The organism is Streptomyces sp. 3330 (genome assembly GCF_031456635.1).
Classification (GTDB): Bacteria; Actinomycetota; Actinomycetes; order Streptomycetales; family Streptomycetaceae; genus Streptomyces.
The window spans coordinates 1-57671 of the sequence record NZ_JAVDVA010000027.1 but is presented as its reverse complement, the minus strand read 5'-3'; the positions used below and the strand labels follow the sequence as shown (position 1 = coordinate 57671).

The following is a 57671-nucleotide window of genomic DNA, read 5'->3' as shown; positions in this document are numbered from 1 at the left end:
GGTACGGCGGCCTCCGGCAGAGGCGCTCGTCGGGCACCGCACGGGACCTTAGGCCCCTGCCGGCGACCTACCCGCGTCAACGGTCCCTCGCGCGTGCCCGATCCCGTTGTTACCGCGTTATCGACGACCGGTGACGTGTGTGACGAGAACATGCCGTGCGGTGACACAACGAGTCTTCCCGGAGCCTCTATCGCGTACTCATGACGACAGTCACGACAAGGTGATAACTTCGGGTACGACTGTCGAGGAGGCCGCCCTCATGAGTCCCTTCACCGGCTCCGCCGCCCGCACCTCCGACTGGCGCCACCTGCGCGTCGAACACACCGACGGCATCGCCACCGTCACCCTGGCCCGCCCCGAGAAACTCAACGCCCTCACCTTCGGCGCCTACGCCGACCTGCGCGATCTGCTCGCCGAGCTGTCCCGGGAACGGTCGGTGCGCGCCCTGGTCCTGGCCGGCGAGGGCCGCGGCTTCTGCTCCGGCGGAGACGTCGACGAGATCATCGGCGCCACCCTCGGCATGGACACCGCCCGGCTCCTCGACTTCAACCGGATGACCGGCCAGGTCGTACGCGCCGTACGGGAGTGCCCGTTCCCGGTCGTCGCGGCCGTGCACGGCGTGGCCGCCGGCGCCGGCGCGGTCCTCGCCCTCGCCGCCGACTTCCGGATCGCCGACCCCAGCGCCCGCTTCGCGTTCCTCTTCACCCGCGTCGGCCTCTCCGGCGGCGACATGGGCGCCGCCTACCTCCTGCCCCGGGTCGTGGGCCTCGGCCACGCCACCCGGCTCCTCATGCTCGGTGAGCCGGTCCGCGCCCCCGAGGCCGAGCGCATCGGCCTGATCAGCGAACTGACGGACGAGGGCCGGTCCGACGAGGCCGCACAGGCGCTCGCCCGCCGCCTGGCCGACGGACCCGCACTGGCGTACGCCCAGACCAAAGCGCTCCTCACGGCGGAACTGGACATGCCGCTCGCCGCGTCCGTCGAACTGGACGCCGCCACCCAGGCCCTCCTCATGAACGGCGAGGACTACGCCGAATTCCACCAGGCGTTCACGCAGAAGCGCCCGCCGAAGTGGCGGGGGCGGTGACCATGGCGGCCGACGAGGGGACACCGGCGTCCACGGCTCCGGGCGCTGCCCGCCCGCGCCGCCACGACGGGCCGCGACCGGCGGCCGAGGACCCGCCACCGCACGACGGCGGCGACCGCCCCCGGCGCATCGCGGTCATCGGAGGCGGCCCCGGCGGCCTCTACGCCGCAGCCCTGCTGAAACGACTCGACCCCGCCCGCGAGATCACCCTCTGGGAACGCAACGCCCCCGACGACACCTTCGGCTTCGGAGTCGTCCTCTCCGACGAGACCCTCGGCGGCATCGAACACGCCGACCCCCAGGTCTACGCCGCCCTCCAGCGGGACTTCGTCCGCTGGGACGACATCGACATCGTGCGCCACGCCACCCGGCACACCTCCACCGGACACGGCTTCGCCGCCCTCGGCCGGCGCCGGCTCCTGGAGATCCTGCACGAACGCTGCCGCTCCCTCGGCGTCGACCTGCGCTTCCGCGCCGAGGCGCCCGACCCCGCACGGCTGGCGCGGGAGCACGACCTCGTCATCGCCGCCGACGGGGTGCACAGCACGACCCGCGACACTTACGCCCAGGTGTTCCGCCCCCGGGTCGTCGGCCACCGCTGCCGCTACATCTGGCTCGCCGCGGACTTCGCCTTCGACGCCTTCCGCTTCGAGATCGCCGAAACCCCGCACGGCGTCATGCAACTGCACGGCTACCCCTACGCGGCCGACGCCTCGACCGTGATCGTCGAGATGCGCGAGGAGGTATGGCGGGCAACCGGTTTCGACGAACTCGACGCACCGGAGTCGGTCGAGCGCTGCGCCAAGATCTTCGCCGACGCCCTCGGCGGACGCCCGCTCACGTCCAACAACTCCACCTGGACCACGTTCCGGACCGTCGTCAACGAGCGCTGGTCCCACGGCAACGTCGTCCTGCTGGGCGACGCCGCCCACACCGCCCACTTCTCCATCGGCTCCGGCACCAAGCTCGCCGTCGAGGACGCCCTGGCACTCGCGGCCTGCCTGCACGAACACCAGCATCTGCCGGCCGCGCTGACCGCCTACGAGGAGGAACGCAGACCCGTCGTCGCCTCCACCCAGCGGGCCGCCCGCGCCAGCCTGGAGTGGTTCGAGAACATCGGCCTCTACGCCGACCAGCCGCCCCGCCGCTTCGCCTTCAACCTGCTCACCCGCAGCCGCCGCGTCACCCACGACAACCTGCGGCTGCGCGACCCCCTCTTCACCGACGCCGTGGAGCGGGAGTTCGGCTGTCCGCCCGGCACGCCCCCGATGTTCACCCCGTTCCGGCTGCGCGGCCTGACCCTGCGCAACCGGGTCGTCGTCTCACCGATGGACATGTACTCGGCCACCGACGGCCTCCCCGGCGACTTCCACCTCGTCCACCTGGGCGCCCGCGCCCTCGGCGGCGCCGGACTGGTGATGACCGAGATGGTGTGCGTGTCTCCCGAAGGACGCATCACGCCCGGCTGCACCGGCCTCTACACCGCTCGCCAGGCCGACGCCTGGCGCCGCGTCACCGACTTCGTGCACGACCGGGCGCCGGGCACCGCGATCGGCGTCCAGCTCGGCCACTCCGGCCGCAAGGGCTCGACGAAGCTGATGTGGGAGGGCATGGACGAACCGCTGACCGAAGGGAACTGGCCGCTCGTGGCCGCCTCTCCCTTGCCGTACAGACCGTCCGGCCAACGGCCCCGCGAGCTCGCCCGAGCCCAGCTCACCGACCTCCGCCACACGTTCGCCGCCGCCGCCGGACGAGCCGCCCGATCCGGCTTCGACCTGCTCGAACTCCACTGCGCACACGGATACTTGCTGTCCGGCTTCCTCTCCCCGCTCACCAACCGCCGGACCGACGCCTACGGAGGCTCGCTCGCCGGACGGCTGCGGTTCCCGCTGGAGGTCTTCGACGCGGTCCGCGCGGTGTGGCCCGCGGAACGACCGATGACCGTCCGCATCTCCGCCACCGACTGGGCCGACGGCGGCACTTCGGCGGACGACGCCGTCGAGATCGCCCGTGCCTTCGCCGCGCACGGCGCCGACGCGATCGACGTGTCGACCGGACAGGTGGTGGCCGAGGAGCAGCCGGAGTTCGGCCGCTCGTACCAGACACCCTTCGCCGACCGGATCCGCCACGAGGTCCGCGTGCCCGTGATCGCGGTCGGCGCGATCTCCTCCTGGGACGACGTCAACTCATTGATCCTGGCGGGTCGTACGGACCTCTGCGCGCTCGCCCGGCCGCATCTCTACGACCCGAACTGGACCCTGCACGCGGCCGCCGAGCAGGGCTACACCGGACCCGGCGCCGACTGGCCAGCTCCCTACCGGGCCGGCAGCCGCCCCCCACGCACCGGACGCACGGACGCACCCAAACCCCGCTCGAGACTTACGAGTTGAGCTGACGGAGACCGGCCCCCCGCGAGCCGAACCGCGACCCGACCCGGGCCCCGACCTGGAATCCGCCCGGGAACGGCGGAGGGGGGGAGTGGCCGGTGGGAGTGGTCGGGGAGTGATCCGTCCGGGAGCCGTTGCGGGAGGCGGTATGGGAGCCGTTACGGAAGGCGGGACGGCCGCTGGCCGCCGCCGTCACACCAACCCGCGCTCCGCCAGCGCCGCGTACACCGCGTCCGCCGAGTCCGGTGGGGTCCGGTCCTGCGTGGTGAGCACGAGGTCGGGGTCGACCGGGGCCTCGTACGGGTCGTCGACGCCGGTCAGCCCGGTCAGCCCGGTCAGTTCGCCCGCGGCCTGCCGGGCGTACAGCCCCTTCACGTCCCGCTCCCTGCACACCTCGACCGGGGTCGCCACGTGCACCTCGACGTACGGTGTGCCGCTCCTCGCGTGCCGGCGCCGCACCGCCTCGCGGCTGTCGGCGTGCGGCGCGATCACGGGGACGACGGACAGGACGCCGTTGCGGGCGAGGACCTCCGACACGAGGCCGACGCGCTGCACGTCGATGTGCCGGTCGGCGCGGGAGAAGCCGAGGCCCGCGGAGAGGAAACGACGTATCTCGTCACCGTCGAGGATCTCCACCCGATGCCCCTCGGCCCTCAGCCGATCGCTCAGGAAACGGGCGATTGTCGTCTTGCCCGCGCTCGGCAACCCCGTGAGCCAGACCGTGGCCCCCGGCGTCCTGGGCGTGACGGCCCTCGGCGCGACGGCTGTCGGCGGGACGGCTGCTGTCGGAGGGGCAGCGGCCCTCGGCGGAACGGCCCTCGGCTCGTCGGTCATGCGCAACTGTCCTCTTTCCTGCCGTCGTACCACCCGGGGAACGGTAGGTAAGGAATCTGAGAAGACCGGTCGAGGAACCTGAGGTTTGCGTGAGTCGCTCAGGGCGCGGGCGGAGTCACTCCCGCGAACTGCGCCCCCGCGTCCCGAAGTCGCTCGTGCAGTCCGTGGAACACGGCCGCGGAACGGGTCCCCGGCCAGTTTTCGGGCAGCAGACGAACGGGCAGGCCGGGATCGGTGTAGGGCAGGTGCCGCCAGGAGTCCAGGGCGAGGAGGTAGTCCCGGTAGGCCTCCTCCGGCGGCGTGTCCGGACGCTGCCGCCAGGCGTGCAGCACGCCCGCGTGACCTTCGAGGAACGTCTCGTGCTCCTTGGCGATGGCCGCCAGGTCCCACCAGCGGGCGACGGACTCGACCGTCGGAGAGAAGCCCAGGTGCTCGCCGCGGAACAGGTCGACGTACGGGTCGAGGCGCAGCCGCCGGAGGGTGTGCCGGGTCTCGTCGTACAGCCGCGCCGGCGCGATCCACACCCCCGGTGCGGCGGTACCGAACCCCAGGCCCGCGAGCCGCGACCGCAGCACATGCCGCTTCTGCCGCTCCGACTCCGGCACGGAGAACACCGCCAGCACCCAGCCCTCGTCCTCCGGCGGGGCCGTGGCATAGATGCGCCGGTCGCCGTCGTCGAGCAACTGCTGTGCCTCGTGCGACAGTTCGTACCCCGCCGCGCCCTGGGCCGTACGGGCGGGCAGCAGCAGTCCGCGTCGTTTGAGCCGGGACACCGAGGAGCGTACGGAAGGCGCGTCGACGCCGACCGCGGCCAGCAGCCGGATCAACTCGGCGACGGGCACCGGGCCCGGCGCGAAGCGGCCGTACGCGCCGTAGAGCGTGACGATGAGAGACCGGGGTGCGGGCTGATCGGACACGTTGATCATCTTAGGTCTTCGGTATCACTGCTGGTCACTATTGGTGTCATCACCGACGTGATCTTCACCGTGGCGTTCGCCGAGGCCTGCGGCCGCGCCTTCGGTTTCCACCTGGGAGCGGCCGCCTTCGGCGTGGTCCTCGACGCGGCCTTCCTCGACGTCTTCCGCGCGCAGTCTGAATCTCTGGAGCTTCCCGGTCGCCGTGCGCGGCAGCGCGTCCAGGAAGACGACCTCGCGCGGGCACTTGTACGGGGCCAACTCCTGCTTGAGGAAGGCGCGCAGAGCCTCCGCGTCGCGCCGGGCGTCCGCCCGCAGCACGGCGAACGCGACGGCCACCTGCCCCCGTTGCTCGTCGGGCCGCCCCACCACCGCCGCCTCGACCACGTCCGGGTGGCGCAGCAGCGCCTCCTCGACCTCGGGGCCCGCGATGTTGTACCCGGCCGAGATGATCATGTCGTCGGCGCGGGCGACATAGCGGAAGTAGCCGTCGCCCTCGCGGACATAGGTGTCGCCGGTGACGTTCCAGCCGTCGCGCACGTACTGCTGTTGCCTCGGGTCGGCCAGATAGCGGCAGCCGACCGGGCCGCGCACGGCGAGCAGCCCCGGCTCGCCGTCGGGCACGGGCCTGCCGCCCTGGTCCTGCACGCGCGCCTGCCAGCCGGGGACGGGCACGCCGGTCGTGCCGGGCCGGATGTGTTCGTCGGCGGCCGAGATGAAGATGTGCAGCAGCTCGGTGGCGCCGATGCCGTTGATCAGCCGGACCCCGGTCCGCTCGTGCCAGGCCCGCCATGTGGCCGCGGGCAGGTTCTCCCCGGCCGAGACGCAGCGGCGCAGCGAGGAGACGTCGTGCGCGCCGCCTCGGCTCGGGCTGTTGATGCCGCCGATGCCGCCGATGCTGTCGGGGTCGTTGGGGCCGGTTGGGCCGGTTGGGCCGGTTGGGCCGGTGGGGTCGTTGGGGCGGTTCTGGCTGTTCAGGTCGTCGAGCATCGCGCGGTAGGCGGTGGGGGCGGTGAACAGCACGGTCACCCGGTGGGCGGCGATCGCGGGCAGCAGTTGCCGGGGGCCCGCCTGTTCGAGCAACAGCGCGCTGGCGCCGGCCCGCATCGGGAAGACGACCAGCCCGCCGAGGCCGAAGGTGAAACCCAGCGGCGGACTGCCGGCGAAGACATCGTCGGGAAGCGGTTTCAGTATGTGCCGCGAGAAGGTGTCGGCGATCGCCAGGACATCCCGGTGGAAATGCAGACAACCCTTCGGCCGACCGGTGGTGCCCGAGGTGAAGGCGATCAGCGCCACGTCGTCGGAAGCGGTTTCGACGGCTTGGTACGGCTCTTGTGGCGCCGACCGGTTCAGCAGATCGTCGGACGCGTCACCGCCGTACGTCGTGATCCGGAGGCCGGGTATCTCCGCCTTGGCGAGGTCGTCCACGGCCCTGACGTCGCAGAGCGCGTGTTCCACCCGCGCGATCTCGCACATGGTGCGCAGTTCCGAAGGCCGTTGCTGGGCCAGGACGGTGACCGCGATCGCGCCCGCCTTCAGCACCGCCAGCCAACAGGCGGCGAGCCAGGGCGTGGTGGGGCCGCGCAGCAGCACACGGTTGCCCGGGACGACTCCGAGGTCACCGCTGAGCAGATGCGCGATCCGGTCGACGCGGGCCCGCAGCTCTCCGTACGTCCAGGACGGCCCCGAGCCGGTGTGGAACACGGGCCGGTCCGGCGCGGTGTGGTCGAGCAGCTCGGCGGCGCAGTTCATCCGGGCGGGGTAGTCCAGCTCGGGCAGATCGAAACAGAGCTCGGGCCAGTGGCCGGGCGACGGAAGGTGGTCGCGCGCGAAGGTGTCGACGTGGGCCGAGACGTTCATGGGCGTTCGCCCCCTTGCCTGGATGGACTGTCCGGCTGGGCTGCCCGGGCGGGCGTCGTCTTGGGGTCGCGCAAGGATCGTAGCGCGTTGGTGACGACAGTCAACGGGCCGCGATACCGTCAGGGGGAGGCGGTGGCGGCCGACCGGAGACATGGCCCGCGAACGGCCCGGGCGGGCTCGACCGTCCGGCACGGCGGAAACGGTTGTGGCAAGTCAGGTCCAGCGGAAACGGCGGGCTGGAGACAGAGAGAGCGGAAGCAGGAACACCGGAAACGGGACGGGGACCGGGACCGGGACCGGGAGAAATAGCTACGGAAACGGAATCGGAAACAGAAACGGGACCGGAACAGGAACGGGAGAAGCGGCTACGGAAACGGCCACGGAAGCGGCTTCGGGAACGAGAACGGCAGAAACGGGTGCCACGAAGCAGGCGTCGTGAAGCAAGCGCTGCGAAACAGGTACTGCGAAACACGCGCTGCGAAACAGGTACAGAAGGTCAGGTCAGGTCAGGCCGAGCACGGCAGAGGGGACAGGCGATGCCCGCATTCTCGCTCGAACCGGCACAGGCCGACTGGTGCGCCGCACTGCGTACCGTTGCCGCCGCACGGCTGCACCCACTCGCCGAGAAGGGCGAACCGGGTCGCGTCAACCGGCCGCTCGTCGCCGAGCTCGGCCGGATCGGCCTGCTGCCACGCCTGTTCACCTCCGGCGCCGTCGATCTCTGCCTGATGCGCGAGTCCCTGGCCTACTCCTGTACGGAGGCGGAGACCGCGCTCGCGCTGCAAGGGCTCGGTGCCCACCCGGTCCACGCTCACGGCAGCCCCGCCCAGCGGCAGTACTGGCTGCCCCGGGTCACCGACGGCACTGCGATCGCCGCGTTCGCCCTGAGCGAGCCGGGCGCCGGCTCGGACGCGGCTGCCCTGTCCCTGGCCGCCGAGCGGGACGGGCCGGACGGCTGGCGGCTCACCGGGGAGAAGTGCTGGATCTCCAACGCTCCCGAGGCCGACTTCTATACCGTTTTCGCCCGCACCACCCCGGGGGCCGGCGCGCAGGGGGTCACCGCATTCCTCGTTCCCGCCGATCGCGCAGGCCTCACCGGCTCCGCCCTCGACATGCTCTCCCCGCACCCGATCGGAACTCTCCGCTTCGATGGTGTCCCGGTCACGGCGGACGATGTGCTCGGCGAGCCCGACCGCGGATTCCGGGTCGCCATCGGCACCCTCAACCTGTTCCGCCCCAGCGTCGGCGCCTTCGCCGTCGGCATGGCGCAGGCCGCACTCGACGCGACCCTGGCCCACACCGCCCGACGCGACGCTTTCGGCGGCAAGTTGAGCGACCTTCAGACGGTGGCCCACCAGGTCGCCGAGATGGCCCTGCGCACAGAGGCCGCGCGTCTCATGGTCCACGCCGCGGCGTCGGCGTACGACAGCGGCGCCTCAGACGTACCGAAGCGCGCCGCGATGGCCAAGCTGTTCGCCACCGAGACCGCGCAGTATGTCGTCGACACGGCCGTCCAACTCCATGGCGCACGGGCCCTGCGCCGTGGCCACCTGCTCGAGCACCTCTACCGGGAGGTGCGCGCGCCGCGGATCTACGAGGGAGCCAGCGAGGTCCAACGCGGGATCATCGCAAAGGCGTTGTACGCCGAACTCGCGGACCTGGAGGCCAGGTGACCACCGAACGCGTCAACCCGCCCGCACTCTCGCCGCCCGTCGGCTTCTCCCATGCCGTCGTCACCACCGGCGAGCGGATCGTCTTCCTGGCCGGGCAGACCGCGCTCGATGCCGACGGAAAGATCGTGGGGGAGTCGCTGCCGGAGCAGTTCGCCCGGGCGCTGACGAATCTGCTGGCCGCGCTGACGGCGGCGGGCGGGTCGGCGTCGGACCTGGCGCGCGTCACCGTCTACGTCACGGACGTGGCCGCATATCGCGAGAACGCTGCCGAACTGGGCTCGATCTGGCGGGAGCTGGCGGGGCGCGACTATCCGGCGATGGCAGTCGTCGGGATCGTGCGACTCTGGGACGAGCAGGCACTCGTCGAACTGGACGGGTTCGCCGTACTCGATCGGTGAGTCGGAACAGTAACCGGTATCGGCAACGGATCGATTCCGTAACCGGTGTCAGCAACAGGCCGATCTGCGTAACCGATTTCGCCGACTCGTCGAATTCCGTAATCGGTTTCGCCGGCGGGGCGAGTTCCGTAACCGGTTTCGGCGATGGGCCGGATTCCGTAACCGGTTTCGGCGATGGGCCGGATTCCGTAACCGGTTTCAGGGCCCGACCGGCTTCCTCCCCGTAACGGGCATCTGCGACCGGCTTCGTTCCTGTAGCCGTTGTCAGCGCCTGGCTTCGGTATCCGTATCAGCAACCGGTTTCACCGAGGGCGGCCGGCAGACCCGCGCCTCGGCGGTCGGCGGTCGGCGGTCGGCGGTCGGCGGTCGGCGGTCGGCGGTCGGCAGCGGCCCGTCCGTCCACGGCGCGTCGGGTCCCGGTGGTCGGCCCCGGCGGTCAGGGTCAGGCGGCGACGGCGAGTTGTCCGGCGGTCACCCGGTGCGGGTCCACGACGCGGCCGTCCGGCAGCAGTTCACCGGAGTCGTCGAAGACGATGGTCCCGTCGCACAGCAGGTTCCAGCCCTGCTCGGGATGGGCAGCGACGATGTGCGCGTGGGTGAGGTGGACCGGCCGGGCGTCGGCAGAAGCGCTGGGGAGCTGGTGGGAACACATGGAGCACCTCCACGTCGGTGGGGTCGGCCGCCGTCCGGTCGGCCCCCATGCTCAGACCATGCGCCCGGCCCGCCCGCACATCCAGAGAGCGGCGGCAAGCGTGACAGCACCAGGACAACTCCAGGACCGTTCGTCGACGACCGGTGCGGACTCGCCACCGAAGGAGTGACGATCACGGCCCCGGGCGTGTCCGCCCGGTACCTGTGGAGGCCCCCACAACAGGAGGTTCTCCCATGTCGTTGCGTCCCGCCCTCTCCGCGGCCGTCGGCGCCGTACTGCTGCTGCTCGCGGCCCCGGCGGTCACCGCCACCGCCGATCCGCTGGAGTCCGTCACCGTCGATCAGGTCGGCAGCATCGCCACCGACGGCACCGTCACCCTTTCCGGCACCTACCGCTGTGTCGGCAACACGGGTCCCGTCTTCGTCAGTTCCTCGGTCGGTCAGGGTTCGGGCGAGGCCCGGCACGGCATCGGCGGCACCCGTGCCGTGTGCGACGGCGCCGAGCACGCGTGGAAGAACACGGGCAAGGCCACTCCCGCCGACCTCGAACCCGGTGCGGCCCACGTCGAGGCCACGCTGATGGAGCTCCGCCCCCAGGGTGGCCTGCCCCTGCCCCGCTTCCACGCCGCACAGGAGCGGGACATCACACTGACCGCGGGCTGAGCGACCGGTCCTGGACGGCGGGCGCGTCGACGGCACCGAGGCAGCGGCCTTCGCCCGGCACCGGCGGCCGCTGACACCGAAGGGGAAGGTGCCGCCCCTGCTCCGGGAACCCGGCGGCCGCTGACACCGAAGGGGACGGTACCGCTCCCGCTCCGGGAACCGGGCTGCCGCTGGCACCGAACGGCTCCGGGAGCCCGGCCGCCGATGACACCGCGCACCTGCGGGCACCGGACGCCCGTGACGCCGTACTCCGGGGGTTCCGGGACCACCTGCCCGGCCCCGGCCGCGGGGTCCCCGCCGCTCCCGGTGTCGTCTCAGACGGGGTAGGCGTGGGTCTGCGCGGCCTTCACCGCCGCCCAGACCCGGGCCCCCGGATACAGGTCGAGTTCGGCCGCGGCGACCGTCGTCAGGTCGGCGGCGAGCGGAAGTTCGCCGGTGAGGTCGGCGCGGATCTGGTCGCCGTGGGTCTCCAGCCCGGCCACCTCGCCGTGCCAGAGGTTGCGGGCGCTGGCGCCGGTCGGACGGTCACGGTAGAGGGTGACCGCGCTCGGCGGGAACGCCACGAACACCGGGCCGGACAGGACCTCGGTGGTGGTGACGGTGGGACCGGCGGCGAGGCGGACGGTGTGCCCGTCGGCCTGACCCCGGTAGAGGTTCAGGCCCACCAGCTGGGCGATGTAGTCCGTACGGGGATGCCGGGCGATGTCGGACGGCACGCCCTCCTGGACGACCCGCCCGTGCTCGACGACGACGAGCCGGTCGGCGAGCACCATGGCGTCCAGCGGATCGTGCGTGACCAGGACGGCGACCGCCTCGAACTCGGCCAGGTGGCGGCGGAGTCGGGCGCGGACCTCCAGCCTGGTGCGGGCGTCCAGCGCCGCCAGCGGCTCGTCGAGGAGCAGCAGCCGCGGACGGGTCGCCAGCGCACGGGCCAGGGCGACCCGCTGAGCCTGGCCCCCGGACAGCCTGCGCGGCTTGGCGCCGGCGTGCGCCGCCAACCCCAGGCGGTCCAGCCACTCGGCCGCCTGGGCACGGGCCTCCGCCTTGGTCGCGCCCTGGCAGCGCGGACCGAAGGCCACGTTGTCCAGGGCGGTCAGGTGGGGGAAGAGCAGATAGTCCTGGAAGACGACACCGACCGGGCGGGACTCGGGGGGCGTGCCGTCCAGCGCGCCGCCGTCCAGCCGCAGCCGCCCGCCGGTGAGCGGCGTCAGACCGGCGAGGGCACGCAGCGCCGTGGTCTTCCCCGCGCCGTTCGGACCCAGCAGGGCGACCACTTCACCCGGCGCCGCCCGCAACGCCACGTCGAGCCGGAACGCGCCGCGCTCCACGACCAGGTGGGCGTCGAGCCCGTCCGCTGAGGTATCGCCGCGGCGGACGCCGAGGCCGGCGGGGGACGTGCCGGCGCGGGGGGCGTCGGCGCCCTGCGGCCCGGGGCCGGTACCGGGTGTGGGCCTGGGCCCGTTCTCGGTCATCTCGCTGTCATCCACCGGTCGCGCAGGCCCGCCAGTACCGCGACGGACACGGCCAGCAGGACCAGACTGAGGGCGATGGCGGCCTCCGGGTCGCTTTGCAGGGCCAGGTACACGGCCAACGGCATGGTCTGGGTACGGCCGGGGAAGTTGCCCGCGAAGGTGATCGTCGCGCCGAACTCGCCCAGCGCCCGCGCCCAGGCGAGGACCGCGCCGGCCGCGACGCCCGGTGCGATCAACGGCAGCGTGACCCGGCGGAACGCGGTGAAACGGGAGGCGCCGAGGGTGGCGGCCGCCTCCTCGTAGCGCGGGTCGGCGGCGCGCAGGGTGCCTTCGACGGTGATGACGAGGAACGGCAGCGCGACGAACGCCTCGGCCACCACGACCCCGGCGGTGGTGAACGGGAGCGTGATGCCGAACCAGGAGTCCAGTGTCTTCCCGACGATGCCGTTGCGGCCCAGCGCCATCAGCAGCGCCACACCGCCGACCACCGGCGGCAGGACGAGCGGCAGGGTGACGAGGGCCCGGACCAGCCCACGCCCCGGGAACTCGACGCGGGCCAGCACCCACGCAAGCGGGACGCCGACGACCAGACTCACGGCGGTGGCGGCGGTGGCGCAGACCAGCGAGAGCCGCAGCGCCTGCCACACCTCGGCGCTGGTCAGCAGGTCGGGCAGGCTGCGCCACGGGGCCCGCACCAGCAGGGCGATCAGCGGCACGACCAGGAACGCCAGGCCGAGCAGCGCAGGCACCAGCAGGGGCAGCGGCACCCCGCGGACCTGGGCCCGGACACGCCGACGCCGCAGCCCACCCCGGACGGTGTCGGCCACGACGTCGGACCTGTCGGGCGGAAGGGTCACGGCTGCAGGAACCCGGCCTCGGTCAGGACCTTCTGTCCCTCGGCGGACCGCACCAGCGCGATGAACGCCTTGGCCGCCGCAGCGTTCTGCGCGTCCTTGAGCCGCACGATCGGGTAGTCGTTGACGGCGTCGGCAGATTCGGGGAACTCCACACCCTCCACCTTGTCACCCGCCGCGTGCACATCGGTCTTGTAGACGACCGCGGCGTCGGCCTCCTTCAGCTCCACCTTCGTCAGCGCGGCCTTGACGTCCTGCTCGTAGGAGACGGGGGTGAGCTTCAACTCAGTGGCGTCGAGGGCCTTCTGGGCGGCGGCGCCGCAGGGCACCGTCCTGTCGCACAGCACGACCTTCAGACCCGACTCGGTGAGGTCCTCGAGGGAGGAGATCTTGTCGGGGTTGCCCGGCAGCGTGGCGATCTCCAGCTGGTTGCGGACGAAGGTGGCGGGTGTGCCGGAGGCGTCCCCGGCATCCGTGACGATCTTCATCGTCTTGGGGCTGGCCGAGGCGAAGACGTCCGCCGGGGCGCCGCCGGTGATGCTCGCGGCGAGGGAGTCGCTGCCGCCGAAGCTGAAAGAGACCTTCGTACCCGGGTGCGCCTCCTCGAACTCCTTGCCCAGCGCCGTGAAGCTCTCCTTCAGCGAGGCCGCGGCGAACACGGTCACCGTTCCGGAGAGCCGGTCCGACGCGGACGCGGAGGAATCCGGCTTCGCCGACGAGGAGTCGTCGGACGACGAGCAGGCGCTCAGGGCCAGCAGCGCGGTGACTCCCAGGGCGGCCGCCTGCATCGGTCGGCGGCCGGTCCGGCGCGCGGTACGGGTCATCACGGGTCCACTCCCTCTGGTCCTGACGGACACCCTCACGTGTGGTCCTGACGGACCGTCCACGGCCTCCCGACGACGCCGGTCGACTTGATCACGACAACCGCCGGGCCGAGGAGCCGGTGGCCCCCCGTTCCGCGCGGTGCCCCCGCCGGGCACAGGTCGCGAGGGCCGGCCCGGTACGGTCCGGCGGCCCCGCCCCTCGCGTCCGGCGGTGAGGTTCCCTCCGCCGACCAGGCGCCTCGCGGTGTCGGCGCTGACACCGAGCAGGGCGGCTGCCTCCCCGATCCGGCGGATGCGCATGTGTCGATGATAATGCCGCAGATGCGAGGCGAAAGTCTCCTGTCGCTTCGCATGAGCCGGAGCTGTGATCTTCAGGGGTGGCATGTGCGTTTGCACGGGAGGCGAGTCCGGGTACCGTCGCTACGGTCCTCCAGGAGGTGGTAGCCCGTGAGCCGGTTCCTCGCACCTGCCGCCGGTTCGGACGCGCACTCGGCCCACGAGGCCGCCGCCGGGGCCGCCCACGGGGCCGCCGGGGCAGGGGTCGATCCGGTGGCGGAACTCGTCCTCGTCGGCGATCCGGCCCGTCCCGCCGGTCTCACAGTGCCCGACCTGCTGGGCCGGCCCCAGCACCGGACCGAGGTGACCTTCGCGTGCGCGCGCACCGGCCTCCGGCGCCACCGCTTTACCGGGCTGCTGCTGTACGAGGTCCTCGCGGACGCGGACCCCCGCTTCGACCCGGCCCGGCGCAAGGACCGTCTGAGCTTCCTGATCGCGGTGTCCAGCGCGGACGGCCACCACGCCCTGCTGTTCTGGGCGGAGATCGATCCCGACTTAGGGCCCGCGCCCGTCCTCCTCGCGGTCGCCGTCGACGACACCCCGCTCGACCGCGCCGGACCCCGGCTCGTCCTTCCGCAGGACCGCTGCGGCGCCCGGCACATCAGCGGTGTCCGCGCGATCCGGGTGGACGGCGGCTACACCCCCTGGCTACAACCTGTGGCCGTGACACACAGCGATACCGGTGCCCCGACTGCACGGAACGCCCGGTGAACAGGCCGCACCTGAGGAGCGTCATGACCGCCCAGCACCAGTCCGTGCGGGCCGGCACGCCCTGCCCCGTGGGCGGCCGCTGTTGCCGACGGCCCGACGGCCCGACGGCCCGACGGTGTCGTACGACGCCCCTGAGCATCCCCCGTGGACCAGGCGCCGTTTCCGCGACGTCCGCCGCCGCGGCGGGCCGAAGCCCCGACCGGTGGTGGCCGCGCGGCACCCCGCTCTCAGGTCCGGTCGATGTGCACGTTCGTCGACTTCACCCGAGCCGTGGCCTCCACCCCGACCTCCAGCCCCAGTTCCTCCACGGCCTCCCGCGTCAGCAACGACACCAGCCGGTGCGGCCCGGCCTGGATCTCCACCTGCGCGGCGACATCACCGAGCTTCACGGCCGTGACGATGCCGGGAAAGGCGTTGCGGACCGAGGTGTACGAGGCGCCCTCCTCGACACCGCCGCTCTGGGCCAGCTCCACCGAGAAGGCAGCCAGATCCCTGCCGTCGATGAGGCGGCGTCCGCCCTCGTCCCGGTGTGTGGCCACCCGGCCCGCGTCCGCCCACCGTCGCGCGGTGTCCGGACTCACCCCGAGCAGACGCGCCGCCTGGCCGATCGTGTAGGACTGCATAGGCGCCAAGATAGGCGATCAACGCGCCCCCGACCGTGCGCAGGGGTCGCAGGGATGCGCAGCCTCCGCCGCCGGGAGGACCCGATGCCAGGCGCTCCGGACGGGCCCCCGGGTCGGATGCTCCGAGACAGAGACAGAAACCGAAACAGAGACAGAGACAGAAACAGAGACAGAGACAGAAACCGAAGCAGGAGCTGAATCAGAAACAGAAACAGAAACACAGTGCCGCCGCATCGCACCGCACCGCAGGCACCGCAGGCACCGCACCGCGCCGCACGACCCCGGACCCGTACGCGAGCAGGTCCGGAGTCGGATGCGGCGGCAATCGCCGGTCAGATGTCCCGGAAGATCTCGATCTGCGCCCCGACCGAGTTGAGCCGCTCGGCCAGGTCCTCGTAACCGCGGTTGATGACGTACACGTTGCGCAGCACCGAGGTGCCCTCGGCCGCCATCATCGCCAGCAGCACGACCACCGCGGGACGCAGGGCCGGCGGGCACATCATCTCGGCGGCCCGCCAGCGCGTCGGGCCCTCGACCAGCACCCGGTGCGGGTCGAGGAGCTGGAGCCGTCCGCCCAGCCGGTTCAGGTCCGTCAGATAGATCGCGCGGTTGTCGTAGACCCAGTCGTGGATGAGGGTCTTGCCCTGCGCCACGGCCGCGATGGCCGCGAAGAACGGGACGTTGTCGATGTTCAGCCCGGGGAACGGCATCGGGTGGATCTTGTCGATCGGCGCCTCCAGCTTGGAGGGCCTGACCGTGAGGTCGATCAGACGGGTGCGGCCGTTGTCGGCCGGGTACTCCGGCGTACGGTCGTGGTCGAGCCCCATCTCCTCCAGGACCGCCAGCTCGATCTCCAGGAACTCGATGGGCACCCGGCGCACCGTCAGCTCGGACTCGGTGACGACGGCGGCGGCCAGCAGGCTCATCGCTTCGACCGGGTCCTCGGACGGCGAGTAGTCGACATCGGCGTTGATGTTCGGCACGCCGTGCACGGTGAGCGTGGTGCTGCCGATGCCCTCGACCCGCACCCCGAGCGCCTCCAGGAAGAAACACAGGTCCTGGACCATGTAGTTGGAGGACGCGTTGCGGATGACGGTTACGCCGTCGTACCGGGCGGCCGCCAGCAGAGCGTTCTCGGTGACCGTGTCCCCGCGCTCGGTCAGCACGATCGGCCGGTCCGGGCGGACGGCACGGTCGACGACGGCGTGATACTGACCCTCCGTCGCCGCCACCTCCAGCCCGAACCGGCGCAGCGCGATCATGTGCGGCTCGATGGTCCGCGTCCCGAGGTCGCAGCCACCGGCGTACGGCAGCTTGAAGTGGTTCATCCGGTGCAGCAGCGGACCGAGGAACATGATGATGGAACGGGTGCGTACGGCGGCCTCGGCGTCGATCGCCGCCATGTCCAGCTCGGCCGGCGGCACGATCTCCAGGTCGACGCCGTCGTTGATCCAACGGGTCCGTACGCCGATGGAGTTCAGGACCTCGAGGAGGCGGTAGACCTCCTCGATCCGGGCGACCCGGCGCAGCACTGTGCGCCCCTGGTTGAGCAGTGAGGCGCACAGCAGTGCAACGCAGGCGTTCTTACTGGTTTTCACGTCGATCGCGCCGGACAGCCGACGGCCGCCCACGACCCGCAGGTGCATCGGTCCCGCGTAGCCCAGAGAGACGATTTCACTGTCCAGGGCTTCACCGATTCGAGCGATCATCTCAAGGCTGATGTTTTGGTTGCCTCGCTCGATGCGGTTGACGGCACTCTGGCTGGTTGCGAGCGCCTCGGCCAGCTGCGCCTGTGTCCAGCCCCGGTGCTGACGGGCGTCACGGATGAGCTTGCCGATGCGTACGAGGTAGTCGTCTGCCATGAGACTGAGGTTATCTCAGATATGAGATGGCGCCTCATGGGGGGTCCGTTCGGGTGACGTCTCGTCAATGGTGCCTGGCCTTACGCGTACGACGCCACCCGAAAGGTCCGGGCAAATCAACCGATGTCGTACGACGTCCGGTGCTGCTGTGCGTGTGGCGCGGTCCGTGCTTGCCGCCGCCGGTCGTGATCGACCAGGAGTGACGATTGATGTTCAGCCGCACCCCGGGAAGGATGCGGAAACTCTTGCGGAAAGTGAGGGGCATTCGAGCCTCCTTGGTCGCGTGGCCTCCGTCCGCACCCGTCTACCCCCACTCGGCGGGACCATGACCGGCCCGTTTTCAAGGCCCCTCGCTCCGGGGCTCGTTCGGGCGTCGAGGTCCCGCTCGGCGGTGCTGACCGGCGCCGCAGCCCACGTCGAGCGTGCGCGTCTTCGGCGGGGCGCTTGGTTCTTGCGGAAACGCTGTTCCCGGGTGGTGGGGGGGGTATCGGCCTTCAAGCCACCCGTACCGCGCATACCGCCCGTACCACCCGTCCCGCCCGCACCGCGCAGGCCGCCCGCACCGCGCAGGCCACCCGTGCCGCGTGCGCCACCCGTACCGCGCAGGCCGCCCCTGCCGCGCAGATCGCCCGTGCTTCCCGTCCCGTCCAGGCCGCCCGAGCCGTGCGTGGCCGAGGTCACGGACGGGGTGTGCCGCACCGGCGGCATACTCGGCAGCGCTCGCGAGGGGGCTGCCGGTCGGGCCGGTCGAGTGCGGCATCCGGCTTTCTCCGGGTGTGGACCGCGAGCCCGGGCATGACCATTCAGCCCCCATGTACTAGAGTTATCTCGACATCGAGATATCTGCCGAGGCGCCCCGCAGCCGCCACCCTGGTAAGGGTTACCTAACTTAGCCTGACCTCAGCGGATCGGCCAAGTCTGCGTGGCGGCAGGATGCGGTGGTAAGCGCACATCAATGAAGGAGACTGTCGTGTCGGCGAACAGCTTCGACGCCCGCAGCACGCTGCAGGTGGGCGACGAGTCGTACGAGATCTTCCGGCTGGACAAGGTGGAAGGCTCGGCTCGCCTTCCGTACAGCCTGAAGGTGCTGCTGGAGAACCTGCTCCGTACCGAGGACGGCGCGAACATCACCGCCGACCACATCCGTGCGCTCGGCAACTGGGACTCCCAGGCCCAGCCGTCGCAGGAGATCCAGTTCACGCCGGCCCGCGTGATCATGCAGGACTTCACCGGCGTACCCTGTGTCGTCGACCTCGCCACCATGCGTGAGGCCGTCAAGGAGCTCGGCGGCGACCCGGCGAAGATCAACCCGCTGGCCCCGGCCGAGCTGGTCATCGACCACTCCGTCATCGCCGACAAGTTCGGCACCAACGACGCCTTCGCCCAGAACGTCGAGCTCGAGTACGGCCGCAACAAGGAGCGCTACCAGTTCCTGCGCTGGGGCCAGACCGCGTTCGACGAGTTCAAGGTCGTCCCGCCGGGCACCGGCATCGTCCACCAGGTGAACATCGAGCACCTCGCTCGCACGGTCATGGTCCGCAACGGCCAGGCCTACCCCGACACCCTGGTCGGCACCGACTCGCACACCACCATGGTCAACGGCCTCGGCGTCCTCGGCTGGGGCGTCGGCGGCATCGAGGCCGAGGCTGCGATGCTCGGGCAACCGGTTTCGATGCTGATCCCGCGCGTCGTGGGCTTCAAGCTCACCGGCGAGCTCACGCCCGGCACCACCGCCACCGACCTCGTGCTGACCATCACCGAGATGCTCCGCAAGCACGGCGTCGTCGGCAAGTTCGTCGAGTTCTACGGTGAGGGCGTCGCCGCCACCTCCCTCGCGAACCGCGCCACCATCGGCAACATGTCGCCGGAGTTCGGCTCCACCGCCGCGATCTTCCCGATCGACGACGAGACGCTGAAGTACCTCAAGCTCACCGGACGCTCCGAGCAGCAGGTCGCGCTCGTCGAGGCGTACGCCAAGCAGCAGGGCCTCTGGCTGGACCCGCAGGCCGAGCCCGACTTCTCCGAGAAGCTCGAGCTGGACCTCTCCACGGTCGTCCCGTCCATCGCCGGCCCGAAGCGCCCGCAGGACCGCATCGTCCTCGCGAACGCCGCCGAGCAGTTCAAGGCGGACGTGCGCAACTACGTCGACACCGCCGACGAGGCGGGCAAGGAGTCCTTCCCGGCCTCCGACGCCCCGGCCAACCACCCCAACGGCGCCCCGTCGAACCCGGTCACCGTGACCGCCCCCGACGGCTCGACGTACGAGATCGACCACGGTGCGGTGACGGTCGCGGCCATCACCTCCTGCACCAACACCTCCAACCCGTACGTCATGGTCGCCGCCGCGCTCGTCGCGAAGAAGGCCGTGGAGAAGGGCCTGACCCGCAAGCCGTGGGTCAAGACCACCCTCGCCCCGGGTTCGAAGGTCGTCACCGACTACTTCGACAAGGCGGGCCTCACCCCGTACCTCGACAAGGTCGGCTTCAACCTCGTCGGCTACGGCTGCACCACCTGCATCGGCAACTCCGGCCCGCTGCCGGAAGAGGTCTCCAAGGCCGTCAACGACCACGACCTCGCGGTCACCTCGGTCCTCTCCGGCAACCGGAACTTCGAGGGCCGGATCAACCCCGACGTCAAGATGAACTACCTGGCCTCCCCGCCGCTGGTCGTCGCGTACGCCCTCGCGGGCTCCATGAAGGTGGACATCACGCGCGACGCGCTCGGTGTCGACCAGGAGGGCAAGCCGGTCTTCCTGTCCGACATCTGGCCCACCGAGGCCGAGGTCAACGACGTCGTGGCGAACGCCATCGGCGAGGACATGTTCAACAAGTCCTACCAGGACGTCTTCGCGGGCGACGCCCAGTGGCAGGCGCTGCCGATCCCGACCGGCAACACCTTCGAGTGGGACGCCGAGTCGACCTACGTCCGCAAGCCCCCCTACTTCGAGGGCATGACGATGGAGACCACCCCGGTCTCCGACATCGCCGACGCGCGCGTCCTGGCCAAGCTGGGCGACTCGGTCACCACCGACCACATCTCCCCGGCCGGCGCGATCAAGGCCGACACCCCGGCGGGCAAGTACCTCACCGAGCACGGCATCGAGCGGCGTGACTTCAACTCCTACGGCTCGCGCCGAGGCAACCACGAGGTCATGATCCGCGGCACCTTCGCCAACATCCGCCTGCGCAACCAGGTCGCGCCGGGGACGGAGGGCGGGTACACCCGTGACTTCACCCAGGCCGACGCGCCGGTGTCGTTCATCTACGACGCCTCGCGCAACTACATCGAGCAGAACATCCCGCTGGTCATCCTGGCCGGCAAGGAGTACGGCTCCGGCTCGTCCCGTGACTGGGCGGCCAAGGGCACCGCGCTGCTCGGCGTGAAGGCCGTCATCGCCGAGTCCTACGAGCGCATCCACCGCTCCAACCTCATCGGCATGGGCGTCATCCCGCTGCAGTACCCCGCGGGCCAGTCCGCCGAGACCCTCGGCCTGACCGGTGAGGAGTCCTTCTCCATCTCCGGCATCACCGAGCTGAACGACGGCACCACCCCCGCCACGGTCAAGGTCACCACCGACACCGGCGTGGAGTTCGACGCGGTCGTCCGCATCGACACCCCCGGCGAGGCGGACTACTACCGCAACGGCGGCATCCTGCAGTACGTGCTGCGCAGCCTGATCCGCAAGTAACCGATCCGGCAAGCGGTTCCGCAACCGATCCGACCGGGCAAGCGGTTCCGCAACCGATCCGACCGGGCAAGCGGTTCCGCAACCGGTCTGATCCGGCAAGCGGTTCCGCAAGCAGTACGGCAAGGCTGTGAGGGCCGCATCCCCGTCAGCGGGGGTGCGGCCCTTCGCCGTACGTCCGCGTCGGTGGCGGTCGACGGGCGTCCCCGCATCCCGGGGGTAGAGAGGGGGGAGCCGCGAGAGGCCATGGATCGGCACAGGTCGGAAGAAACCTGTTTCACACGGCTTCGGCCCAGTCGGAACACAGGGTTCCCTCAGCCGGCGGGGACAGGATCAGGACATGGCTGGCATCTCCGGTACCCGAAGCGGACGGGTCCGCGTTCTGATCGTCGACGACGAGCCCGCGCTCACCGAAGTGTTGTCGGTGGCCGTCACCGAGGCGGGCTGGTGCCCCTTCCCGGCCGCCGACGGACACAGCGCGCTGAGGATCGCCCGCGGCTGCGCCCCGCATGCCGTCGTCCTCGACGGCATGCTGCCCGACCTCGACGGCATCCAGGTGCTGCGCCGTCTGCGCTACGAGAACCCCGAGCTGCCCATCCTCATGCTCACCGCCCGCGACGCCCTGGAGTTCCGCATCGACGGGCTGGCGAACGGGGCCGACGACTACGTCACGAAACCGTTCTCGCTGGAGGAGGTCGTGCTGCGACTGCGCGGCCTGCTGCGCCGGTCCGGCGCCGAACGGACCCGCACCGACGACTCCGTACGTGTCCTCGGCGAGCTGGTGCTGACCGGCGAGTCCCGTGAGGTGCGCCGCGACGGCTCGCGGATCAAGCTGACCGCCAAGGAGTTCGAACTCCTCAGTCTGCTGATGGAGCACCCGCGGCAGGTCCTGAGCAAGACGCAGATCCTCGAACACGTCTGGACCAGTTCCTTCGACGGCGGCGGAAACCTGGTCGAGGTGTACATCTCCAGCCTGCGCCGCAAACTCGACCGCGGCCGCTCGCCCATGATCCACACGGTGCGCGGGCTCGGGTACGCCATCAGGCCGGTGGAGGACGGAAGATGAGGATGTGTCCGAGCGACGACCGCCTGCAGGGCGCCGGTCGGAGAGATCTCCGCAGGAAGGGCGCACGTCCGAGAGGTGTCCGTCCGGGCAATGCAGGTCCGCCGGGTGTCCGCCGGTGGGATGTCCGGAGCCGGGATGCCCGTCCGCGTGTGGGTTCCCTGCGCACGCGTCTCCTGATCTTCATCAGCGTCGTTCTCGTCGCCGTGTGCGCCGTGATGGCCCTCACCGCCGTCTTCGCTCAGCGTGCCTACCTGCTGGGCAACCTGGACGACCGTGTCGCCAACGCCGCGGAACGCAGTCTGGGCGGCGCCTCCCTCCACCCGGACCTGACGCGCGACCTCACGTTTCTCAACGAGAGCGGCCATCCGGCCGGGATGCTCGCCGCCCGTCTGGACGCGGACGGCACCGTCCTCGCGGCGGCTACGGTGGGCCAGGACGCTCCGCCGCAGAATCTGTCGGCCCCCCAGACCGCCGCCCTGAAAGGCATCGAGCCCGACGGCCGTCTGCACACCCGGACGGTCCCCGACCTGGGCACCTATCGCTTCACCGCACTCGACGACAACGGCGTACGCGTGCTCACCGGCCTCCCGATGGACGACGTCCAGGACATGATCAGCGGCCTGGTGGTCGTGGAGGCGGTGGTGGCCGCGGCGGGTCTGGCCCTGGCCGGCTGCGTCTGCGCCGTGGTCATACGACGTCAGCTGCGCCCCCTCGGCAGGGTCGCCGCCACCGCCGTCGAGGTGTCGCACGCCCCGCTCTGCCGCGGCGAGGTAACCGGTCTCACCCGTGTTCCCGAACGGGACACCGACCCCGGCAGCGAGGCGGGCCAGGTGGGCGCCGCTCTGAACCGCATGATCGACCACGTGGAGTCCTCGCTCGCCGAACGCCAGCGCAGTGAGGAGCGGATGCGCCGCAGCGAGGAACGCATGCGCCGTTTCCTGGCCGACGCCAGCCATGAACTGCGCACCCCCCTCGCCTCCATCGCCGGATACGCGGAGCTGATGAACCGGGGCACGGACCGCATCGAACCGGGACTGGCCTGGCGCCGGGTGACGGCGGAGTCGGCGCGGATGACCGGCCTCGTGGAGGACCTGTTGCTGCTCGCCCGGCTGGACGAGGGCCGACCGCTGCAGTCCGCCGAGGTGGACCTCGCGGCGCTCGTCGCCGAGTCGGTGTGGGACGCGCGGGCCGCGGGCAGCGGTCACGACTGGCAACTGGAACTCGTCCTCGACGAGGCGCCCCTGGTCGTCGGCGACGAGGCACGCCTCCACCAGGTCGTCGCCAACCTGTTGGCCAACGCGCGGGTGCACACACCCGTCGGCACGAGCGTCGTGGCCGTGGTGGAGGCGCGACGGGGGATGTGCGCGGTGCGCGTGCGTGACGACGGCCCCGGCATCCCGCCCGACCTCCTCCCCACGGTCTTCGAACGCTTCACCCGCGCCGACCCCTCCCGGGCCCGCGCCACCGCGGGCAGCGGCGCCGGACTCGGCCTCGCCATCGTCGCGGCGATCACCGCGGCCCACGACGGTCGTATCGACGTGCGCAGCGAACCGGGCCGCACGGAGTTCACGGTGGAGCTGCCCCTCGCGGGGGAGACCGGCGCGGACCCCCTCACCCGCAGCCCCCAGGTGTCGGTGAGCTGACCGGAAACGCCGCCGAGGCACTCGACCCCGACGAGCCCCGCCGCACCGCAGGGGCATCGCCCTCGACCTGCTCACCAGGGACAGCCGACCCGTGCCTCTGCGCCGACCCGTGTTGCTGCACCGAGTCGTGCCGCTTCGTCGACCCGTCTGCTGCGAGGGCCCGTGCCCCTGCCCCGACCCGTGCCTCTGCGCCGAGTCGTGCGGCTCCGTCGACCCGTCCGCTGCACGGGCCCATGCCGCTTCGTCGACTCGTGCCGCTCGGCGGTCACTCCGCTTCGTCGGCCCGTGCCGCGCGGCGGTCACGGTCCGCCGAGCCGATCACCGTTTCCGCCCGACACCTCCAGACCTCGCCGAGAGGTCGTCCCGACGTCGCCCAGGCGCCGCCGCACTCCGCTGGCAGCAGCCGTTTCGCGACAGCGCCGTACGCGCCCGTTTACAAGTGGGCCGTACGGCGATACCTTCCGCCACAGGTGAAGTGGGAGCGCTCCCACATCCGCTCGCGTCCGGCGGACCGGAACCTGCCGGGCTCGGGTCCGGGAGGCTCCCACTTCACGCCCCCTCACCCGCATCCGCAGTGCACCCCATGCACGCACGGTCCGTACACGGAAGGCGGATCCATTTGTCATGCAATCTGTCATGATCACGTCAGAGCCGCGATCGAAGTTACGCACCCGGGCCCTCCTCCTCGTCCTCCTCGCGCTGCTGGCCACCGTCCCCGCGCTGGGTCTGATCGTCACGACCGGCGGCAAGGCCGAGGCCCACGGAACCCCCATGAAACCCGGCAGTCGCACGTTTCTGTGCTGGCAGGACGGGCTGACCGAGACCGGTGAGATCAAGCCGGTGAACCCGGCCTGCAAGAACGCGCAGCAGGTAAGCGGTACCACACCGTTCTACAACTGGTTCTCGGTGCTGCGCTCCGACGGGGCGGGCCGCACCCGCGGCTTCGTGCCGGACGGCCAGCTGTGCAGTGGCGGCAACACCAACTTCACCGGTTTCGACGCGGCCCGCAGTGACTGGCCGCTCACCCATCTCACCTCGGGCGCGAGCGTCGACTTCTCCTACAACGCCTGGGCCGCGCACCCGGGTTGGTTCTACGTCTATGTGACCAAGGACGGCTTCGACCCGACCCGGACCCTCACCTGGGACGCGATGGAGAACCAGCCCTTCCTCTCCGTCGACCACCCGCCGCTCAACGGCAGTCCGGGCACGGTCGAGGCCAATTACTCCTGGACCGGGCAGCTCCCGGCGAACAAGTCCGGCCGGCACATCATCTACATGGTCTGGCAGCGCTCGGACAGCGCCGAGACCTTCTACTCCTGCTCCGACGTCGTCTTCGACGGCGGAAACGGCGAGGTGACCGGCATCCACGAACCGGGCAACCCGACCGAGCCCGTGCCCGGCACGTGCACGGCCACGCGGCGGACCACCAACAGCTGGACCGGCGGCTACCAGTCCGAGGTGACCGTCACCAACTCCGGCGACGTTCCGATGCTCGGCTGGATGGTCGACTGGACGCTGCCCACGGGGCAGTCGGTGGCCAGTCTGTGGAGCGGCAACGCGACGTACGACGGGCAGGCGGTGATGGTCCACAACGCCGACTGGAACGGCTCGTTGAGTCCGGGCCAGAGCACGACGTTCGGATACGTCGTCAACGGTGCGGGCGGCGACAGCGCCACGAGTCTTCCGTGCAGGGTCGGCTGAGTGGGGGAGCGGCAGCTCAGGGCGGGCCCGGTGGGCGGTGAGCCGCACGTCCACCGGGCCCGCGAGCCGGGCCTGCCCCGAGGGGGGATCGGGGCGGTCCGGGGTGTCCCCGCCAGGACGGTGCCACGGACGGGGATCGCGATGCGACAACGTTGTCTCGACGTCGCGTGGTCGACCCTACCGGGTCAACGCGTGTAGGAGCCAACCGAGTTGGAACGAGCGGGAACAATGGGAGACGAGTTGGCCGGGACCCGCCGGTCGGCGGCCGACTGTCTGCGCATGTGCTCGCGCAGGGGAGACCCGCGATCGCCTCAGCGGCGGCGAGCGAGCCACTCCGACGAGCGCCCGCTGCCCGCCGGCCGGAACGCGGCCGGCGGCGGACGGGCGGGTCGTTCCCCTCGGACCGGACGGGCGCGGTGTGCTGCAGGGCCCCGCGGGCTGTGCGGCAGGGCCCCGCGGGTGACGCGGGCTTGCCTAGGCGATGGCCGATCCGGTGCCGCGAGCCGCGCCGATCAGGTCGGTGAGAGCCGCGTCGTCGTAGACGGAGATGTCGACGTAAGCGCCTTCGGGCAGGTCGAAGTCCAGGACCTGGTAGTCCAGCACCGCCGTGGTCCCGGGCGGGCTGAAGGTTCCGAGGTTGTGGGTCGAGCCGCCCGAGGTGTAGCTGACCTTGACGTAGTACGTGTCCCCGTCGTTGGCGGTGTCGTAGACCCACAGCTTCTCGTCGTTGGGATGGAATTCCACCTTGCCGACGAATGCCCCCGAGTAGGTCAGTTCCATCTTCACGGCCTGCCCGCCGGCGTCGTTCGCGAAGTACGTGTTGTCGAACGGGTCGGTGAGGTTGCCGCCGCTGCACGGGCAGTTGTCGGTGTCGTAGTAGTACGCCCGGAACTCCGGGTTGGGGCTGTACGCCTGCGCCGGAGCCGCCGTCGCGACCAGGGCGCCCGCACCCAGCGCCGCGCCCGCGAGCAGTCCCGTGAACCGTCTGATGATGGTCATGTACCGCTTTCCCCCTCCATCACGGGCCGCCCGCGCTGTCCGCGGGCGGCCTGATGATTCTGGAACACGGGTGACGCCCGGTACAGCGCGCCCTCGCTTTCGGTTACCGGATCAGGACAACAACTCCACCTCTGCCAAGCTGACTTGAGCCGCCCGGGTGCCGGCGGGCGTGGTGCTCGTCGCGCCCTCGGCGCCCGCCCCGGCCGCGTCGCCGTCGAGGACCAGACGGTAGTGCGCGTACGTGCCCGGCCGCTCGACCGTGAAGGCGCGTGTCTGCCGGTCCCACGGGAAGGTCTCGCCGGCGCGCCGGTCCAGGTCGCTCCACGACAGGCCGTCGGAGGAGCCCTGGAGAACCCAACTCGTCGGCGCCTGCGCGTGGTCGGCCGAGGTGAGTGTGTACTGCACCGCCCTGGTGCCGGTGGTGACCGGCAGGGCGATCGCGCCCGACACCGTCTCCTGCGTCGCCGAGGTGTCGTCGAACAGCGCGCCCGCGACCTTCAGCACGTCCGTGCGCGGCGCCGGCACCTTGTCGTCCTGTGTGATCGAAACCGGTCCCGCGTTCTTTCCCGACCCCCACGACGAGGGCTTCGGTCCCATGTCGAACTCCAGGACCCCGCCCTTGGCGAGCAGTGCGTGGGACAGCGAAGTCGAGGACCAGGCGCGGCCGTTGACCTTCAGCCCCTGCACGTACACGTTCCTGGCGCTGTTCTTGGGAGCCTTGACCACCAGGTCCTTGCCGTTCTCCAGGTGCACGGTCGCCTTGGTGAACAGCGGGGAGCCGACGGCGTACTCGCCGCTTCCCATCACCAGCGGGTAGAAGCCGAGCGCGGAGAACAGGTACCAGGCCGACTGCTCGCCGTTGTCCTCGTCGCCGTGGTACCCCTGCCCGATCGAGCTGCCGGTGTACAGCCGGGCGAGGACCTCACGGGCCTTCGCCTGGGCCTTCCAGGGCTGCCCTGCCGCGTCGTACATGTAGATGGCGTGGTGGGCGACCTGGTTGGAGTGCCCGTACATGCCCATCCGCACGTCCCGTGCCTCCGTCATCTCATGGATGACACCGCCGTACGAGCCCGCGAACTCCGGGGAAGCGGTTTCCGGGGTGGCGAAGTAGGTGTCGAGCTTCTTCGCCAGACCGTCGCGGCCGCCGTACAGGTTGGCCAGGCCGCGGCTGTCCTGCGGGGCGGTGAAGGCGTAGCCCCAGCCGTTGGTCTCGGTGTAGTCGTAACCCCAGACCCGCGGGTCGTAGCTCTCCGACGGCACCCGCCAGTCGCCCTTCTCGTCCTTCCCCTGGAAGAACCCGGCCTTCGTGTCGAAGAGGTGCACATAGCCCTGAGCGCGGTTGAGGAAGTAGTCGGCCTCCTCCCGGTAGCGTTTCTCGCCGGTCTGCCGGTACAGGGCCTGGCCCATGCGGGCGATGCCGTAGTCGTTGAGATAGCCCTCCAGCGCCCACGACAGGCCCTCGTGCGTGGCGGTGCCGGTGTAACCGAGGAAGGGCGAGGTGGACATGCCCTTGCGGCCCACGCCCGACGCCGGGGGGACGACCGTCGCGTTCTTCAGGGCCGCCTCGTACGCCGCCTTGGCGTCGAAGCCGATTCCCTTGACGAACGCGTCGGCGAAGGCGACGTCGGACGAGGTGCCGGTCATCAGGTCGGCGTATCCGGGGGAGGACCAGCGCGAGGTCCACCCGCCGTCCTTGTACTGCTGGACGAAACCGTCGGTCAGCTGCCCGGCCTGGGTGGGGGTCAGCAGGGCGTAGGCCGGCCAGGTCGTCCGGTAGGTGTCCCAGAAACCGTTGTTGACGTAGACCTTGCCGTCCACGATCTTCGCGCCCGTGTGGGTCGGGGTGTCCGGGCCCGGCATCGGTGAGAACGGCGACGCGTACTGGTACGTCGAACCGACCTTCTCGAAACCGGAGTTGGGGTACAGGTACAGCCGGTACAGGCTGGAGTACAGCGTGGTGAGCTGGTCCTGGCTCGCGCCTTCGACCTCCACGGTGCCGAGGAGCTTGTCCCACTGCCGCTGGGCGCGCTGCTTGACCGTGTCGAAGTCGGTGTCCTGCGGAATCTCCTGGCGGAGGTTGTCACGGGCCTGGTCGACACTGATGAGGGAGGTCGCCAGGCGCAGGGTGACCGTACGGTCGGCGCCCGCGTCGAAACGCAGGTAACCCTTTACGCCGCTCGACGCGCCCTCCGTCACCGGGGCGTCGAACTCGCCGTACACGAACAGTCGTGTCGCTCCCGTCGACAGTCCCGACTTCACGTCGGAGTAACCGGTGACGACGCCGGTTTCCTCGTCCAGGGTCAGCCCCGCCTGGTCGGTCACGTTGTCGAAGACGACGCTCGCGTCCGAGCCCGGGTAGGTGAAGCGCAGGGCGGCCGCGTGGTCGGTCGGCGCCATCTCCGCCGTGAGACCGTTCTCGAAACGGACGCCGTAGTAGAACGGGCGGGCGGTCTCGTTTCCGTGCCGGAACGCCAGTGCCCGTGCCGTCCGCCCGGTGTCCGGGACGCCGGCCGCGGCCGACGGCATCACCTGGAAGGTCTGCCGGTCGCCCATCCACGGACTGGGTTCGTGACTCGCGCTGAACGCCTGGATCGTCGGCAGGTTGTCCGCGTTGTTGGCCCGGGCGTAGTCGTACAGCCAGCCGAGCGAGGACGCGTTGGTCACCGGCGTCCAGAAGTTGAAGCCGTGCGGCACGGCCGTGGCGGGAAACGTGTTTCCGCGCGAGAAGCTCCCACTGGAAAGGGTGCCGCGGGTGGTCACCGCGTAGTCCGACAGGTGCGCCTTCGGCGCCTCGGGGGCGGGGGTGCGCAGCGCGATGTCGTCCACCCAGCCGCGGAACCGGGCCGGGCCGCCGGGGGAGTCGTAGGCCACGAGGATCCGGTCGACCGTCTTCCCGGCCGCCACCGTCCCGATCCCGGACCTCACGTCGTTCCACTGGTTGACGTACAGCACCTTCGCGGCGCCCTGGCCGCGGGGCGACAGCGGGAAGCCGTACTGGTCGGTCGCCCCGAGCCCGCTCAGATACGTGCCGTCCGTGAAGGCCAGGTCCACGGAGACGTTCGTCGCGGCGTAGTCACGGTCGCCGTCCGCCATCCCGGGGAAGATCCGGTACGCCAGCTCCGTGCGGGAGCCGACCCGGACGTTCACGTCGAAAACCTTGTTGTACGAGTAGGCGTGGCCGGAAGCGGTGTGCCGACCCGCGTAACGCAGCGCGCGTCGCCCGCTGAACCCTGCGCCCGCCTTCGCGGTCGGTGAGCCGCTCGGGCCCCGGTCGACGACGGTGAGCATGTCCGGCGGGACGGGCCCGTCGCTGCCGCCCGTGCCGAACCGCACGTCGGCGAGCTGGAGGATGCCGGCGCCGTGGTTGCGGGTGACCTCCAGCCGGAAGTGCCGGTACTCGGCCGGGGCCGCGAGGGTGTACGTACGGGTCTGGAACCGCTCGGCGAACGACTCCCCGGAACGGGTGTCGAGCGGTGTCCACGCGGTGCCGTCCGCCGAGCCCGAGAGGGTCCAGTCGGCGGGGTCGCGCTCGGCGACGTCATTGGCCGAGGTGAGTGCGTAGGTGCTGACTGGCGCGGGCTCGTCGAGGTCGAACTCGGCCCAGCCGGTGGTCGCGAAGGCCAGCCACTTGGTGCTCGCCTCGCCGTCGACGAGGTTCTCCTTCACCTCGCCGCCGGCCGTGTTCTCCGCGCTCGCCCGGACGTCCGTGACCCGGTCGGTCACATCGCCGGGGAGCCCGCCGCCGTACCCGCCGTCCACGCCCGAGGCCCGTTTGCCGCCTCCGGGCGTGGTGTCGACCGTGCTCTGCCAGTCGGGGGCGTGTTGACCCGTCTCGAAGGACGAGGCGAACCCCCGGCTCGGTACCGGCACCGGGGAGGGCAGCGCGACCGCCGTCCCCTGTGCGCCGACCGTCATAACCAGGGCGGCCGTGATCACGACCGCCCGCAACCGTCCCAACCGTCGCATGCGTGAGTACCCTCCCCGCGCCGGACAACGCCCCGGACAACGTTGTCTTCGTGGTGCGCAGGAATCAGTAGGTGGCCAAGTGGACAGTGATGTCAAGGATGTTGATTGCGCCAGGCGGGGCCCATGTCATGCAATTTTCCGGCAAGCCACCCACCGGCCGGTCATATTTCCGGGAGGTCTCAACTCGGAAAAGACCAACGGCCAACCTTGCATTCGATCTTGCTCAGTTGGCAAGAAGTGGACTATACCTGTCGGCGATTCACCGTCGATTCCGGCGGTGCCGTCCGATCGCGTGATGGTCGATCGCCCGCTGCTGCCCGCACGGCGCCGGCCGCATGATTCCGACCGCATGATCCGCACGACCCTGCTTGACCTGACCGCGGTGCCGGGAAGGATCCGGTGCACCGCCTGAGTCCTGGAGAAGGCGAGGACTTGAGCATGGGATCCCACTCCGAGAACATCGGCTCCGACAAGAACGGCTCCGCAGGTGTCGGCCGCCGAGATCTGATCAAGAGATCCGCGGCGCTCGGCCTGATCTCCGTCCCGACGATGAGCTTTCTGTCCGCCTGCGCCAGCAGCGGCGGGGGCGACGAGGACAAGGCCAAGGCCGGGAAGAAGACCGCGAAGAATCCCCTCGCGGTCAACGAGACCGCCCAGCTCGAATTCGTCCTGTTCGACGGCGGTTTCGGCAAGGAGTACGCCGAGGACGCGGTCAAGATCTACGAGAAGGGCTTCCCCGGCGCGAAGGTGAAGTTCTCGGCCACCCAGAAGATCCAGTCGACCCTCCAGCCCCGCTTCAACCAGGGCACCCCGCCCGACCTCATCGACAACTCCGGCGCCGAGCAGATGGACATGGGCGTCCTGGTCGGCAAGAAACAGCTTGCCGACCTCACTCCGCTCCTGGACGCCGCGTCCTACGACGACCCGAACAAGAAGGTGCGCGACACCCTGCGGCCCGGCATCGTCGAGATGGGCCAGTTCGACGGCGACCCGGTCTGGATCATGTACTACGCCTACACCGTCTACGGCGTCTGGTACTCGCAGAAGGCCCTGGACTCGCTCGACGCCACGTACCCGGAGACCTGGGACCAGATGCTCGCGGTCTGCGAGAAGGCCAAGAAGAAGGGCATCGCGGGCTGGACGTACGCGGGCAAGTACCCGTACTACCTCCCCTTCTCGCTGTACCCGATGATCGGCAAGGTGGGCGGTCGCGAGGTCCTCGACGCCATCGACAACCTGGAGCCGAACGCCTGGAAACACCCGGCGGTAAAGGCTTGCTTCGACGCCTACTACGAGCTCTACAAGAAGGGTTACGTCCTCAAGGGCACCCCGGGGCTGGACCACATCCAGTCGCAGACCGCGTGGGCCAAGGGCAAGGCCCTGTTCATCCCCAACGGCTCCTGGGTGGAGAACGAGTCGGCGAACGTCATCCCCGCCGACTTCGACCTGGCCGTCTCCGCGCCCACCGGCATCGACTCCTCCGACAAGATGCCCTTCGGGACCATCTGGGCCTCCGGCGGCGAGCCCTTCGTCGTGCCGGCCAAGGCGAAGAACGCGGCGGGCGGCATGGAACAGCTGCGCATCATGCTCAGCGAGGCGTCCTCCAAGAACTTCACCTCGAAGGTCAAGTCGCTGACCGCGTACAACGGCGGCACCGACGGCATCACCCTCACCCCCGGCCTCAAGTCCGGTGTGGCGGCGCTGGACAAGGCCGGCGAGAACGTGGTGAATCCGCGACTTCAGGACTGGTATGTCCAGTTGCAGAAGGAAAAGATCGGGGTGTCCGGCCTGGGCGAGATGATGGCGGGCCGACTGACTCCGGCCGAGGCGATCAAGAAGATCCAGGGCTATGCCGACGAGGCCGCGAAAGACACGTCGATCAAGCATTACAAGCACCAATGACGGCGAGAATCACGGCGAAGTGTCCATAAAAGCACCGGAGTGGCGATGCAGCACGGCAAGTACCGGTTCATCGTGGGGTTCCTGGCGCTCCCCCTGGGACTGTACGCGCTCTTCGTGGTGTGGCCGTTCATCCAGTCCATCTACTACTCGTTCACGGACTGGACCGGCCTGAGCCCCGAATTCAAGATGGTCGGCCTGGACAATTACCGGAGGATGCTGGACGACGAGATCTTCTGGAAGTCCTTGCAGCACAGCTTGATGTTCGCGGTCGTGCTGCCGCTGGTGACGATCAGTCTGGCGCTGTTCTTCGCCTTCATGATCAATGTCGGTGGACGGCGGAGGAGGGGCGGCCCGGTGATCTCCGGGGTCCGCGGTTCCTCCTTCTACAAGATCGTGTACTTCTTTCCCCAGGTGCTGTCGATCGCCATCGTGGCGCTGCTGTTCGCCTTCGCGTACAACCCGGACAGCGGCGCGATCAACTCCTTCTTCCGCGGCGTCGGACTGGACGGCCTCCAGCCGCTCTGGCTCGGCGATCCGGATCTCGCGCTGTGGTGCGTGATGGCGGTGCTGGTCTGGTCCACGGTCGGCTTCTTCGTGGTCCTGTTCTCGGCGGGCATGGCCTCCATCCCGGCGGACCTGTACGAAGCCGCACTGCTGGACGGCGCGGGCCGGGCCGCGACCTTCTTCCGCATCACCCTGCCACTGCTCTGGGACACCGTGCAGTCGGGCTGGGTCTACATGGGGATCCTCGCGCTGGGCGCCGAGTCGTTCGCGGTCGTGCAGATCATGACGACCGGGCCCGGCGGTCCCGACTACTCGACCACCGTCATGGTCCTGTACGTGTACCAGAAGGCCTTCCGTGACGGCCAGGCCGCCTACGCCACCACCATCGGCGTCGCCCTGCTCATCGTGACGCTGGCCTTCGCCGCGGTCGTGATGCGGCTGGGACGGCGCGAGCGGCTGGAGTACTGACGATGAAGACGACCGAATCCCCCGCCCCTCCGCCGGCCGAGTCCGGCTCGGCTGTCCCCGTGACGAAAATCGACCTGGCCGCCAGGAAACCGTCTACGGGGAAGAAGACGGAAGGAAACGTTCTCAACGCCTTCTCCCACGGCATCCTGGTCATCTGGGCGATCATGGTCGTGCTGCCGTTGCTGTGGGCGGTGATGACGTCCTTCAAGGACGACAGCTCGATCTTCGGCTCACCCTGGTCGCTGCCGGACAAACTGCACTTCGACAACTGGTCACGGGCCTGGACCGAGGCCAACATGAGCGACTACTTCCTCAACACCGTCCTGGTGGTGGGCGGTTCCCTCATCGGCACGCTGGTCCTCGGTTCCATGGCGGCCTACGTCCTCGCCCGGTTCGACTTCCCGGGCAACCGCTTCATCTACTACCTCTTCATCGGGGGCATGAGCTTCCCGATCATGCTGGCGCTGGTCCCGCTGTTCTACGTCGTGAACAACATGGGCCTGCTGAACTCCATCCACGGCCTGATCCTCGTCTACATCGCCTACTCACTGCCGTTCACGGTGTTCTTCCTGACCGCCTTCTTCCGCACGCTGCCGACCTCGGTGGCGGAGGCGGCCTTCGTGGACGGCGCCTCGCACAGCCGTACGTTCTTCCAGATCATGGTGCCGATGGCCAAGCCGGGCCTGATCAGCGTCGGCATCTTCAACTTCCTGGGCCAGTGGAACCAGTACATGCTCCCCACGGTCCTCAACACCGACCCCGACAAGCGCGTCCTCACCCAGGGCCTGGTCCAACTGGCCGTCAGCCAGGGCTACAAGGGTGACTGGTCGGGGCTCTTCGCGGGCCTCGTGATGGCGATGCTGCCGGTGCTCGCCGCGTACATCGTCTTCCAGCGGCAGGTCGTGCAGGGACTGACCGCGGGAGCGCTGAAGTAGGAGCGCGTCCGAGGGAGGGGCGGGCGGGAGGCGGGACCTGCCCCGAGACACCCTTCGGGTCTGCGCGGGCACCCGCCCCACGGGACCGCCCGCGCGGACCGACCCGCCGCAACCGCCATCGCACTCGTTGCGCCTGCCGCCTGCCGCCTGCCGCCTGCCGCCTGCCGCCTGCCGCCTGCCGCCTGCCGCCTGCCGCCTGCCGCCTGCCGCCTGCCGCCTGCCGCCTGTTCGTGGTGGCGCGCACACACTCGCGGGGCCCGCCTCCGCCGCCGTACGAGGGCTGCGCCGGCCTTCCGTCAGCGACGGTCCCCCAGTTGTTTCTCGCTGTTTCTCGCCACTGAAGCCGTGGGCCGGCGTTCCCCCGCCGTTCGCGTCCTCGCCGGTCTGCCGCCGAGGCTCCGCGCAAGGCCGCGTCACGTGACATCCCCGCCGGACGTCGGCCGCTCCGCCTCCGGGTCCCGGCTCCCGTGAACGAGACGAAACCGGCTTCGCCTTCATTTCCTGGCCCCCGACGGTCACCCGCCCACCCGCCGCCCCACCCCTTTCCCGGCCGCTCACCCGGCGCTCACCTCCGCGCGCGCCCTGTCACGACCCCTTCCCGCCCCGTCGCCGCCCGCTCGAACCCCTGACCGCAACGCCCCGCAACCGGTTCCGCACACCCCGCGACCCCCGGTTCCGCCACCCTCCGTGTCTCTTCGCACGCATGCGGATACTGTTCAACCTCTTGACGGGAGGCGACCCGAACGGCTCAGCTTAGAGTTCACTAGTTGGACATAGACGGGGCCTCATCGAAGCGGTCCCGCGCGCAGGAGGTCGTCGTGGAGACTCCGGGGTCGCAGTCGTCGCTGCACCGAGCCAACCTGGAGCGAGTCGTACGCGCCGTGCGTTTGGCCGGGTCCCTCACGCAAGCGGAGATCGCCCGGACCACGGGCTTGTCCGCAGCTACCGTGTCCAACATCGTGCGCGAGCTCAAGGACGGTGGGACCGTCGAGGTGACGCCCACCTCGGCCGGCGGACGTAGGGCGCGCAGCGTCAGTCTGAGCGGCGACGCGGGCATCGTCATCGGGGTGGATTTCGGGCATACCCATCTACGCGTCGCCGTGGGCAATCTGGCCCATCAGGTCCTGGCCGAGGAGTCCGAGCCGCTGGACGTGGACGCCTCCTCGACCCAGGGCTTCGACCGGGCGGAACAGCTGGTCACGCGCCTGATCGAGGCCACCGGCGTGGACCGTACGAAGGTCGCGGGAGTCGGTCTCGGCGTGCCCGGGCCCATCGATCTGGAGTCCGGAACACTCGGCTCGTCCGCCATCCTGCCCGGCTGGATCGGCACCAGGCCCGCCGAGGAGATGAGGGGCCGCCTCGGCGTGCCCGTGCACGTGGACAACGACGCCAACCTGGGCGCCCTCGGGGAGATGGTCTGGGGCAGCGGCAGAGGGGTGCGCGATCTCGCGTACATCAAGGTCGCGAGCGGTGTCGGCGCCGGTCTGGTGATCGAGGGCAAGATCTACCGGGGTCCGGGCGGCACCGCCGGAGAAATCGGACATATTACACTTGATGAGTCCGGCCCCGTCTGCCGCTGCGGAAATCGGGGCTGCCTGGAGACCTTCGCGGCGGCGCGCTATGTGCTCCCGCTCCTCCAGTCCAGCCACGGCACGGATCTGACGATGGAAGGCGTCGTGCGGCTGGCGAGGGACGGCGATCCGGGCTGCCGTCGGGTGATCGCCGACGTCGGCCGCCACATCGGCAGTGGAGTCGCCAATCTCTGCAACCTGCTGAATCCGAGCCGAGTGGTCCTGGGTGGTGATCTCGCCGAGGCCGGTGAGCTGGTGCTCGGTCCCATCAGGGAGTCTGTCGGCCGCTATGCGATCCCGAGTGCGGCGCGTCAACTTTCCGTTCTTCCAGGGGCACTTGGTGGCCGTGCCGAGGTGCTGGGCGCACTCGCTCTCGCACTGAGCGAGATGGGCGATTCAACCCTTTTGGACGGCACGCTGAACGCGGCGACACCTGCCTTCACTTAGAGAACGAATGAGGCCGTTGCCATCTCGTTAAGTATTTACTTCTTGACGTCGAACTTGCGGCCGAGTTGACTTCGAGCCACCTCGGCCGCAGCGTTGCGGCCCTGTCAGGGAGGCACACCTCAAATGAACGCAATGATGCGTAGAGTCGTGATCGGCGCCACCGCCGCGTCCATGGCGCTGTCGATTGCCGCGTGCGGCAAGGCGGGCGACGACAAGGACAGCGACTCCGGCAGCAGCAGCAAGGGCGACAAGTCCATCGGCCTGCTGCTCCCCGACAGCGTCACCGCGCGGTACGAGAAGTTCGACAAGCCGTACTTCGACGCCAAGGTCAAGGCGCTCTGCTCCGACTGCAAGCTCGAGTACGCGAACGCCGCGGCCGACTCCGCCAAGCAGGCCCAGCAGGTCAGCAGCATGGTGACCAAGGGCGTCAAGGTCATCGTGATCTCCGCCCAGGACTCCGCCGCGATCAAGTCCTCGATCCAGTCCGCGGTGGACAAGGGTGTCAAGGTCGTCGCGTACGACCGCCTCGCCCAGGGCCCCGTCTCGGCCTACGTCTCCTTCGACAACGTCAAGGTCGGCGAGCTCCAGGGCCAGGCCCTGCTCGACTCCCTCGGCGCCAAGGCGACCACGAAGTCGAAGGTCGTCATGATCAACGGTGACGACGCCGACCCGAACGCCGGCCAGTTCAAGGAAGGCGCGCACAAGGCGCTCGACGGCAAGGTCGACATCGCCTACGAGCAGTCCGGCCTCTGGAAGGACACGGTCGCCGCGCAGAAGATGTCCGCGGCCATCACCCAGCTCGGCGCCAAGAACATCGCGGGCGTCTACGCCGCCAACGACGGCATGGCCGGTGGCATCGCCAACACCCTCAAGGGTGCGAAGATCAGCGGCATCCCGCTGACCGGCCAGGACGCCGAGCTCGCGGGCATCCAGCGCATCGTCGCCGGCACCCAGTCCTCCACCGTCTACAAGGCCTTCAAGCCCGAGGCCGAGGCCGCCGCCCAGCTCGCGGTCGACCTGCTGGAGGGCAAGGACATCAAGGCCCTGGCCACCGAGACGCTGACCAGCGGCTCCGGCGACAAGGTCCCCTCGCAGCTGCTGACCCCGGTGTCGGTCACCAAGGCCAACATCAAGGACACGGTGATCAAGGACGGTCTGTACACCGTCGCGGACATCTGCGCCGGCGAGTACGCCGCCGCCTGCAAGACCGCCGGAATCCAGTAGTCCGCCGGTCCTCTCGTAGGCACCCGGTCCCGAGGGCCCCGCTCGAGTCGCTTGTCGAGCCGGCCCTCGGGTCCCACCGACCGCCAGCCGGTCCCGTGAGACCTGTCCGACGCCCGCCCCACCTCACACCCCGCTGCCGGGGCGGGCGTCGGACGGAACCGTTGCCAAGCGCAGCGGATTCACGCATGTTCATCTTGTAAACCTCGTGCGTCGGCATCGCGTACCCCGCCTGCCGCGCACATCCCTCCGCGCCTGTCTTTGAGCGCGGCATCCCCGCCGGTCAGGCGGCGAAGGAGATGGTTCACGTGTCCGCTACGCCCGTGCTGGCGTTGCGCGGAGTCTCCAAGCGATTCGGTGCTGTGCAGGCACTCACCGACGTCGAGCTGGAGGTCCACGCCGGAGAAGTGGTCGCCCTGGTGGGCGACAACGGCGCAGGAAAGTCCACCCTGGTCAAGACGATCGCGGGTGTCCACCCCATCGATGAGGGCGTCATCGAGTGGGAGGGAAGCCCGGTCAGCATCAACAAGCCGCACGACGCCCAGGGCCTCGGCGTCGCGACCGTCTACCAGGACCTCGCACTGTGCGACAACCTGGACGTGGTCGGCAATCTGTACCTCGGGCGCGAGCTGCTGCACCGCGGCGTCATCGACGAGGTGACGATGGAGAAGAACGCGCGGGAGCTGCTGTCCACGCTCTCCATCCGCATCCCGAGCGTCCGCATCCCGATCGCCAGCCTCTCCGGCGGTCAGCGCCAGGTCGTCGCCATCGCGCGTGCCCTGATCGGCGACCCGAAGGTCGTCATCCTCGACGAGCCCACCGCCGCCCTCGGCGTGGAGCAGACCGCGCAGGTCCTCGACCTGGTCGAGCGGCTGCGCGAGCGCAACCTCGGCGTCATCCTCATCAGCCACAACATGGCCGACGTCAAGGCGGTCGCCGACACCGTCGCCGTCCTGCGTCTGGGCAAGAACAACGGCTCCTTCCCCGTGAAGGACACCAGCCACGAAGAGATCATCGCCGCGATCACCGGGGCCACGGACAACGCCGTGACCCGTCGTGCGGGGCGTCGCACCGCGGAGGCGGCAAAGTGAGCGACACGTCCAAGACCGTGAAGAGCGACTCCTCGGAGCCCGGGAAGGTCGAGAAGACCGGCGGCGTCATCGAGGACCAGACCACCGTCGCGCCCGCCGACGACCCGACCGCCGCGCCGGTCTCCGTCGTCGACCCGCGTCTGCTGGTACGTGAGGAGGGCTTCAAGGGCTACCTCACCGAGTTCAAGCGCAAGGTGAAGGGTGGCGAACTGGGTCAGATCCCCGTCGTCATCGGTCTGATCGTCATCTGGACCATCTTCCAGGCGAAGAACGACCTCTTCCTGAGCGCCGACAACCTCTCCAACATCAGCTACTTCATGTCGGCCACCGGCATGCTGGCCATCGGCCTGGTGTTCGTCCTGCTGCTCGGCGAGATCGACCTGTCGGTCGGTTCCGTCAGCGGCCTGGCGTCGACACTGTTCGCTGTGTTCGTGGTGGACCACACCATGAACCCGTGGCTGTCGCTGGTCCTGACGATCGTCACCGGCGTCGGCATCGGCGCGCTGCACGGCTGGTTCTTCGCGAAGATCGGCGTACCGGCCTTCGTGGTCACCCTGGCCGGCTTCCTCGGCTGGAACGGCCTGATGCTGTGGCTGCTGGGCTCCAGCGGCACCATCAACATCCCGTCGGACTCCGGCCCGGTGCACCTGCTCGGCCAGAACTCCTTCTTCATGGACCAGGCCATCATCGGCGCCTACCTGCTCGCCGGTCTCGCGGTCGTGCTGACCGCCATCGGCAACTTCGGCGAGCAGCGCCGCCGCCGGGCCGCCGGTGTGCCGTTCCGGCCCACCACGGAGATCCTGCTGCGCGTCGGCGCGCTGGCCGTCGCGTCCTTCCTGGCCGCGAGCGTGCTGAACAACGCGTCCGGTGTCTCCAACGCGCTGGTGATCTTCCTCGCGGCGCTGGTGATCGTCGACTTCGTGCTCCGTCGCACCACGTACGGCCGTAAGGTCTTCGCGGTCGGCGGCGGCATCGAGGCGGCCCGCCGGGCCGGCATCAACGTGCCGATGGTCCGCATCACCGTGTTCGCCATCTCCGGCGGTTTCGCGGCGGTCGGCGGCATGTTCTTCGCGGGCCAGACGGCGTCCGCGACGCTGAACGCCGGTGGCGGCAACACCCTGATGCTCGCCATCGCGGCGGCCGTCATCGGTGGCACGAGCCTCTTCGGCGGACGCGGCACGGTGTGGTCCGCGCTCCTGGGCATGCTGGTCATCCAGTCCATCCAGACCGGCCTCGACCTGCTGAACATGAACACCTCGATCCAGTACATGATCACCGGTGGTGTTCTGCTGGGCGCGGTCGTCATCGACTCCATCTCCCGCAAGAGCCAGAAGGCCGCCGGTCGCGGCTGACGCTCCGGAGGACCCCTGTGCCCGGCATCCCTCCCGATGCCGGGCACAGTCGTGTCATAGGAAAGGCTCATTCTGGGTACGGCCGTTCGCGTGACCTATGACGCATGGGCCGGAGTCCGTCCGCCCGGGCGGAACATTAGACTCGACAAGCCCGGCAACAGCTCGATCAGCTTTTACTGCAAGGAGGCACGGGTGCCGCTGCTGACCCGCATCAGGGGACCGCGTGATCTGGACCGGCTCAGCCTGGAGGAGCTGGACCAGCTGGCAGAGGAGATCCGGACCTTCCTCGTCGACGCCGTGTCCAAGACCGGTGGCCACCTCGGCCCCAACCTCGGCGTGGTCGAGCTCACCATCGCCCTGCACCGGGTCTTCGAGTCCCCGAAGGACAAGGTGCTCTGGGACACCGGCCACCAGTCCTACGTGCACAAGCTCCTCACGGGCCGGCAGGACTTCTCCCGGCTGAAGATGAAGGGCGGCCTGTCCGGCTACCCCTCGCAGGCCGAGTCCGAGCACGACGTCATCGAGAACAGCCACGCCTCCACGGTGCTCGGCTGGGCCGACGGCCTCGCGAAGGCCAACCAGATCCTCGACCGCGGCGACCACGTGGTCGCCGTCATCGGCGACGGCGCGCTCACCGGCGGCATGGCCTGGGAGGCGCTGAACAACATCGCCGACGGCGACCGCCCGCTGGTCATCGTCGTCAACGACAACGAGCGCTCGTACGCGCCGACCATCGGCGGCCTGGCCAACCACCTCGCCACCCTGCGGACGACGGACGGCTACGAGCGCTTCCTCGCCCGCACCAAGGAGGTGCTGGAGCGCACCCCCGTCGTCGGCAGACCGCTCTACGAGACGCTGCACGGCGCCAAGAAGGGCCTCAAGGACTTCATCGCCCCCCAGGGCATGTTCGAGGACCTCGGCCTGAAGTACGTCGGTCCGATCGACGGCCACGACATCGAGGCGCTGGAGTCCGCGCTGGCCCGCGCCAAGCGCTTCGGCGGCCCGGTCATCGTGCACTGCCTCACCGAGAAGGGCCGCGGCTACCAGCCCGCCCTCCAGGACGAGGCCGACCGCTTCCACGGCATCGGCCCCATCCACCCCGACACCGGTCTGCCGATCAAGGCCTCGGGCGCCGACTGGACCTCCGTCTTCGGCGACGAGATGGTCGAGCTCGGCAAGGAGCGCGAGGACATCGTCGCGATCACGGCGGCGATGCTCCAGCCGGTCGGACTGAAGAAGTTCGCGGACACCTTCCCGAAGCGCATCTACGACGTCGGCATCGCCGAACAGCACGCCGCCGTCTCCGCGGCGGGCCTCGCGGCGGGCGGCCTGCATCCGGTGTTCGCGGTGTACGCCACGTTCCTCAACCGCGCCTTCGACCAGGTCCTGATGGACGTCGCCCTCCACCGGTGCGGCGTGACCTTCGTACTGGACCGGGCCGGGGTCACCGGCACCGACGGCGCCTCCCACAACGGCATGTGGGACATGTCGATCCTGCAGGTCGTCCCGGGGCTGCGGCTCGCGGCCCCGCGCGACGCCGACCAGGTCCGCGCCCAGCTGCGCGAGGCCGTCGAGGTCGAGGACGCGCCGACCGTCGTCCGCTTCTCCAAGGGCGCCGTGGGCCCCGCCGTGCCCGCCGTGGGACGCGTGGGCGGCATGGACGTGCTGCGCGAGAGCGGCACCGACACCCCGGACGTGCTGCTGGTCTCCGTCGGCGCCCTCGCCCCGATGTGCCTGGAGATCGCGACCCTCCTCGACCGGCAGGGCATCACCACCACGGTCGTCGACCCCCGCTGGGTCAAACCGGTCGACGAGGCCATGGCCCCGCTCGCCGACCGGCACCGCGTCGTCGTCACCGTCGAGGACAACTCCCGGGTCGGCGGCGTCGGCTCGGCGATCGCCCAGGCGCTGCGCGACGCGGGCGTCGACGTCCCGCTGCGCGACTTCGGCATCCCGCCCCGCTTCCTCGACCACGCCTCCCGCGCCGAGGTCATGGCGGAGATCGGGCTGACCGCCCCGGACATCGCCCGCCAGGTCACCGGCCTGGTCTCCAAGCTGGACGGGAAGTACGGCAGCACGGCCGCCGAGGTCGACTCCGTGGAGTCCGCCCGCGACTGACGCCGCCCCCGGCAAGCCGGCACACCCGTATGGGCCGGTTTCACCACTGTGAAGAGTGGTGAAACCGGCCCATTCGCGTTAACCCGCCCGCGTCGGGGCATACGGTCTACGCCCCCTCTCGATCATGTCGAGGACGACACAGCGTGGGAGGTCCCCGTGAGCAGCACCCTCTTCCGGACGAAGAAGGTCGAGCAGTCCATCCTCGATACCGAGGAACCCGAGCACGCGCTCAAGAAATCCTTGTCCGCGCTGGACCTCACCGTCTTCGGCGTCGGCGTCATCATCGGCACCGGCATCTTCGTCCTGACCGGCACGGTCGCCAAGAACAACGCCGGTCCCGCCGTCGCCCTGGCCTTCGTCGCGGCCGGGGTGGCCTGCGCGCTCGCCGCGCTCTGCTACGCCGAGTTCGCCTCGACCGTCCCGGTGGCCGGCTCGGCGTACACCTTCTCGTACGCCTCCCTCGGCGAGCTCCCCGCCTGGATCATCGGCTGGGACCTGGTCCTGGAGTTCGCGCTCGGCACGGCGGTGGTGGCCGTCGGCTGGTCGGGGTACATCGCCTCGCTGCTCGACAACGCGGGCTGGCACCTGCCGGCGGCGCTCAGCGGCCGGGAGGGAGCCGACGGCTTCGGCTTCGACATCCTCGCCGCCGCCCTCGTCCTGGTGCTGACCGCCATCCTCGTGGTCGGCACGAAGCTCTCCGCGCGCGTCACGTCCGTCGTCGTCGCCATCAAGGTGACCGTCGTGCTGACCGTGATCATCGCGGGCGCCTTCTTCATCCAAGGCGACAACTACGACCCGTTCATCCCGAAGGCGCAGGCCGTCGACGCGGGCGACAGCCTGCAGTCCCCGCTCATCCAGCTGATGTTCGGCTGGGCGCCCTCGAACTTCGGCGTGATGGGCATCTTCACCGCCGCCTCCGTCGTGTTCTTCGCCTTCATCGGCTTCGACGTGGTCGCCACCGCCGCCGAGGAGACCAGGAACCCGCAGCGCGACATGCCCCGCGGCATCATCGGCTCCCTCATCATCTGCACCGTGCTGTACGTCGCCGTGTCGATCGTGGTCACCGGAATGCAGCACTACACCGAGCTGTCGGTCAGCGCCCCGCTCGCCGACGCCTTCAAGGCCACCGGGCACCCCTGGTTCGCGGGCTTCATCAGCTTCGGCGCCGCCGTCGGCCTGACGACGGTCTGCATGATCCTGCTCCTCGGCCAGACCCGGGTCTTCTTCGCGATGAGCCGCGACGGACTGCTGCCGCGCTTCTTCTCGCACGTCCACCCGCGGTTCAAGACCCCGCACCGGCCGACCATCCTGCTGGGCGTGCTCATCGCGATCCTGGCCGGCTTCACCAGCCTCAGCGAACTCGCCGAACTGGTGAACATCGGCACCCTCTTCGCGTTCGTGGTCGTCGCGATCGGCGTGATCATCCTGCGCAGGTCGCGCCCCGACCTGCCCCGGTCCTTCCGGACCCCGTGGGTGCCGTTCCTGCCGATCCTGTCGGTGTGCGCCTCGCTGTGGCTGATGCTCAACCTGCCCGCCGAGACGTGGCTGCGGTTCGGTATCTGGATGGTCATCGGGTTCGTCGTGTACTTCCTCTACGGCCGCTCGCACAGCCTTCTCGGCCGTCGCGGGGCCGCGGCCGCCGCCGGGGCCGGGGCCGCCGAGCCGGGCCGCGACGACACGGTGTGACGCCGGGGAGCCGGCCCCGCAGGACCGCACGGGGCCGGCTCCGGCGCCAACGCCCCGGCCGCGTGCGGGCCCTCAGCCCCGTACCGAGCGCGGGCCGGTCACGTCCGCGCCCAGCTCCGTCACCCGGCGGCGCAGCTCGCGGTCGGCCGTGACGACCAGACGGCGGCGTCCCGCGGACGCGGCCACCAACTCGACGACCCGGTCGTCCCCGCTGCCGGGCGCCGCCTCCACCCGCACGCCGGGCACCGGCTCCACCCCGCGGGCCGCGCCCTCCACGACGAGGACGATCTCCAGGGCCCCCTCGTGCCCGGGCAGCCCGTCCGCGGCCAGCCGGTCGCGCAGACGCTCCGCCGCCCCGCGCCGGTCCCGCCACCACCCGTCGGGCACCGACCCCACGACGTTCGCGGCGTCGACGATCACGAGCAGCGCGGCGTCGTCGTCCATGGGCCCAGCGTCGCACGGACGGCCCCGCGGGTGTGACCCCCTCACGCAGGCGCCGTGAGGGGTCCGGCATAAAGTGACCGGGTGAACGGCGACTGGCTCATACGCGGCCGCGACGGGCGGCTCGGTGTCTATCTGATGTCGGACGACGCCGTCCTGTGCAGGGCGGAACGTACCCCGGGCGGGCCCTGGGAGGCCCCACGCAGGGTGGGCGGCGACCAGAAGGTGTATCCGGCCGCGGCCGTCGGCCAGGGCGCCGACGGCTACGCCCACCTGGCCGCCTGGCGGCCCACGGTGAAGGGGGAGGCCGGGCTGGTGCACTCCGCGCACTTCCGGCCGCACCTGGCGGCCCTGGACTGGACCCCCATCGGTCATCCCAACAAGAAGGGCGACCGCACCGGCACACCCGCCGTCGCGGTGGACGCCCAGGGACGCGCGCACGTGTTCGTCCGCAACATCGGCACGGGACTGTGCATGGTCGCCCAGAAGGAGAAGGGCGGCTGGGACCCGTGGCGCGACCTGAAGGGACAGGGCGTCGAGGGCCCGCCGATCGCGGTGACGGGGGAGTCCGGCCGCGTCCAGGCGTACGCGGCCGTCTCCGGCGGGATCCTGCACTGGCGCCAGGACGCGCCGGGCGCCCAGCCGGTGCTCCAGGAGCCCCTCAAGGCAGCGGTGCGGCCCCGTACGCTGCGGGCGCTGGCCACTTCACCGGAGCACACCACGCTCTTCTACACCGACGACTCCGGTGACGTGTGCGCCTGGCGTCCCGGCAGCGAGCCCGTCTCCGTGCTGGCCGCCGCCGGACCCGGTCCCGTCGCCGCGATCCGCACCGAACTCGACGGTCACGACTGCACGTTGCTCGCCCAGCGCTCCTCGAGCGGCCGGGTCGCCTTCGCGGCCTATCCGACCGAACGGGAGTCGGCGGGCGCCTGGTGGGCCGAGTCGGGCCCCCAACTGCCCGCCGACGCCGTGGTGGCGCTCACCAAGGACCACGAGGACCGGGTGGTCGCGGCGGCCCTGTCCCCGGCGACCGGCCTGCTCCAGCTCACCCGGCGCAAGGACGAGCCCGGCCTGGCCCTGATGGCCTGGCGGACGGTCTGAGCGGAAACACCCGGTAACAGGCCTGCACCGGCCGGTGACACGCATGCACCGGGCGGCGGCACGCCACGCCCGCGCCGGCCGGTAGGCGCCCGCGCCGGCCGGCGGCACACGCCCACCCGTACCGCCGTGCCGGACGCCGAGCCCGTGCGGGCCCCGAGCCCGCCGTGCCGGACGGCGCTCCGCAGGACCGGGAGCAGGACGCTCCGGCGCCCCACAGGACGACGGCGACGCAGCAGGACACCAAGAGGGCCCCCGCCGGTGGCGGAGGCCCTCTTTTCCCGTCCGAGGACGCGGAACGGCTACAGACGCGGGACGGCTACGGACGCGGAACGGCCGCAGCGGCCCCGGTGATCAGGCCGGAACCGAGGCCACGCCCGGCGCCAGGAACTTCTTGCCGTTCACCCGCTCGGAGACGCCCTCGCGGTCCAGGTACGGCGTGATGCCGCCCAGGTGGAAGGGCCAGCCCGCGCCCGTGATCAGGCAGAGGTCGATGTCCTGCGCCTCGGCGACGACACCCTCGTCGAGCATGAGCCCGATCTCCTGGGCCACCGCGTCCAGGACACGCGCCCGCACCTGCTCCTCGGTCAGGACGGTGTCGCCCTGCTGCAGGAGCGCCGAGACCTCGGGGTCCAGCTCGGGCTTGCCGCTGTCGTAGACGTAGAAGCCGCGCTTGCCCGCCTTGACGACGGCCGCGAGGTTCGAGGAGACCGTGAAACGGTCCGGGAACGCCCGGTTGAGCGTTTCCGAGACGTGCAGACCGATCGCCGGACCGACGAGCTCGAGGAGCACCAGCGGGGACATCGGCAGGCCGAGCGGTTCCACCGCCTTTTCCGCCACCGCGACCGGGGTGCCCTCGTCGATGACGTTCTGCACCTCGCCCATGAAACGGGTGAGAATGCGGTTCACGACGAACGCCGGGGCGTCCTTCACCAGAACCGCCGTCTTCTTCAGCTTCTTGGCGACGGCGAATGCCGTGGCCAGCGAGGCGTCGTCGGTCTGCTCGCCCCGGACGATCTCCAGGAGCGGCAGGATCGCGACCGGGTTGAAGAAGTGGAAGCCGACGACCCGCTCGGGGTTCTTCAGCTTCGACGCCATCTCGGAGACCGACAGCGAGGAGGTGTTCGTGGCGAGGATCGCGTGCGCCGGGGCGACCGCCTCGACCTCCGCGAACACCTGCTGCTTGACGCCGATCTCCTCGAACACGGCCTCGATGATGAAGTCCGCGTCGGCGAAGCCCTCGGCCTTGTCCAGCACACCGGAGACCAGCGCCTTGAGGCGGTTGGCCTTGTCCTGGTTGATGCGGCCCTTGCCGAGCAGCTTCTCGATCTCGGCGTGGACGTAGCCCACACCCTTGTCGACGCGCTCCTGGTCGATGTCGGTCAGCACGACCGGCACCTCGAGGCGGCGCAGGAACAGCAGCGCGAGCTGCGAGGCCATCAGGCCCGCGCCCACGACGCCGACCTTGGTGACCGGACGCGCCAGAGACTTGTCCGGGGCGCCGGCCGGGCGCTTGCCGCGCTTCTGCACCAGGTTGAACGCGTAGATGCCGGCGCGCAGTTCGCCACCCATGATGAGGTCGGCGAGCGCGACGTCCTCGGCGTCGTAGCCCTGCTGGAGGTCGCCGTTCTTGGCGGCGGCGATGATGTCGAGGGCGCGGTAGGCGGCCGGGGCCGCGCCGTGCACCTTGCTGTCCGCGACGAACCGGCCGCGCGCGACGGCCTGGTCCCAGGCCTCACCGCGGTCGATGACCGGGCGGTCGACGACGATCTCGCCCTTGAGGACGGACGCCGTCCACAGCAGCGACTGCTCCAGGAAGTCCGCGCCCTCGAACAGGGCGTCGGCGATGCCCAGTTCGTAGACCTGCACGCCCTTGAGCTGCTTGTTCTGGTTGAGCGAGTTCTCGATGATCACCGAGACGGCCTTGTCGGCGCCGATCAGGTTCGGCAGCAGCGTGCAGCCGCCCCAGCCCGGTACCAGACCGAGGAAGACCTCGGGCAGCGAGAAGGCGGGCAGCGCGGCCGACACCGTGCGGTACGAGCAGTGCAGACCGACCTCGACGCCACCGCCCATCGCGGCGCCGTTGTAGTACGCGAAGGTCGGGACCGCGAGGCCCGACAGGCGCTTGAAGACCTCGTGGCCGCCCTTGCCGATGGCGAGCGCGTCCTTGTGCTCCTTGAGGAGCTCGACGCCCTTGAGGTCCGCGCCGACGGCGAAGATGAACGGCTTGCCGGTGACGCCGGCACCGACGATCTCGCCGGCCGCCGCCTCCTTCTCGACCTGGTCGATCGCCGAGTCGAGGTTCGCGAGGGACTGCGGGCCGAAGGTGGTCGGCTTGGTGTGGTCGAAACCGTTGTCCAGCGTGATCAGGGCGAAGCGCCCGGCGCCGAACGGCAGGTCCAGGTGACGGACGTGCGCCTGCGTGACGACCTCGTCCGGGAACAGCTCGGCCGCGCCCTTCAGGAGTTCGGTGGTGCTCACTTGTCGCCTCCGGCGGACTCGAAGTGCGGGTTCTCCCAGATGACCGTGGCGCCCATGCCGAAGCCGACGCACATGGTGGTCAGGCCGTAGCGGACCTGCGGCTGCTCCTCGAACTGGCGGGCCAGCTGCGTCATGAGACGGACGCCGGAGGAGGCCAGCGGGTGACCGAAGGCGATCGCGCCGCCGTACTGGTTGACGCGCTCGTCGTCGTCCGCGATGCCGTAGTGGTCGAGGAAGGCCAGCACCTGGACGGCGAAGGCCTCGTTGATCTCGAACAGGCCGATGTCGGAGATCGACAGACCGGCCTGCGCCAGCGCCTTCTCCGTGGCCGGGATCGGGCCGTAGCCCATGACCTCCGGCTCGACACCCGCGAAGGAGTACGAGACGAGGCGCATCTTGACCGGCAGGTCGTTCTCGCGGGCGAATTCCTCGGACGCGATGAGGGAGGCGGTCGCGCCGTCGTTCAGACCCGCCGCGTTGCCCGCCGTGACCCGGCCGTGGACCCGGAACGGGGTCTTGAGACCGGAGAGGTTCTCCAGCGTCGTGCCCGGGCGCATCGGCTCGTCGGCGGTGACCAGGCCCCAGCCCGTCTCACCGGCGTCCGGGTTGGTGCGGCGGACCGAGACCGGCACCAGATCAGCCTGGATCTTGCCGTTCGCGTAGGCCTTGGCGGCCTTCTCCTGCGAGCGCACGGCGTACTCGTCGGCGCGCTGCTTGGTGATCTGCGGGTAGCGGTCGTGCAGGTTCTCGGCGGTCATGCCCATGAACAGAGCGGACTCGTCGACCAGCTTCTCGCTGACGAACCGCGGGTTGGGGTCCACGCCCTCGCCCATCGGGTGGCGGCCCATGTGCTCGACACCACCGGCGATGGCGATGTCGTAGGCGCCGAAGGCGACGGACCCGGCGACCGCGGTGACGGCCGTCAGGGCGCCCGCGCACATGCGGTCGATGGAGTAACCGGGCACGGAGGTCGGCAGACCGGCCAGGATGCCGGCGGTGCGGCCGATGGTCAGGCCCTGGTCGCCGATCTGCGTGGTCGCGGCGATGGCGACCTCGTCGATCTTCTTCGGGTCGAGACCGGGGTTGCGGCGCAGCAGCTCCCGGATCGCCTTCACGACGAGGTCGTCGGCCCGGGTCTCGTGGTAGATGCCCTTCGGGCCCGCCTTGCCGAACGGGGTACGGACGCCGTCGACGAAGACGACGTCCCTGACGGTACGAGGCACGATGGCTCTCCTCCAGGTGCGGGATGGCACTGCTGCGACACGCAAGCGCTGAGCGCGCGCTCAGGAACCATGCTACTTGTGGGTAACGTAGCTGCCCAGTCCCGGAGAGCCAAGCGGCGAACGTCACACCCGGGACGGGGCCGGGATCACCCCGCGTCCGCCCCCCCCCGCTCAGCCCCGCGGCGGCGCCGTGGAGCCCCGCGGTGTCAGCACGGGCGTCGGCACCGGATGCGATCCGGGACCCGGACCGGTGATCACGCCGAACAGCGTCCGCGCCGCCTCCGCGCCGAATCCGTGCACGTCATGGCTCATCGCGGACAGCGTCGGATGAGTGAGCCGGCACAGCTGGGAGTCGTCCCAGGCGAGCAGCGAGACGTCGCCCGGCACACCGAGCCCCATCTCGGCCGCCACGGCCAGCCCGGCCACCGCCATGATGTCGTTGTCGTAAACGATTGCCGTCGGCCGGTCCGCCGGAGCGGCCGTCAGCATCGAGCGGGTCGCGCGGGCCCCCGCCTCCCCGGAGTAGTCCGTGGCGACCTGCCACGCCCCGGCCAGCCCCAGAGTCCGCGCCGCCGCGTCGAAGGCCGCGGTCCGCATCACCGTGTGCCCGAGCGCGGCCGCGCCCCCCACCCGGGCGATCCGCCGGTGCCCGAGCGCCGCGAGATAGCGCACCGCTTCCGTCACCGCCGTCGCGTCGTCGGTCCACACCGACGTCAGGCTCCCGGTCAGCGTGGGGTGGCCCACCGCGACCACGGGCATCCCGAGCCGCTCGGCCACCGCCACCCGCGGGTCGTCGGCCCGGAAGTCGACCAGGATCGAGCCGCCGATCTGCCGCCCGCGCCACCACGACTCCAGCAGCCCCGCCTCCTCCTCGACCGTGCGCACCAGCCTCAGCAGCAAGGAACAGGAATGCTCGGTCAGCACGCTCTCCACCCCGGAGACGAACTCCATGTAGAACGGCTCCAGGCCCAGCATCCGGGCCGGCCGGCAGATCGCGAGCCCCACCACGTCCACCCGCGAACTCGACAGCGAGCGCGCCGTGAGGTTCGGTTCCCAGCCCAGCTCCCGCGCCGCCGCGAAGATCCGGTCCCGGGTCGCCTCCGACAGCCCCGGCTTGCGGTTGAAGGCCAGCGACACGGCGCCCTTGGACACGCCGGCGCGCGCCGCCACGTCCTTGATGGTGACGCGGGACGACGGGGAGGCAGTCATCGAGCGGGCTCCTGGCAGTACAGCGCGGCCCGGGCGGCGGCGGCATCCGGAGTCTCCCAGCCCTCGACCCCGATGGTGACCCGTTCCCCGGGCAGCAGGGTGACGAGCCCCCGGTCGGCCCGGGCCTGCGGCCCCAGCCGGTCGGCCTGGAGCAGCAGATCCCGTACGAGGGTGCGGGCCGTGACCGTGACGCTCCCCGGGGCCACCGTCACCTCGAACCGTGGTCGCGGGTAAGGGATGTCACGGTCGGGCACCGGGAAACGCACCGCCCGCAGCCCGCCCTCCGCGTCGGCCACCAGGAACTCCTTCGCACCGGCAGGCTCCAGCTCCGCCGGCACCCGCAGCTCGTCCACCACCCGGGCGCCGACGGCCAGTTCCGTGCTCGCCGCCCCGAGCACCTCGCCCTCCACGGACATCCGGCGCCACCGCACGGTGCCCGCCCACGGCTCACCCGACTGGTTCACGGCCGCCAACACCAGCCCGTCGCTGCGCTCTTGGAAGGTGAGCAGCCGGTCCGCGTAGAGCCGCCGCAACTCGTGGTACAGCGGTTTCTCCCGCCCGTCCCCGTCGATCGCCGCCCACGACGTCACCGGCCAGCAGTCGTTGAGCTGCCAGACGACCGTGCCCGCGCACACCGGCCAGTGCGACCGCCAGTGCTCGATCCCGATCGCCACCGCCCGCGCCTGGTTGACCTGCGTGAGGTAGTGCCAGCGGTCGAAATCCCCCTCCGGCACGACGAAGTGGCGGGCGAGGCCGCGCTCCAGCTTGCCGTTGCCGTCCTCGGCCTTCTGGTGGTGCAGCATGCCGGGGGAGTCCGCCGCGAGTTCCTCGCCCGGCAGCGCCCGCCGCAGCGTCGCGTGGGCGGGCGGCGCCTGCCAGCCGAACTCGGCCACGAACCGCGGTACTTCGCTCCGGTACTCGGTGTAGTCCCGCCGGTTCCACACCTCCCACGAGTGATGCGTCCCGTGCGCCGGGTCGTTGGGATGGCGCGCCCACGACCCCGACCACGGGCTGCCCGCCGTGTACGGCCGCGTCGGATCCAGCTCGGCCACGACGCGCGGCAGCAGACCCAGGTAGTACCCCTCCCCCCAGGAGTCCCCGCCGAGCCGCTCCTCCCACTTCCAGTCCCGGAACCCCCAGAGGTTCTCGTTGTTGCCGTTCCACAGCACGAGCGACGGATGCGGCATCAGCCGGACGACGTTCTCGCGGGCCTCCGCCTCCACCTCGCCCCGCAACGGCTGCTCCTCGGGGTAGGCCGCGCACGCGAACGGGAAGTCCTGCCACACCAGCAGGCCCAGTTCGTCGCACGCGTCGTAGAAGTTTTCGCTCTCGTAGAGACCGCCGCCCCAGACCCGGACCAGGTCGACCCCGGCGTCGGCCGCCTGTCGCAACCGCTTGCGGTAACGCTCCCGGGTCACCCGGGACGGGAACACGTCGTCCGGGATCCAGTTCACCCCCCTGGCGAAGAGCCGCTCCCCGTTCACCACGAGGGTGAAACCGGTTCCGTAAGCGTCCGCGGAGGTGTCCAGCACGACCGTGCGGAACCCGACGCGCCGCCGCCAGACATCGAGCGGCGCACTCCCGTGACGCAGGGTCAACTCGACCTCGTACAACGGTTGCCCACCGTATCCCCGCGGCCACCACAGCTCCGCCTCCGGCACCTCGACGCGCACCACGCCGCCGGTGCCCGTCACCTCGGCGCGCACCGACCGTCCCGCCACCCGGGCCTCCAGCGTGAGACCGGCCTCCACCCGGGTCCGCTCCACCTCCACCCGCAGCTCGACCACCCCGACGCCCCCTTCGACGGTCACCAGCGGGCGTACCCGGGCGAGCCGCGCCGTCGACCAGCGCTCCACCCGCACCGGCCGCCAGATCCCCGCGGTCACCAGGGTGGGCCCCCAGTCCCAGCCGAACGAGCACGCCATCTTGCGGAGGTACTGGTACGGCTCGGCGTAGGCGGCCGGGCGGTCGCCGACCTCACCGCGCACGGCCTCCGCCTCGGCGTAGGCCGACACGAACCGCACGGCCAGCGCCCCCTCGATCCCGGTCACGTCGAAGCGGTAGGAGCGGTGCATGTTCCGCACCCGGCCGAGGAGCCGGCCGTCCAGGGTGACCTCCGCGACCGTGTCGAGTCCGTCGAAGACCAGGTCGGTCTGCTCGTGCCCGGACGGCACGGCCGGCAGATCCCTCTCGTACGTCCACTCGCGCCGCCCCACCCAGGCGACCTCCTTCTCGGCCGTTCCGAGGAACGGGTCCGGGATCAGCCCGGCGGCGAGCAGATCCGTGTGCACGCAGCCCGGCACCTCGGCCGGGAACGGCTTCCCCTCGTGCCGCAGGTGCCATCCGTCGTCGAGCGGTGAGGCCTCCAGCATGCGCACTCCCTAAACCGGTCAAGCCCACAACTGAGCGCCACTTCTTCATCGTTGGCGGGAATCGGACTTTACCGGTTGAGAAAGCGCTGCCAGAGTGCCGAATCAGCCAACCCGCCCGGGTACCACCGACCCGCTCGTGTTCCACCACACCGCACGTGCTCGTCCGTCCCGAGAAGATCCCGAGAACGGAAGTGATGCACATGAACCGCCGTACGGTCACGATCCTCGCCACGGTCGCGGGAGCCGCCCTGCTGCTCCAGGGCTGCACCGGCACCGGGGGCAGCGCCAAGGGCGCGGACGCCGACGCGCCCGACGACCCCTCCGAGGTCAGCGGCACCATCACGGTCCTCACCGTGCGCACCGACCTCGTGCAGGACGGCACGATGAAGAAGTACGCCGCCGAGTTCAACAAGACCTATCCCAAGGTCGAGGTGGAGTTCCAGGCCCTCACCGACTACGAGGCCGAGATCAAGATCCGGATGAACACCGACGACTACGGCGACGTCCTGCTGATCCCCGCGGTTATCAAGAAGAACGACTACCCGAAGTTCTTCGCCTCCCTCGGCACCGCCGACGAGCGCGCCGAGAAGTACCGCTTCACCGACTTCACCACCGTCGACGGCAAGGTCTACGGCCAGAGTCCGGTCGGCGTGATGCCCGGCTTCGTCTACAACAAGCGGGTCTGGAAGGAGGCAGGGGTCACGGCCTGGCCCACCACCCCGGCCGAGTTCCTCGCCGACCTCAAGGCGATCAAGGCGAAGACCGACGCGATCCCCTACTACACCAACTTCGCCGCGCAGTGGCCCCTGACCTCCTGGACGTACGTCGACGGCTCCGTCCACTGCGACCCGCAGGCGACCACGAAGCTCGCCGAGGACGACCCCTGGGCCGAGAACTCCGACCTGCGCGTCGGGGACACGCTGCTGTACGACATCGTCGAGCAGGGCCTCGCCGAGAAGGACCCCACGACCAGCAACTGGGAGGAGTCCAAGCCCCGGACGGCCAAGGGCGAGATCGCCACCCAGTGGCTCGGCACCTGGGCGATCATCCAGTTCCAGGACGCCGCCAGGAAGGCCGGCGTGAACCCGGACGACATCGGTTTCATGCCGTTTCCCGCCCAGACCGACGGCGCCTTCTGCGCGACGGTCGGCCCCGACTACCACCAGGCCGTGAACGTCCACTCCCCGCACAAGGAGGCGGCCCGCGCCTGGATCGACTGGTTCACCGACAAGTCCGGCTACGACAAGGACAACCTGGCCATCTCCCCGCTGAAGGACGCGCCCATGCCCGAGGTGCTGAAGCCGTACGAGGAGGCGGGCGTCAAGCTCATCGAACTGGACGACGCGGCGGGCGCGAAGGTCAAGCTGATCGACGACGAGTCCGAGGTCGGCATCTACAAGCCCGAGTACCGCCAGGACCTGGTCGACCTGGCACGCGGCGCCAAGAAGGGCAGTCTGGACGACTTCCTCGGCGACCTCGGCAAGAAGTGGACCGAGACGCAAGCGACCGTGAGCGACTGATGGCGCACGCGCACCCGCACACCCCGGCGCACCGCGCCGAGCGGACGGACCCCGCAGCCGTGAAACCGGTTACGAAAGGCACCGTCCCGGCGCCGGCCCCGCGCCGGGCGCGCACCTGGCGACTGCTGACCCCCTGGCTGTTCCTGCTGGCCCCGCTCGCCCTGCTGATCACCTTCACCTACGCGCCGATCGCCAACATGGTCGCCTACAGCTTCACCGACTGGGACGGCGTGAGCCCCGAACTGCACTACACGGGAGCCGACAACTACACGGAGATCTTCACCAGGGAGGACCTCTTCCAGGTCTTCTGGGTAAGCGGCTACTACCTGGTTGCCTCGGTGATCCAGATCGTCGCCGCGCTCTACTTCGCGACGATCCTGAGTTTCAGCATCCGTTTCCGCAACTTCTTCAAGGGAGTGCTGTTCTTCCCGTCCCTGGTGAACGGCGTGGCAATCGGTTTCGTCTTCCTCTACTTCTTCCAGGACGGCGGCACCTTCGACACGGTGCTCGGTCTCTTCGGCCTCCACACCGACCACGCCTGGCTGGGCACCCCGGTCTCGGCGAACACCTCGCTGGCCGGCGTCTCGATCTGGCGCTACCTCGGCATGAACTTCGTCCTGTTCCTCGGGGCGATCCAGTCCATCCCGGGGGAGCTGTACGAGGCGGCGGAACTGGACGGCGCCGACCGCCGGCACCAGTTCCGCTACATCATCCTGCCCGGCATCAGGCCGGTGCTGACGCTGACGGTCATCCTGTCCGTCTCCGGTTCCCTCTCGGCCTTCGAGATCCCGTACATCATGACCGGCGGGGCGACCGGTACCGAGACCTTCGTGATCCAGACCGTGAAACTGGCCTTCCAGTTCAACAAGACGGGGCTCGCCTCGGCGGCGGCGGTCGTGCTGCTGCTGATCATCCTGCTGGTGACCTGGGTGCAGCGCCGTCTCGTCCCCGACGACAGGGTGGACCTCGTATGACGCGCCGTGCTGTGACCCGTGCCCTCGTGTACCTGTCGCTGATCGCCGCGACGCTGGTCGTGCTGCTCCCGCTGGGCGTCGTGCTCCTGACGTCGCTGAAGACCGAGCAGGAGACGGCGAGCGGCAGCGGGGCCCTCACGCTGCCGCACGACCCGCTCAACTTCCGCAACTACGTGACCGCGTTCCAGGACGGCCACATGCTCACGGCGTTCGGCAACACGGCCTTCATCCTCGTCGTCTCGGTCGGCGGAACCGTTCTCATCGGGTCGATGACGGCGTACGCCATCGACCGGTTCACCTTCCGTTTCCGGAAACTGGTGATCGCCCTGTTCCTGGTCGCCGCGCTGGTCCCCGGGGTGACCACCCAGGTGGCCACCTTCCAGATCGTCCACAGCCTCGGGATGTTCGACACCCGCTGGGCCCCGATCGCCCTCTACATGGGCACGGACATCGTCTCGATCTACATCTTCCTGCAGTTCGTGCGCTCGATCCCGGTCTCGCTGGACGAGGCCGCCCGACTCGATGGCGCCAACGCGTTCACGATCTACCGGAAGATCATCTTTCCGTTGCTGAAACCCGCGACAGCGACGGTCGTGATCGTGAAGGGGATCGCCGTCTACAACGACTTCTACATCCCCTTCCTCTACATGCCCTCACAAGATCTTGGCGTGATCTCGACGTCCCTGTTCCGCTTCAAGGGCCCCTACGCGGCCCACTGGGAAACGATCTCGGCGGGAGCCGTGCTGGTCATCCTGCCGACGCTGATCGTCTTCCTCGCCCTGCAGAAATACATCTACAACGGTTTCATGAGAGGAGCGACGAGGTAACCGCTTGCTGCCTGAGCTGCCTGAGCTGCCTGAGCTGCCCGGCTCGCGAGGGACTCGTGCGACGCGTGAAACCGTCGGGGCTTGAGCAACACATGGGACCAGGGTGACCCGTAGGACCCGAGTGACCCGTGAGGCCTGCGCAGCTCGCGCGGCTCGCCTGCGCGGCCCGTACCGCTCGTGCGGCTCCCCCCCCCGAGGCGCCTGGCGCGGGCCCGCCGACACCCGTCGCGGGCCCCCGGCAGCCCGGGCGAGCCGACGACACCTGCCGCCGGCCGCCTACGTCTGGCACGGGCCTCCGGTCCCCCGAGCGAGCCGATGACACCCGCCGCAGGCCGCCGACGCACGGGACGCCGGTGTCCCCGAGCGAGCCGACGGCACCCGGTGCCGGCCGCCGACACCTGCCGTCGGCCGCCGACGTCTGGCACGGGTTGCCTGGTATCCCGGGCGGGCCGCCGACGCCCCGGCGCAGGCCGACGACGCCCCGGCGCGGGCCGACGGTGCCCTGCGCGGGCCGACGACGCCCCGGCGCGGGCCGACGGCGTCACCGGTGACCCGACGCCGTCCGGTGGCGCCACCGGCGCCCCGAGCGGGTCCCGCCGGGGTCAGGCTTCCTGGCCGGCCAGGGCCGCCGCGAGCACCGGAGCGACCTGCTCCACCTGCCACGGCCGCGCCCCGTACGACGCGAGGGCACCGGCGACCGCCGCTTCGTCGGCTGCCGGGGGCTCCCAGCAGACCCGCCGCACCGCGTCCGGGGCGATCAGGTTCTCCTGCGGCATGTTCAGCTCCTCGGCCAGCGCGGAGACGGCGGTCCGCGCCGCGGACAGCCGCGCCGCGGCGACGGGGTCCTTGTCGGCCCAGGCCCGCGGCGGCGGCGGACCCGCCACCGGCTGCCCCGGCTGCGGAAGCTGCGACTCGCTCAGCGCCTTGGCGCGGTCGACGGCCGCCTGCCACTGCTCCAGCTGCCGCCGGCCCATCCGGTGCCCGAACCCGGTCAGCGCGGCCAGCGCCTGCACGTTCACGGGCAGGGACAGCGCCGCCTCCACGATGGCCGCGTCCGAGAGGACCTTGCCCGGGGACACGTCCCGCCGCTGCGCGATCCGGTCCCGTGTCTGCCACAGCTCCCGCACGACGCCCAGCTGCCGCCGCCGGCGCACCTTGTGCATGCCGGACGTGCGGCGCCACGGGTCCTTGCGGGGCTCGGGCGGCGGGGCGGAGGCGATGGCGTCGAACTCCTGACGGGCCCAGTCCAGCTTGCCCTGCCGGTCCAGCTCCTTCTCCAGCGCGTCGCGCAGGTCGACCAGGAGCTCGACGTCGAGCGCCGCGTACCGCAGCCAGGGTTCGGGCAGCGGCCGGGTGGACCAGTCCACCGCGGAGTGGCCCTTCTCGAGGACGAAGCCCAGCACTCCTTCGACCATGGCGCCGAGGCCGACCCGCGGGAATCCGGCGAGCCGTCCGGCCAGCTCGGTGTCGAACAGCCGCGTCGGCACCATGCCTATCTCGCGCAGGCACGGCAGGTCCTGGGTGGCCGCGTGCAGCACCCACTCCACGCCGGACAGGGCCTCGCCCAGCGCGGAGAGGTCGGGGCAGCCCACGGGGTCGATCAGCGCGGTGCCGGCGCCTTCGCGACGCAGCTGCACCAGATAGGCGCGCTGTCCGTAGCGGTAGCCGGAGGCGCGCTCGGCGTCCACGGCGACGGGGCCGGTGCCCGCGGCGAAGGCGGCGATCACCTCGGCGAGGGCGGCCTCGTCGGCGATCACCGGAGGAATGCCCTCACGCGGTTCGAGCAAAGGTGTCGGCGCCCCGGAATCAGCTGATCCGCCGTCGTCCGGAGGGGCGCCTCCGGTGGTTCGCAGTGAACTGGCTGCTGCGGTTTCTTGGGCGTCGGTCACCTGTCAAGGGTATCTGTGTATCGACGGCGCCCCCCCCCCGGCCGCTACCTAGGCCGGGGCCCGGGGGGGGTTAAAACGGCAAGCCCGGGGACCAAAGGGGGCGGGGGGGGGTGAAAACCCGCCCACAACGGGG

Annotated in this window: 41 protein-coding genes; 23 read left to right on the top strand and 18 right to left on the bottom strand. The window is 70.4% G+C overall.

Translation table 11 applies throughout. The features are described 5' to 3' along the window. The first annotated feature begins 259 nt into the window (after nucleotides 1–259). Nucleotides 260–1087 carry an enoyl-CoA hydratase family protein gene (locus J2X68_RS33275; protein ID WP_310436324.1) on the top strand — a complete coding sequence of 276 codons (828 nt, stop codon included), beginning with the start codon at nucleotides 260–262 and terminating at the stop codon, nucleotides 1085–1087. Nucleotides 1088–1089: 2 nt separating this feature from the next. After that, the gene (locus tag J2X68_RS33270) at nucleotides 1090–3477 is read left to right on the top strand and encodes a bifunctional salicylyl-CoA 5-hydroxylase/oxidoreductase (RefSeq protein ID WP_310436323.1); all 2388 of its coding nucleotides are present in this window, start codon (nucleotides 1090–1092) and stop codon (nucleotides 3475–3477) included. A 189-nt stretch (nucleotides 3478–3666) separates the two neighbouring features. Here J2X68_RS33270 and cysC read toward each other — a convergent pair whose 3' ends face one another. The 3 genes from cysC to J2X68_RS33255 form a co-directional block, all read right to left on the bottom strand. Beyond that, a complete protein-coding gene (gene cysC, locus J2X68_RS33265; protein WP_399041446.1) occupies nucleotides 3667–4308 on the bottom strand; it encodes an adenylyl-sulfate kinase in 642 nt (213 codons plus the stop codon). 98 nt (nucleotides 4309–4406) lie between these two features. Then, complete coding sequence (locus tag J2X68_RS33260; RefSeq protein WP_310436322.1) at nucleotides 4407–5234, bottom strand: PaaX family transcriptional regulator C-terminal domain-containing protein; 828 nt, start codon at nucleotides 5232–5234, stop codon at nucleotides 4407–4409. Nucleotides 5235–5249: 15 nt separating this feature from the next. Continuing rightward, on the bottom strand, nucleotides 5250–7082 hold the full coding sequence (locus J2X68_RS33255) for an AMP-binding protein (protein WP_310436321.1): 1833 nt from the start codon (nucleotides 7080–7082) through the stop codon (nucleotides 5250–5252). Nucleotides 7083–7618: 536 nt separating this feature from the next. On the opposite strand from J2X68_RS33255, the gene J2X68_RS33250 reads away from it, so the two are divergent. Both J2X68_RS33250 and J2X68_RS33245 read left to right on the top strand, forming a co-directional pair. Further along, nucleotides 7619–8755, top strand: a complete 1137-nt coding sequence (locus J2X68_RS33250; RefSeq protein ID WP_310436320.1) for an acyl-CoA dehydrogenase family protein — start codon at nucleotides 7619–7621, stop codon at nucleotides 8753–8755. Between the two features lie 77 nt (nucleotides 8756–8832). Beyond that, the gene (locus J2X68_RS33245; protein WP_399041467.1) at nucleotides 8833–9153 is read left to right on the top strand and encodes a RidA family protein; all 321 of its coding nucleotides are present in this window, start codon (nucleotides 8833–8835) and stop codon (nucleotides 9151–9153) included. Between the two features lie 442 nt (nucleotides 9154–9595). On the opposite strand, the gene J2X68_RS33240 is transcribed toward J2X68_RS33245, so the two are convergent. Then, the gene (locus tag J2X68_RS33240) at nucleotides 9596–9805 is read right to left on the bottom strand and encodes a DUF5999 family protein (protein WP_310436318.1); all 210 of its coding nucleotides are present in this window, start codon (nucleotides 9803–9805) and stop codon (nucleotides 9596–9598) included. A gap of 233 nt (nucleotides 9806–10038) precedes the next feature. On the opposite strand from J2X68_RS33240, the gene J2X68_RS33235 reads away from it, so the two are divergent. After that, on the top strand, nucleotides 10039–10467 hold the full coding sequence (locus J2X68_RS33235; RefSeq protein WP_310436317.1) for a DUF6299 family protein: 429 nt from the start codon (nucleotides 10039–10041) through the stop codon (nucleotides 10465–10467). 314 nt (nucleotides 10468–10781) lie between these two features. On the opposite strand, the gene J2X68_RS33230 is transcribed toward J2X68_RS33235, so the two are convergent. From J2X68_RS33230 to modA, 3 genes are read right to left on the bottom strand one after another with little or no spacing between them, the layout of a single operon-like run. Continuing rightward, nucleotides 10782–11939, bottom strand: coding sequence for an ABC transporter ATP-binding protein (locus J2X68_RS33230; RefSeq protein WP_310436316.1), 1158 nt, complete (start codon nucleotides 11937–11939; stop codon nucleotides 10782–10784). Next, nucleotides 11936–12796, bottom strand: coding sequence for a molybdate ABC transporter permease subunit (gene modB, locus J2X68_RS33225; RefSeq protein WP_310436315.1), 861 nt, complete (start codon nucleotides 12794–12796; stop codon nucleotides 11936–11938). Before modB ends, J2X68_RS33230 begins: the two co-directional genes overlap by 4 nt. Further along, a complete protein-coding gene (gene modA, locus J2X68_RS33220; protein ID WP_310436314.1) occupies nucleotides 12793–13617 on the bottom strand; it encodes a molybdate ABC transporter substrate-binding protein in 825 nt (274 codons plus the stop codon). The genes modB and modA overlap by 4 nt, the downstream gene beginning before the upstream one ends. Nucleotides 13618–14166: 549 nt before the next feature. On the opposite strand from modA, the gene J2X68_RS33215 reads away from it, so the two are divergent. Further along, nucleotides 14167–14664, top strand: a complete 498-nt coding sequence (locus tag J2X68_RS33215) for a hypothetical protein (protein ID WP_310436355.1) — start codon at nucleotides 14167–14169, stop codon at nucleotides 14662–14664. A gap of 227 nt (nucleotides 14665–14891) precedes the next feature. Here the strand turns inward: J2X68_RS33215 and J2X68_RS33210 are convergent, their stop codons facing one another. The 3 genes from J2X68_RS33210 to J2X68_RS33200 all read right to left on the bottom strand — a co-directional run bounded on the left by J2X68_RS33210 (nucleotide 14892) and on the right by J2X68_RS33200 (nucleotide 17414). Then, complete coding sequence (locus J2X68_RS33210) at nucleotides 14892–15287, bottom strand: helix-turn-helix transcriptional regulator (RefSeq protein WP_310436313.1); 396 nt, start codon at nucleotides 15285–15287, stop codon at nucleotides 14892–14894. Between the two features lie 332 nt (nucleotides 15288–15619). Further along, nucleotides 15620–17149, bottom strand: a complete 1530-nt coding sequence (locus J2X68_RS33205; RefSeq protein WP_310436312.1) for a UDP-N-acetylglucosamine 1-carboxyvinyltransferase — start codon at nucleotides 17147–17149, stop codon at nucleotides 15620–15622. A gap of 64 nt (nucleotides 17150–17213) precedes the next feature. Then, nucleotides 17214–17414 (bottom strand): DUF4236 domain-containing protein, encoded by a 201-nt coding sequence (locus tag J2X68_RS33200; RefSeq protein ID WP_310436311.1) that lies wholly within the window; start codon nucleotides 17412–17414, stop codon nucleotides 17214–17216. Between the two features lie 705 nt (nucleotides 17415–18119). On the opposite strand from J2X68_RS33200, the gene acnA reads away from it, so the two are divergent. From acnA to J2X68_RS33180, 4 genes are all read left to right on the top strand, one after another. After that, nucleotides 18120–20837, top strand: a complete 2718-nt coding sequence (gene acnA / locus J2X68_RS33195; RefSeq protein ID WP_310436310.1) for an aconitate hydratase AcnA — start codon at nucleotides 18120–18122, stop codon at nucleotides 20835–20837. A 337-nt stretch (nucleotides 20838–21174) separates the two neighbouring features. After that, nucleotides 21175–21900 (top strand): response regulator transcription factor, encoded by a 726-nt coding sequence (locus J2X68_RS33190; protein WP_310436309.1) that lies wholly within the window; start codon nucleotides 21175–21177, stop codon nucleotides 21898–21900. 149 nt (nucleotides 21901–22049) lie between these two features. Continuing rightward, nucleotides 22050–23543, top strand: a complete 1494-nt coding sequence (locus tag J2X68_RS33185; protein WP_310436308.1) for an ATP-binding protein — start codon at nucleotides 22050–22052, stop codon at nucleotides 23541–23543. Nucleotides 23544–24179: 636 nt separating this feature from the next. After that, nucleotides 24180–25244 (top strand): lytic polysaccharide monooxygenase, encoded by a 1065-nt coding sequence (locus J2X68_RS33180; protein WP_310436307.1) that lies wholly within the window; start codon nucleotides 24180–24182, stop codon nucleotides 25242–25244. Nucleotides 25245–25718: 474 nt separating this feature from the next. Here the strand turns inward: J2X68_RS33180 and J2X68_RS33175 are convergent, their stop codons facing one another. Then, on the bottom strand, nucleotides 25719–26243 hold the full coding sequence (locus tag J2X68_RS33175) for a hypothetical protein (RefSeq protein ID WP_310436306.1): 525 nt from the start codon (nucleotides 26241–26243) through the stop codon (nucleotides 25719–25721). Nucleotides 26244–26354: 111 nt separating this feature from the next. Next, complete coding sequence (locus J2X68_RS33170) at nucleotides 26355–30209, bottom strand: GH92 family glycosyl hydrolase (RefSeq protein WP_399041438.1); 3855 nt, start codon at nucleotides 30207–30209, stop codon at nucleotides 26355–26357. A gap of 438 nt (nucleotides 30210–30647) precedes the next feature. Here J2X68_RS33170 and ngcE point away from each other — a divergent pair, with 438 nt between their 5' ends. From ngcE to J2X68_RS33125, 9 genes are all read left to right on the top strand, one after another. After that, nucleotides 30648–32111, top strand: coding sequence for an N-acetylglucosamine/diacetylchitobiose ABC transporter substrate-binding protein (gene ngcE / locus J2X68_RS33165; RefSeq protein WP_310436305.1), 1464 nt, complete (start codon nucleotides 30648–30650; stop codon nucleotides 32109–32111). Nucleotides 32112–32156: 45 nt separating this feature from the next. Next, nucleotides 32157–33083, top strand: coding sequence for a carbohydrate ABC transporter permease (locus tag J2X68_RS33160; RefSeq protein ID WP_057605787.1), 927 nt, complete (start codon nucleotides 32157–32159; stop codon nucleotides 33081–33083). Between the two features lie 2 nt (nucleotides 33084–33085). Further along, nucleotides 33086–34018 (top strand): carbohydrate ABC transporter permease, encoded by a 933-nt coding sequence (locus J2X68_RS33155; protein WP_310436304.1) that lies wholly within the window; start codon nucleotides 33086–33088, stop codon nucleotides 34016–34018. Nucleotides 34019–34836: 818 nt separating this feature from the next. Next, nucleotides 34837–36036, top strand: coding sequence for an ROK family transcriptional regulator (locus tag J2X68_RS33150; RefSeq protein ID WP_310436303.1), 1200 nt, complete (start codon nucleotides 34837–34839; stop codon nucleotides 36034–36036). A gap of 123 nt (nucleotides 36037–36159) precedes the next feature. Further along, nucleotides 36160–37260, top strand: a complete 1101-nt coding sequence (locus tag J2X68_RS33145; RefSeq protein ID WP_310436302.1) for a substrate-binding domain-containing protein — start codon at nucleotides 36160–36162, stop codon at nucleotides 37258–37260. A gap of 296 nt (nucleotides 37261–37556) precedes the next feature. After that, on the top strand, nucleotides 37557–38348 hold the full coding sequence (locus J2X68_RS33140; protein WP_310436301.1) for an ATP-binding cassette domain-containing protein: 792 nt from the start codon (nucleotides 37557–37559) through the stop codon (nucleotides 38346–38348). After that, complete coding sequence (locus tag J2X68_RS33135; RefSeq protein ID WP_399041435.1) at nucleotides 38345–39700, top strand: sugar ABC transporter permease; 1356 nt, start codon at nucleotides 38345–38347, stop codon at nucleotides 39698–39700. Before J2X68_RS33140 ends, J2X68_RS33135 begins: the two co-directional genes overlap by 4 nt. Nucleotides 39701–39892: 192 nt before the next feature. Beyond that, nucleotides 39893–41818 (top strand): 1-deoxy-D-xylulose-5-phosphate synthase, encoded by a 1926-nt coding sequence (dxs, locus tag J2X68_RS33130; RefSeq protein ID WP_310436352.1) that lies wholly within the window; start codon nucleotides 39893–39895, stop codon nucleotides 41816–41818. Nucleotides 41819–41974: 156 nt separating this feature from the next. Then, nucleotides 41975–43504 (top strand): amino acid permease, encoded by a 1530-nt coding sequence (locus J2X68_RS33125; protein WP_310436300.1) that lies wholly within the window; start codon nucleotides 41975–41977, stop codon nucleotides 43502–43504. Between the two features lie 72 nt (nucleotides 43505–43576). Here J2X68_RS33125 and J2X68_RS33120 read toward each other — a convergent pair whose 3' ends face one another. Next, nucleotides 43577–43948, bottom strand: a complete 372-nt coding sequence (locus tag J2X68_RS33120) for an NTP pyrophosphohydrolase (protein ID WP_310436299.1) — start codon at nucleotides 43946–43948, stop codon at nucleotides 43577–43579. Between the two features lie 81 nt (nucleotides 43949–44029). Here J2X68_RS33120 and J2X68_RS33115 point away from each other — a divergent pair, with 81 nt between their 5' ends. Then, a complete protein-coding gene (locus tag J2X68_RS33115) occupies nucleotides 44030–45046 on the top strand; it encodes a hypothetical protein (RefSeq protein WP_310436298.1) in 1017 nt (338 codons plus the stop codon). Between the two features lie 351 nt (nucleotides 45047–45397). Here J2X68_RS33115 and J2X68_RS33110 read toward each other — a convergent pair whose 3' ends face one another. From J2X68_RS33110 to J2X68_RS33095, 4 genes are all read right to left on the bottom strand, one after another. Next, a complete protein-coding gene (locus tag J2X68_RS33110) occupies nucleotides 45398–47524 on the bottom strand; it encodes a 3-hydroxyacyl-CoA dehydrogenase NAD-binding domain-containing protein (protein WP_310436297.1) in 2127 nt (708 codons plus the stop codon). Next, nucleotides 47521–48747 carry an acetyl-CoA C-acyltransferase gene (locus J2X68_RS33105; protein WP_310436296.1) on the bottom strand — a complete coding sequence of 409 codons (1227 nt, stop codon included), beginning with the start codon at nucleotides 48745–48747 and terminating at the stop codon, nucleotides 47521–47523. The genes J2X68_RS33110 and J2X68_RS33105 overlap by 4 nt, the downstream gene beginning before the upstream one ends. Nucleotides 48748–48918: 171 nt before the next feature. Further along, entirely contained in the window at nucleotides 48919–49956 is a 1038-nt protein-coding gene (locus J2X68_RS33100; protein WP_310436295.1) for a LacI family DNA-binding transcriptional regulator, read from the bottom strand. Further along, nucleotides 49953–52328 carry a glycosyl hydrolase 2 galactose-binding domain-containing protein gene (locus J2X68_RS33095; protein ID WP_310436294.1) on the bottom strand — a complete coding sequence of 792 codons (2376 nt, stop codon included), beginning with the start codon at nucleotides 52326–52328 and terminating at the stop codon, nucleotides 49953–49955. The genes J2X68_RS33100 and J2X68_RS33095 overlap by 4 nt, the downstream gene beginning before the upstream one ends. Nucleotides 52329–52528: 200 nt before the next feature. On the opposite strand from J2X68_RS33095, the gene J2X68_RS33090 reads away from it, so the two are divergent. The 3 genes from J2X68_RS33090 to J2X68_RS33080 are packed head-to-tail and all read left to right on the top strand — an operon-like array spanning nucleotide 52529 to nucleotide 55649. Next, nucleotides 52529–53848, top strand: a complete 1320-nt coding sequence (locus J2X68_RS33090; protein WP_310436293.1) for an ABC transporter substrate-binding protein — start codon at nucleotides 52529–52531, stop codon at nucleotides 53846–53848. Then, nucleotides 53848–54822 (top strand): sugar ABC transporter permease, encoded by a 975-nt coding sequence (locus J2X68_RS33085; RefSeq protein ID WP_310436292.1) that lies wholly within the window; start codon nucleotides 53848–53850, stop codon nucleotides 54820–54822. Before J2X68_RS33090 ends, J2X68_RS33085 begins: the two co-directional genes overlap by 1 nt. Then, on the top strand, nucleotides 54819–55649 hold the full coding sequence (locus J2X68_RS33080; RefSeq protein WP_310436291.1) for a carbohydrate ABC transporter permease: 831 nt from the start codon (nucleotides 54819–54821) through the stop codon (nucleotides 55647–55649). The genes J2X68_RS33085 and J2X68_RS33080 overlap by 4 nt, the downstream gene beginning before the upstream one ends. A gap of 602 nt (nucleotides 55650–56251) precedes the next feature. On the opposite strand, the gene J2X68_RS33075 is transcribed toward J2X68_RS33080, so the two are convergent. Continuing rightward, nucleotides 56252–57538 (bottom strand): ribonuclease D, encoded by a 1287-nt coding sequence (locus J2X68_RS33075; RefSeq protein ID WP_310436290.1) that lies wholly within the window; start codon nucleotides 57536–57538, stop codon nucleotides 56252–56254. Nucleotides 57539–57671 lie beyond the last annotated feature (133 nt).

What these genes read in the sequence shown, in the direction of transcription:
- J2X68_RS33275 (WP_310436324.1), top strand. Translation starts at nt 260, where the DNA reads ATGAGTCCCTTCACCGGCTCCGCCGCCCGCACCTCCGACTGGCGCCAC.
- J2X68_RS33270 (WP_310436323.1), top strand. Translation starts at nt 1,090, where the DNA reads ATGGCGGCCGACGAGGGGACACCGGCGTCCACGGCTCCGGGCGCTGCC.
- cysC (WP_399041446.1), bottom strand. Translation starts at nt 4,308, where the DNA reads ATGACCGACGAGCCGAGGGCCGTTCCGCCGAGGGCCGCTGCCCCTCCG.
- J2X68_RS33260 (WP_310436322.1), bottom strand. Translation starts at nt 5,234, where the DNA reads ATGATCAACGTGTCCGATCAGCCCGCACCCCGGTCTCTCATCGTCACG.
- J2X68_RS33255 (WP_310436321.1), bottom strand. Translation starts at nt 7,082, where the DNA reads ATGAACGTCTCGGCCCACGTCGACACCTTCGCGCGCGACCACCTTCCG.
- J2X68_RS33250 (WP_310436320.1), top strand. Translation starts at nt 7,619, where the DNA reads ATGCCCGCATTCTCGCTCGAACCGGCACAGGCCGACTGGTGCGCCGCA.
- J2X68_RS33240 (WP_310436318.1), bottom strand. Translation starts at nt 9,805, where the DNA reads ATGTGTTCCCACCAGCTCCCCAGCGCTTCTGCCGACGCCCGGCCGGTC.
- J2X68_RS33235 (WP_310436317.1), top strand. Translation starts at nt 10,039, where the DNA reads ATGTCGTTGCGTCCCGCCCTCTCCGCGGCCGTCGGCGCCGTACTGCTG.
- J2X68_RS33230 (WP_310436316.1), bottom strand. Translation starts at nt 11,939, where the DNA reads ATGACCGAGAACGGGCCCAGGCCCACACCCGGTACCGGCCCCGGGCCG.
- modA (WP_310436314.1), bottom strand. Translation starts at nt 13,617, where the DNA reads ATGACCCGTACCGCGCGCCGGACCGGCCGCCGACCGATGCAGGCGGCC.
- J2X68_RS33210 (WP_310436313.1), bottom strand. Translation starts at nt 15,287, where the DNA reads ATGCAGTCCTACACGATCGGCCAGGCGGCGCGTCTGCTCGGGGTGAGT.
- J2X68_RS33205 (WP_310436312.1), bottom strand. Translation starts at nt 17,149, where the DNA reads ATGGCAGACGACTACCTCGTACGCATCGGCAAGCTCATCCGTGACGCC.
- J2X68_RS33200 (WP_310436311.1), bottom strand. Translation starts at nt 17,414, where the DNA reads ATGCCCCTCACTTTCCGCAAGAGTTTCCGCATCCTTCCCGGGGTGCGG.
- J2X68_RS33190 (WP_310436309.1), top strand. Translation starts at nt 21,175, where the DNA reads ATGGCTGGCATCTCCGGTACCCGAAGCGGACGGGTCCGCGTTCTGATC.
- J2X68_RS33180 (WP_310436307.1), top strand. Translation starts at nt 24,180, where the DNA reads ATGATCACGTCAGAGCCGCGATCGAAGTTACGCACCCGGGCCCTCCTC.
- J2X68_RS33175 (WP_310436306.1), bottom strand. Translation starts at nt 26,243, where the DNA reads ATGACCATCATCAGACGGTTCACGGGACTGCTCGCGGGCGCGGCGCTG.
- J2X68_RS33170 (WP_399041438.1), bottom strand. Translation starts at nt 30,209, where the DNA reads ATGCGACGGTTGGGACGGTTGCGGGCGGTCGTGATCACGGCCGCCCTG.
- ngcE (WP_310436305.1), top strand. Translation starts at nt 30,648, where the DNA reads ATGGGATCCCACTCCGAGAACATCGGCTCCGACAAGAACGGCTCCGCA.
- J2X68_RS33160 (WP_057605787.1), top strand. Translation starts at nt 32,157, where the DNA reads ATGCAGCACGGCAAGTACCGGTTCATCGTGGGGTTCCTGGCGCTCCCC.
- J2X68_RS33155 (WP_310436304.1), top strand. Translation starts at nt 33,086, where the DNA reads ATGAAGACGACCGAATCCCCCGCCCCTCCGCCGGCCGAGTCCGGCTCG.
- J2X68_RS33145 (WP_310436302.1), top strand. Translation starts at nt 36,160, where the DNA reads ATGAACGCAATGATGCGTAGAGTCGTGATCGGCGCCACCGCCGCGTCC.
- J2X68_RS33140 (WP_310436301.1), top strand. Translation starts at nt 37,557, where the DNA reads ATGGTTCACGTGTCCGCTACGCCCGTGCTGGCGTTGCGCGGAGTCTCC.
- J2X68_RS33120 (WP_310436299.1), bottom strand. Translation starts at nt 43,948, where the DNA reads ATGGACGACGACGCCGCGCTGCTCGTGATCGTCGACGCCGCGAACGTC.
- J2X68_RS33100 (WP_310436295.1), bottom strand. Translation starts at nt 49,956, where the DNA reads ATGACTGCCTCCCCGTCGTCCCGCGTCACCATCAAGGACGTGGCGGCG.
- J2X68_RS33095 (WP_310436294.1), bottom strand. Translation starts at nt 52,328, where the DNA reads ATGCTGGAGGCCTCACCGCTCGACGACGGATGGCACCTGCGGCACGAG.
- J2X68_RS33090 (WP_310436293.1), top strand. Translation starts at nt 52,529, where the DNA reads ATGAACCGCCGTACGGTCACGATCCTCGCCACGGTCGCGGGAGCCGCC.
- J2X68_RS33085 (WP_310436292.1), top strand. Translation starts at nt 53,848, where the DNA reads ATGGCGCACGCGCACCCGCACACCCCGGCGCACCGCGCCGAGCGGACG.
- J2X68_RS33080 (WP_310436291.1), top strand. Translation starts at nt 54,819, where the DNA reads ATGACGCGCCGTGCTGTGACCCGTGCCCTCGTGTACCTGTCGCTGATC.